Raw genomic sequence first — 57,671 nt, forward strand, 5'->3', positions numbered from 1 at the left:
CCTCCTGCAGGCCCACCAGAGCGGTGGCGTGCGTCAGGTTCGGGAAGTACCCGATGCGCACCTCGGAGGCGGAGAGCGGCTTGTCGCCGGTGGCCGCGACCTTGGCCTTGTCGTCGTCCTTCTTCGCCTCGGAACCGTAGCCGCAGGCGGTGAGCAGCAGGGGAAGCGCCGCTGTGACGGCGATGGCGCGCAGGGTGGTGAGCGGTCTTGCGGCAGACACGGAGGTGTCCTTTCACGGGATGGGGTTCACGAGCTACGGAGATGGGGCGACGCGAAGCCAACGGCGCACACGGCACACACGGCACCCGCTCCCGACCGGTGAGGCGGGATCGCGGTCGCAGGCTGCGGAACGGATGGGTGTCGGACGCCCCGGGGAAAGACGTCGAGCCCGTACATCGGACGGCTCCGAAGGCACGCGGTCGACGGGGTCAGCCGAGGGGCCCGCCCGGCCGACGCCAGAGCGGAGTGCGACAGCGCCCAGTGGTGCACTACGCGCGGAGCCGGGCCCGGGAACGGCCGGTGTTCAGCTGGGCTGACAGATGGCGCTGGACGTACGGACCAGGTCGATGTGCCGGCGGGAGGTCAAGGACAGCATCCGGCCTGCGTGGTGCAGTGTTCGCACGGTCACCTCCCTGGATTCCTAGTTTTCCCACCTGGTTGGTAGGCATCTTGGCAGAGGCGGACACCCGCCCCAAGAGGCTGACCGCATGGTGGACGGCGAGATCTCGCGATGTGAGAAAGTGCAGGTGGGGCGAGGGTCAGGGATTGGTCCAGGCCCCGGGGGTATCGGCCAGCGCCGATACGTCAGAGGGCAGGTCGGCTGACGCGACGTCGGCGAGTGTCACGCCGTCGAGGATCTCGCGGACGTTGGCCCGCAGTGCGACCCACAGGGGGAGCAGCGACTGGGCGGGGCCGGTGTAGGACAGGTCCGGTGGGCGGACCCCGCGCACCGATACGAGCGGCCCGTCCACGACGCGGATGACATCCGCGATGCTGATGGACTGGGCGGGTTTGGCCAGCCGGTAGCCGCCGTTGCCGCCGCGCTGGCTGAGCACGAGACCGCCGCGGCGCATGTCGTTCAGGATGCCCTCGAGGAACTTGTGTGGGATGTCCTGAGCGTCGGCGATGGCTTCGGCCTTCACTGGCCCGTCATCCTGTGACGCGGCAAGCTGCAGCGCGGCACGTACCGCGTAGTCCGCCCTGGCTGAGATCCGCATAGCGCCATTATCCGGCATGGATTCGGCCGACGTCCGTCGCGGGTGGCCGCAGGCTGCCGGGCAGGTACTCGTGCCCGGCAGCCGAGGGGGTCAGGTCGCGGATCCGCGACCTGAGCGGTGCCCGTGCCCTGCGTCAACGGAAGGTGGCCGCCACCGCGCGGTGGGAGCCGTTGAGGTAGTGCTCGCCGATGGAGCGCAGGCGGTGCGCGACCGGGCGGTGGGCCGTCAGGACCCGGGCGTTGCGCCAGAACCGGTCCAGGCCGGGGGCGTCGGCGAGTTCCAGCACCCGGGCGGTGACGTGCAGGGTGGCCTTCGACGTCACGGCTTCGGCCGTGGCGACCAGAGCGGCGACGCCCGCGGGTACCTCGGCATCGAGCTGCGCGCCTGTGGCGAGAGCCTGCGCCATCGCCTCCGTCGCCCGGTCGACCACGGCGGTCGCCGTCTGAGCGGCGGAGGCGAGTTCCCCGTACGTCAGGAAGAGATCCGGGTCCTCACCGGGCAGCCGGTGTGCGCGGCCGCCCCTGATGAGGTCGCGTGCTTCGGTGAGGGCGCCCTCGGCGATGCCGAGGCCGACGTGGCACAGGGCGAGCCGGAGCGCCGGCTCCGCGAGCGCGGTGAAGGGCGCGGTCGACTCCTCGTCGTGCGGCCGCCGGCCCAACACCTGCCCTGGCGTGATGGTGACCCGGTCCAGGGCGACCTCGCCCGCACCGGCGACCCGCTGTCCGAGGCGGCCGTGGGCGGGTTCGATGGTCACGCCCCGTGCGCCGGGTGGAATCCGTACGACCAGGACGTCACCGGTCGCGGCGCAGACGGCGTCCACCACGATCTGGTCGGCTGCGGCCACCGCCGTGTCCACGCTCCGGCGCCCGTTCAGCAGGTAGCCGGTGGAGCGCGGCCTCAGTGTGAGGTCCGGCCCCTCGGCGTCGTCGTTGGGCGCGGGAGGGCGGACCGCCCCGGTCCACAGCCACTGCTCGCGCACCGACTCCTCTTCGAGGGCGGTCGCGTGCTGGTCATTCGCGTAGAAGCGTCCGCTCCAGGCGTGTACGTAGTGGCGGGCGAGTACGTCGCCGACAGAGCTGTCCGCTGCGGCGATCTCCCGTATGACCGCGCATCCGGTACGCCAGTCCGCCCCGCGACCGGGCCCGGGCGGGGTGAGGGCCGCCGGCAGGCCGGCCTCGCGCAGCCGGGCCGCCTCGTCGGTCGGCGGCTTGCCGGCCTGATCGCGGGCGATGGCGTCCGCGGCGAGGTCGTCCGCCACATCGCGGGCGGTACGCAGGAGCGCGTGGCGCTGCTCGTCGGCGGATCGGTGGCCGGCGGGGCTGGGTGTCGTCCGCATGGGCGTCACCGGCAGGCCCGGGTGCCGCTGCGTGGCGGGGCTGGGCGGACGGCGGTGCCATGGGGGATGGCGGTGGTCATGTCGGCTACTCCGGAACGTTGTCGGGTGGCGTCGGCCGATTGCTGAGGGGCGCGGGAGGGGTGGGAGAAGGTGCTCATGAACCGGGCGGCGAGCCTGGCGAGAGCCGGCAGCATCAACGTCTTGGCCAGCCGCACCTCAGCGAATCCCCACCTTTCCCATCGAATTGATAGGGATACTTACTCGAACTGGCCTTCCCCACAAGAGCATGACCGCATGATGGACAGTTCGATCTCGGGATGAAAGACGATGCAGGTCAGCGGCGACAGGGGCAGCCGCTATGCGTCGGCTCCGGCGCTCGTGCGTCACGTACGGGGCCCTGGCGTGTGCGCCGCTGGTCCCCCTGGCGCCTGCCCGGCTTGCAAACAGGGCCAGGCAGGCCCTCCGTGCGGCCTTTTCCTATGCAATCAGTAGGGAAGTATTGACGTGCGCCCGCCGCGCAGTTCACGATGTGACCATGTCCCCGTCGCAGCCGTTGCTCGTACGCCGCAGGCACGTTGACTTCCGTCTCGTCGCCAGCGCCGTCTGCCGACCCGTTTAGGGCTTCTTCGACAGGGCATTTCCTCGACGCGCGCCGGTGTTCCGGCTGCCGCTTCCTTCTGTGCGCCGCGCTTTTCGTGACCCCGGCCCTTGAGCCGTACGGGTCCGCCCGGCGTCACGACGCGCCGACCTTCCCGGTCGAATCCGTCACGGAGACCCCCTGCCCTGTCATGCCCGAACACCCGGCGTCCGTACCTCAATCCGCGCAGCCGAAGGGGCTCATCGTGACCACCGCAATTCCCGCACCCGCCATCCGCCGTTCCCCGGCCCCGCGCCTCCAGCTGGTCGGCGACCGTCCGCCCGGTGTCTTCGCCTACGGGACCGACGGCGGCCGCGTCGCATACCTCGTGTTCCTGCCGGCGGACGTCGACCCGGTGGCGCTGATGAAAGCGCACGGCGCACGCCCGGAAAACCATTCCCGCGAGCCCGGGACGCTTCCGGCTCCCGAGCCCGAATTGGCCTCGCGCCCCGACCCCGTTCAGCTCGACGACGCCATCCGGGTCGACCGCGCACGTCGGCTGGTCGAAGTCGACGGGCGCGAACTGGATCTCACCTACCTGGAGTTCGACCTCCTGGCCCACCTCGTGGCCCATCCGTACACGGTTCACACGCGTGATGCCCTCATCTCGGGCATCTGGGGTTATGGGCACATCGGCGACGGCCGTACGGTCGATGTCCACGTAGCCCGGCTGCGCCGCAAGCTCGGTCCCACCTACCGGAACCGCATCTCCACCGTGCGCCGCGTCGGCTACAGGTACCTTCCCGACCACCAGTAGCAGTGGCTTGCGTTCAGGGGCCTGCCGGAACTCCGCCGGCGCCCGCTTCGGCCCGACGGCGGACGGTGGTGTCCGGGCTCATGCGCAGCGGGTCCGCGGCCTGCCCCATGGAGCATGAGGGCGCACCCGCAACCTAGTGCTGCGACCGGAAAGGTTCACCGGGGCCACAGCGCTATGCATTCGCGATGACCAGCAGAGTGCGGGCGGCGGCCGGGCCCGTGAGGCGACAGCGGTGCGGGACTTCGCCCCGGTGGTGGGCGCTCTGGCCGGCCCGCAGGGTCAGCGGCTCCTCGCCCTCGACCTCGAGGACGATCTCGCCCTCCAGTACGTACAGGAAGTCCTCGCCGGGGTGCTCGAACCAGCCGCGCTCGCCCTGGCCGGGTTCGAAGTGGTGCTCGTAGGCCTCCATCAGCGCGCTGCGCCCGCCGGGGATGAGGACCTGGGCGATCTGCCCGGCGGCTTCGCTGACGCGGATCACCTGCGGGTCGCTCTCGTGGCTGACCGCACCCGGTCGGGCGGGCGGTCGAAGGAAGGTTCCCGGGGTGACGTCCAAGGCCTCCGCGATCCGGTAGATCGAGCTGAGGCTGGGGGTGGCGAGGCCGCGTTCGAGCTGGCTGAGGAACGGCTGGGAGAGGCCTGAGCGGGTGGCGAGGACGGCCATGGACACGCCGTGCTGTTTGCGGCAGCTGCGGATCACCCGGCCGACCTCGATGGCCTCGGGCGTGGGTTCGGGTCGAGACACGCAAGTGAACGTACCCCATCGCCGATCAAGGACCGGGGGCCCCGGCGAGGCTTCGCACGGCCGCAACACTCCTGTCATAAGCGTGGTCAATTATTGACCTCACTTATCAACGACCGGGAAACCGAACGAGGAGTCGCCCCGTGCACGCCACCCCCTCACCGCCCGGCCGGGCCCTGCGCCGGCTCGGCCCGGCCCTGGGCGCGGCAGGTGCCGTGCTCGCGCTGTGGTACCTGCTCGCGCGGTCCGGTGCGGTGGCACCGGGGCTGCTGCCCACGCCCGGTGAGACCGCGGCCGCGCTCGTGGACAGCGCCCGCAGCGGCATCCTGGCCGCTGATCTCGGCGCCAGCCTGGCCCGTGCCGGGCAGGGTTTCGCGCTGGGCGCCCTCGCCGGCAGCGCGCTGGGCTTCGCCACCGGCCATCTGCCGCGGCTGTCCGCCGCCGTCGCCCCGGTGATCTCCTTCCTGCGGCCGATCCCGGCCATCGCGCTGGTGCCGCTCGCGACCGCCTGGTTCGGCATCGGGGAGACCGCCAAGCGCCTGCTCATCGCGTACGCCGTGCTGCTCGCCGTCTGGCTGTACGTCCACGACGGGGTTTCCCGGGTGCCCGCGTCCCACCTGCGGGCGGCCCGGTCGCTGGGGGCGCCGCTACACCGGCGGTTCACCGAGGTGCTGCTGCCCGCCGCCGCGCCCGCACTGCTCGCGGCGCTGCGGTACGGGGCCTCGGTGGCGCTGCTCGCCCTGGTGGCGGCGGAACTGGGCGGCGCGGACAGCGGGCTGGCGTACCGGCTCCAGGTGGACGGGCAGTTCCTGCGCGTGGACCGGATGTTCGCGGGGCTGCTCGTGCTCGGGCTGCTCGGCGTGGCCGTCGACCTCGTACTGGCCACGGTCGGCCGCCGGTTCGTTCACTGGAGCGCCTCATGAGCCTGGGAGTACGACTGGAGGGCCTGTCGGTCCGCTACGGGGCCGCCCCGGTGCTGGAGCGCACCGATCTGGAGTTCCCGGCGGGCTCGTTCACAGCGCTGCTGGGGCCCAGTGGGTGCGGCAAGTCCACGCTTCTCAACCTGGTGGCCGGGTTCGTGCGGCCCGCCGAAGGGCAGGTGACGGCGGGTTCCGCTCCCGTGCGCGGGCCCGGCCCGGAGCGGGGCGTGGTCTTCCAGCACTACGCGCTCTTCCCCTGGCGCACCGCCCGCGGCAACGTCGAATTCGCCCTCAAGCGGCTCGGCCTGCCACGTCCGGAGCGCCGCCGGCGCGCCCTCGCGGCACTGGCCGAGGTGGGGCTGGCGGACGGCGCCGAGAAGTACCCGGCGCAGTTGTCGGGCGGCATGCAGCAACGTGTGGCACTGGCCCGCGCACTGGCCGCGGAGCCCGAAGTACTGCTGATGGACGAGCCGTTCGGAGCGCTGGACGCACTGACCCGGACCCGGATGCAGACGCTGCTGCGGGAGCTGTGGCAGCGCCGCGGCACCACCGTCCTGTTCGTCACGCACGACATCGACGAGGCACTGGCCCTCGCCGAGCGGGTCGTCGTACTCGGCGGGACCCCCGGGCGGGTGCTGGCCGACCACACCGTGCCCGATGGGCCGCCGGACCCGGACCTGCGTGCACTGATCGCACGTCACCTCGGCTCCGGCTGAAGCCCCCTCGACTCCCTCCCCTGCTCGCATTCCGTCCCCGGAAGGACTTCCCCCATGCTCAGACCCCGTGCATTGGCCGCCCTGTTGACGGCGGCCCTGCTCTGCGCGCTCACCTCGGCCTGCGCCGACGGCTCCGGCCCTGCGGTTGGCGGTCCGCCCGCCGTTTCCCTCGCCGCGAGCGACCACCTCGGCGGGGCGCCGGTCTACGTGGCCCAGGAGCGCGGGCTGTGGTCCGCCGAGGGCATCGACGCCACTGTGACCACCCACCCCACCGGGCGGGACGCGCTGAACGCCGTGCTCGGCGGTCAGGCGCAGCTCGGCGTCGTGGGTGACCTGCCCGCGGTGACGGCCGCACTGGGCGGGCGCGAGCTGCGGATCGTCGCCGACCTGTCCCGGTTCTCCGACTGGCGCCTGCTGACCCGGACCGACCGGCAGATCACCGGCTTCGCCGCGCTGAAGGGCCGCAAGGTCGGTGTCCCGCAGGGCACGAACGTCGAGTACGCCCTGTCACGGATGCTCGCCTCCGTGCAGCTGACGGCCGCAGACGTGACCGTGGTCAACCTCGCCCCGAACCAGGTCACTTCGGCGCTGGCCCGAGGGGACGTCGACGCCGGTGTCACCTTCCCCGGCTTCTACGACCCGGCCCGCACCGCCCTCGGCGAGCGCTACGCCGAGCTTCCCTTCACCGGCTACACGGCCCGGACCCTGCTCGTTGCGGGTCCGAAGGCGACCGAAGAGACCACCACAGCCGTGCTCCGGGCACTGCTGAAGGCCCAGCGCGAGATCGCCGCCGACCCGGCCGCCGCGCGAAAGGCCGTACTCGCCCAGTCCAAGGGCGCGCTCCAGGCCGGCTACGTGGACGCCTTCCAGCCCCGCTACGGCTACGGCGCGACCCTTTCGCCGGAGCTGCTGGCCCAGTTGGAGGGCGAGGCCGCCTGGGCGAAGGCCGCCCAGAGCCTGCCGGGATCCGCCGACCGAACCGCGCTGCTGCGCCACCTGCACCCTGCGCCCCTGACGGCCGTCGACCCGGCAGCCGTCACCGTCCACTGAGCCACACCCGACACACCCGACACAGGAGATTCCCCGTGACCGTCGACCAGAACACCCTGCGCCGCCGCGGCGTCGGCCTGATCGCCCATGACCCCGCCCGCAGTTACGGCGGGTACACCCTCTACACGCCGATCACCAGCGCCGGCGAGATCCACCTCGTCGACATCGAGGGCCGGCCCGTCCACACCTGGAACTCCCCGCACCCGCCCGGCCGCCAGGCGCAGCTCCTCCCCGACGGCAACCTCTTCTACGCGGCCAAGGACACCAGCAGCCCGACCCTCTTCCCCATCTGGGACGTCTACCACGGCGGCATCTTCCAGGAACTGGGCCCCGACTCCACGGTGATCCGCGAGGTCCGGCACCCCTTCCACCACCACGACGCCTCGATCCTGCGCAACGGAAACCTCATCGTCACCGGCGTCGAACCCCTGGACCCGGCCGACGCGGCTCGCATCCGGGGCGGCATACCCGGCTCCGAAGCCGCGGGCGGGGTGATCTACGGGGACGTGGTGTACGAGCTGACCTGGGACGGGGAGGAGGTGTGGCGCTGGGCCGCCATCGAGCACCTCGACCCCGGGGAGTTCCCGCTCAACCCGCACTTCGCCCGCGAGCACTGGCCGATGGCGAACACCGTCAACGAACTCGCCGACGGCTCGATCGTGGTCGGCTTCCGCAGCGCGTCCTCCACGGTGGCCGTCGACCGCGGCGACGGTTCCGTGCTCTGGCACATCGGCCCCGACGTCCTGGCCCAGCAGCACCACCCTCACGAGCTGGCGGGCGGGAACATCCTGGTCTTCGACAACGGCACCTACCGCGACACCACCTCCGTGCCGTACTCCCGGGTGCTGGAACTCGACCCGCGCACGGGCAAGGAGGTGTGGTCCTACGAGGACAACCCGCCGCAGAACTTCTACAGCCCGTACATGTCCAGTGCACAGCGGCTTCCCAACGGCAACACCTTCATCGCCGAGGGCTCCTTCGGACGGCTCTTCGAGGTGACCCCCGGCGGGGACGTGGTCTGGGAGTTCGTGGTCCCGGAGTTCCGGTCCTTCGGCGAGGGCGTGGGCCTGGAGTCCTCGGCGGGCGCCCAGAACTCCGTCTTCCGCGCCTACCGGTACTCAGCCGACCAGGTCCCCTGGCTGTGAACGACGGCCCGGTTCATTTCACCGGAAGGCGTTGTGTGTACGGCGGATGAAATTGCCGCACGCTTCCGCGGATATCGATATCAGGACCGTTGACAGCCCTTCTCCAGGCTGCCTAGCTTACGCCGCAGACAACGACATCAGCGGCCTCCTCTGTCCGGCATGACGGCTGCTTTTCGATTCTTCGACTTATCGAATGCTGCTGGAGTGTCCTTGACCGAATCGCTCGTCCTCACAGCGCCCCCAAGGCCGCCGACGCCGGCGGAGCGGGTCCTCCCGCTACGCCGGCCCGGGCGGTGGATCGCCGCCGCCGTCGTGCTGGTGCTGGTCTCCCAGGCCGCCCACGGGCTGCTGGCCAATCCCTTCTACCAGTGGGACCGGTTCACCTACTGGTTCGTCCGGCCGGTCATCCTGGACGGCCTGTTCATCACCCTCCAGGTGGCCGCGTACAGCGCGGTGCTGGGCCTCGCGGGCGGCATCCTGCTCGCCCTCGGCAGGCTTTCCGCGAACCCCGTACTCCGGTCGGTGAGCTGGACGTACATCTGGCTGCTGCGCTCCGTCCCGCTGATCGTGGTCCTCCTCTTCCTCTACAACCTCAGCGCGCTCTACCCCACCCTGAGCATCGGGGTGCCCTTCGGGCCCGCCTTCTTCACCTTCGACGAGTCGCGGCTGGCCACCGACATCGTCGTGGCGGTCGTCGGACTGAGCCTGAGCGAAGCGGCGTACGCGGCCGAGGTGGTACGGGCGGGGCTGCTCTCCGTCGACCAGGGCCAGCACGAGGCGGCGGCCGCGCTGGGCCTGCCCAAGCGGTACCAGTTCGCCCGGATCGTCTTCCCCCAGGCGCTGCGCTCCATCGTCCCCGCCTACGTCAACCAGCTGATCGGGCTGGTCAAGGCCACCTCACTGGTCTTCTACGTATCGCTGCTCGACCTGTTCGGCACGGTGCAGAGCCTCGGCAGCACCTACTCCGGCGACATCGTGCCGCTGCTGCTGGTGGCCACCTCCTGGTACGTGGTCCTCACCAGCGTCCTGTCGGTCGTCCAGTTCTACGTCGAGCGGTACTACGCGCGCGGCGCGCTGCGCACCGTACCGCCCACCCCCCTGCAGCGGGCCCGGACGGGCCTGCGCGACCTGCGGGACCGCTTCCGCAAGGAGACGGCGCGATGACCACCATCACGCGGGCCGCCGCGATCGAGGTCCACGACGTGCACAAGTGGTACGGAGGCCGGCAGGTCCTGGCCGGGGTGAGCCTGACGCTGCCGCCGGGCACGGTCACCGCGATCCTGGGCCGCTCCGGCTCCGGCAAGTCCACCCTGCTGCGGGTCATCAACCACCTGGAGAAGCCCGGGGCCGGATACGTCAGCGTGGGCGGCGAGCTGATCGGCGTAACGCGGCACGGCGGGCGGCTGAAGGAGCTGAGCGAGCGGGCGATCCTCGCCCAACGCGGCCGGATCGGCTTCGTCTTCCAGAACTTCAACCTCTTCCCGCACCTGACCGTGCTGGACAACGTCGCAGCGGCCCCGGTGGCCACCGGCAGGCTGCCGCGGCCACAGGCCCGGGCGCTGGCGCGCGAACTCCTGGAGCGCGTGGGGCTCGGCGACCGGACCGGCGCCTACCCGCGACAACTGTCCGGCGGCCAGCAGCAGCGCGTGGCCATCGCCCGCGCCCTCGCGCTGCGGCCGGGAGTCATCCTCTTCGACGAACCCACCTCCGCGCTCGACCCCGAACTCGTCGGCGAGGTGCTGTCCGTGATCAAGGACCTGGCCACCGGCGGCACCACGCTGGTCATCGTCACGCACGAGATCGGCTTCGCCCGCGAGGTTGCCGACGAGGTCGTCTTCCTCGACGGCGGCCGCATCGTCGAACAGGGCCCGCCCGAGCAAGTGCTGGACCGGCCCGCCCACCCCCGTACGCGGGAGTTCCTGAGCAAGGTGCTCTGACTCCGCCGCGGCCCACCCCCGCCCCACCCCCGCCCCACCAGTCCTTCCCGACCCGAAAAGGAACACCATGCAACGCCGACGCTCCCTGCGCACCAGATTCGTCCGCGGCCTCGGCGCCGCCACCGCCACCGTGGCGCTCACCTCCGGCCTCACCGCGTGCGGGGGCGACGCCGAGGCGACCGGATCTGGCTCCGGCAAGGTCACCGTCGGCGCGGTGTCCAACGGCGCCGCCCGGCAGGCCGAGCTGTCCGTCCCGGTGGTCGAGTCCCTGCGCGCCCTGCTGCCCGCCGACGTCCGTGAGCGCGGCGAACTCGTCATCGGGGTCGGCGCGCTGCCCGCCGGCTTCCCGCCGCTGGCGTACGTCGGCACCGACCAGAAGACCCTGACCGGAGCGGAACCCGACCTCGGACGCCTGGTGGCCGCGACGCTCGGGCTGGCGCCGGTGGTGAAGAACTCCACCTGGGAGAACCTCTTCGTCGGCATCGACAGCGGCAAGGTGGACGTGGCCTTCACGAACGTCACGGTCACGGAGGAGCGCAAGAAGAAGTACGAGTTCGCCTCCTACCGGCAGGACAACCTGGCCTTCGAGACGTTGAAGGACAACGCCTGGAACTTCGGCGGCGACTACCGCAATCTCGCGGGAAGGACGGTCGCGGTCAGCTCGGGCACCAACCAGGAGAAGATCCTGCTGGAGTGGCAGAAGAAGCTCCGGGCCGAGGGCAAGGACATCACCGTCAAGTACTTCCCCGATGCCAACAGCACCTACCTGGCCCTGAGCGGCAAGAAGATCGACCTCAGCTTCGGCCCGAACCCGGCCATCGCCTACCACACCACCCAGACGGCGAGCGGCAACGCCCCCACCCGCAGCGCGGGATCTTTCTCCGGCGCCGGCGAGTCCCTCCAGGGTTTGATCGCCGCGACCGCGAAGAAGGACAGCGGGCTTGCCAAGCCGGTGGCAGAGGCGATCAACCACCTGATCAAGAACGGCCAGTACGCGCAGCTGCTCGGCGCCTGGAACCTGTCCGACGAGGCCGTCACCACCTCGGAGGTCGACCCGCCGGGCCTGCCGGTGACCAACTCCTGAATCCCCGGCCCTGGGCCGCGCCACGGACGGAGAGCCCGCCCCATGAGCACGAAAGCAGGTCCCGGCACGACGATTACGGGTATGAGCCTGGACACGGCTTCACCCGGCGCCGCCGCCCGTCCTGCGTGGCGGTCCGCGCACCCGGCAACACCGCTGCCAACTTCTCTTAATATTCAGGTCATTGTATGGCACCGCTATCAAGCGTAGCGTTTCGAAGAGACATTGGTAACGGGCCTCTTCCCCGCCCGCTCATACGCCCTCATATTCGTGACGCGCATCGGCCTCCTTTTCGTACGGCCGATCAGGAAGGCATAATTCGACGTGCCCTCACCCCCGCCCGCATCCGCATTCACATCAGCGTCATCCGAACCGCTGCACCTCGCCGTCGCGCTCGACGGCGCGGGCTGGCACCCTGCCGCATGGCGCGAGCCGGGTGCCCGGCCCGGTGAACTCTTCACGGCCCGCTACTGGGCCGACGCCGTGGCCGAGGCCGAAGCCGGACTGCTCGACTTCGTCACCTTCGAGGACTCCCTCGCCCTCCAGTCGTCCTCGGCGGACGGGCCCGACGGGCGCACGGACCAGGTCCGCGGGAGGCTGGACGCGGTACTCACCGCCGCCCGCGTCGCACCGTTGACCCGGCACATCGGACTGGTTCCGGCCGTGACCGCCACCCACACCGAGCCCTTCCACATATCCAAGGCGATCGCCACCCTGGACCACGTCAGCCGCGGACGTGCGGGCCTGCGCATCCAGGCGTCACGACGTGCGTACGAAGCCCGGCACTTCGGACGCCGTGCGGTCCCGCTCCCCGATGCGGAGTCCTACGAGGAGACCGCCGACCACATCGAGGTGATCCGGCGGCTGTGGGACAGCTGGGACGACGACGCCGAGATCCGGGACGTGGCCACCGGCCGGTTCATCGACCGCGACAAGCTGCACCACATCGACTTCGAGAGCCGTCACTTCAGCGTCCGGGGGCCGTCGATCACCCCGCGCCCGCCGCAGGGGCAGCCCGTTGTCACCGCGGCGAGCACTGTCGGCGCCCCCGGCGACGGCAGCGCGGCGTACGGCCTCATCGCCCGGTCCTCCGACGTCGGGTACATCGCCCCGCGCGACGCCGACGGGGCCCGCGCCGCGGTCACGGAGATCCGGCAGGCCCGGGAATCCGCCGGGCTCTCGGCGCAGCCGCTGCACCTCTTCGCAGACCTCACCGTGTTCCTGGACGAGGACGCCCCGGCGGCCGAAGCGCGCCGCAGCCGCCTGGACGCACTCGCGGGCGCCTCGTACAGCAGTGACACGGCGATCTTCACCGGGACCACGGCGCAGCTGGCGGACCTGCTCCAGGACTGGCGGACGGTCGGCCTGTCGGGCTTCCGGCTGCGGCCCGGCGCACTCGCCCACGACCTGCCCGCGATCACCCGGGGGCTGGTACCGGAGCTCCAGCGGCGCGGAGTCTTCCGCCGCGCGTACGAGGCGGACACCCTGCGCGGACTGCTGGGCCTGGAGCGCCCGGCCGGCCGCTACGCCGCCCGCCCCGCCGCCTGATCCCGGCCCCGGAAGGACCCATCATGAGTAGCAGACCGCTCAAGCAGATCCATCTCGCGGCCCACTTCCCCGGCGTCAACAACACCACCGTGTGGAGCGACCCGGCGGCCGGCAGCCACATCGACTTCGACTCGTTCGTCCACTTCGCGCAGACCGCCGAACGCGCCAAGTTCGACTTCCTCTTCCTCGCCGAAGGGCTGCGGCTGCGCGAACAGGGCGGAAAGATATACGACTTGGACGTCGTCGGTCGTCCCGACACCTTCACCGTGCTCGCCGCCCTGGCGGCCGTCACCGAGCGCCTCGGGCTGACCGGGACGATCAACTCCACCTTCAACGAGCCCTACGAGGTGGCCCGCCAGTTCGCCTCGCTGGACCACCTTTCCGAGGGCCGGGCCGCCTGGAACGTCGTCACCTCCTGGGACGCCTTCACCGGTGAGAACTTCCGGCGCGGCGGATTCCTGCCGCGCGATGAGCGCTACAGCCGGGCCAAGGAGTTCCTGGCCACCGCGACCGAGCTGTTCGACTCCTGGGACGGCTCCGAGGTCGTCGCCGACGCAGGGTCGGGCGCCTTCCTGCGGGACGCACGGGCCGGGGCCTTCGCCCACCAGGGGCGGCATTTCGACATCGAAGGCCACTTCAACGTGCCGCGCAGCCCGCAAGGCCGGCCGGTGATCTTCCAGGCGGGCGACTCCGACGAGGGCCGCGAGTTCGCCGCCTCCAGCGCCGACGCGATCTTCGGCCGGTACGGGACGCTCGACGAGGGCCGGGAGTTCTACGCCGACGTCAAGGGCCGCTTGGCCAAGTATGGGCGTTCACCGCACCAGTTGAAGATCCTGCCCGCAGCCACCTTCGTACTCGGCGACACCGACGCCGAGGCACACGAGCTCGCCCACGAGGTACGCCGCCTCCAGGTCAGCGGGCAGACCGCGATCAAGTACCTGGAGCACGTCTGGAACCGGGATCTGTCCGCCTACGACCCGGACGGCCCGCTGCCTGCCGTCGACCCGGTGGTCGGTGAGAACACGATCGCCCTCGGCCGGGCGAGCGTCCGCCAGTTCCGTGACCCGCTCGAAACCGCCCGGCAGTGGCGCGAGCTCGCCGAGGCCAAGAAGCTGTCGATCCGCGAACTCGTCATCGCGACCACGTCCCGCCAGACCTTCGTAGGCTCCGCCGCCACGGTCGCCGAGTCGATCAACGATCTGGTGCAGGCGGACGCGGCCGACGGGTTCATCCTGGTCCCCCACATCACTCCGGGTGGCCTGGACGGATTCGCGGACACCGTCGTCCCGCTGCTCCAGGAACGCGGTGTCTTCCGCGCCGAGTACGAGGGCACCACCCTGCGCGACCACCTCGGGCTCTCCGTGCCCGGCGTGGCGGCCGGGCAGGTCGAGGCCTCGTGAAGTTCCTGGCCATCACCCTGATCACGGACTCCGCGGATCCGGTGACGGGCGCCCTCACACCCACCCGTGAGCGGTTCCGCGAGGTGGTCGCCGCCGCGCTGCTCGCGGAAGAGCTCGGCTTCGACGGCTTCGGGGTCGGCGAGCGCCACGAGCGGCCGTTCCTGTCGTCCTCGCCGCCGGTGGTGCTCAGCCACATCGCCGCGCTGACCCGCCGGATCCGGCTGTTCACCGCCGTGACCACGCTGAGCCTGCTGGACCCGGTGCGCGCGTACGAGGACTACGCGACGCTCGACCACCTCTCCGACGGCCGCCTGGAGCTGATGATCGGCAAGGGCAACGGTACGGCCCAGCGCGAGCTGTTCCACGTGACGCCCGAGGACCAGTGGGAGCGCAACGCCGAGGGCTACGAGCTGTTCCGACGCATCTGGCGCGAGGACAAGGTGAGCGCCGAGCCGCGCTTCCGCCCCGCGCTGGCCGGCGCCGAGGTGCTGCCGAGGCCCTTCCAGCCGGCCCTGCGGGTCTGGCACGGCAGTGCGACCAGCCGGGAGTCCGTCGACCTCGCGGCGCGCTACGCAGACCCGCTCTTCTCGGCGAACGTGACCCACCCGATCGGCCCGTACGCCGAGCTGATCCGCCACTACCGCGAGCGCTGGGAGCACCACGGGCACGATCCGGCGCACGCCGTCGTGGGCGCGGGCACGGCCGGCTACCACGCGGCCCCCACCTCGCAGCAGGCGGTGGCGGCGTACCGGCCGGCGTTCGCCCGATACCTCGCCGCCCACGAACGGCAGGGAATCACCCCCGTTTTCGCAACGATGGAGGACTTCGTCGAGCGGAGCTCGGCGCTGATCGGCAGCCCCCAGCAGGTGATCGAGAAGGTCCACCGCTACCACGAGGCGTTCGGCCACACGGTCCTGCACCTCCAGGCGGAGCCGAACGGGCTCACCCCCGCGGAGCACCGCGCCTCGCTCGAGCTCTTCCAGTCGCAGATCGCCCCGGTGTTGCGCCGCGAGATCCCCGACCCTTCCTTCCCCGACCCTTCCTTCCCCGATCTTTAAGGAGCCCGGCCATGTCCGGCATCCCCCTCGGGGTCCTCGACCTCGTCCCGGTCTCGTCCGGTTCCACCGCCGCCGAGGCCCTGCACCGCAGCATCGATCTCGCCCGGCAGACGGAGGCGTTCGGCTACGCCCGCTACTGGTTCGCCGAGCACCACCTCAATCCGGGGGTCGCCGGGACCTCCCCGGCGGTCGTCCTCGCGCTCACCGCCTCCGCGACCAACACCATCCGGCTCGGTTCCGGCGCCGTCCAGCTCGGGCACCGCACCGCGCTGTCCACGGTCGAGGAGTTCGGCCTGATCGACGCGCTGCACCCCGGGCGCCTGGACCTGGGCCTGGGCCGCTCGGCCGGCAGGCCGCAGCAGCGGACTTCGCAGGTCCCTCCGTTCGAGGGGTACACCCCGAACGGGTTGCGCATCCCGGCCCGGTTCTCCTTCGCGCACCTGCTGGGTCATCCGCGGGTCGCGCTCCAGCAGAGGCTGCTGAACCTGCCCGGTGCCCAGCCGCAGGACTACGCCGAGCAGGTCGACGACGTCCTCGCACTGCTGCGGGGCGACTACCGCTCCCCGGAGGGGGTGGAGGCACATGCCGTCCCGGGGGAGGGGGCCGACGTACAGGTGTGGATCCTGGGCAGCAGCGGCGGAGTCAGCGCGGAGAGCGCAGGCCGCAACGGGCTGCGGTTCGCCGCCAATTACCACGTCAGTCCCGCCTCGGTGCTGGAGGCGGCCGAGGGCTACCGGGCCGCGTTCAAACCGTCTGCCGAGCTGGACCGGCCGTACCTGACGGTGTCCGCCGATGTCGTCGTCGCCGAGGACGACGCGACCGCCCGCGAACTGGCCACCGGGTACGCGCCCTGGGTGCGCAGCATACGTACCGGCGAGGGCGCCATCCCCTTCCCCACGCCCGCCGAGGCGCGCGCCCTGCCCTGGACGGAGGCGGACCGGGAACTCGTCGCCGACCGGGTGGACACCCAGTTCGTCGGCTCGGCACGGACCGTCGCCGATCACCTGGATCGGCTCCAAGAGGCCACCGGAGCGGACGAGTTGCTGATCACCACCATCACGCACGACCACGCGGACCGGGTCCGCTCCTACCGGCTGCTGGCCGAGGAGTGGCAGCGCCGTTGACGCACCTGCCGACCCCCCTGATGCCCCACCCGCCGCCACTTCCTCGCCGGGTCCGCGGCCACCCTCGGCCCCGCCGCGCTCCCCGCCGCGCTCCCCGCCGCGCTCCCCGCCGCGCCGCAGGCCCAGGCGGCGGCGCGGGCAGCCCAGGCCGCGACGACCGCCGGTACGGCGACTCCGAACCTCGTGGTGATCCTTGCGGAGCGCTGCTCAGGCCACTTGCGGGTCAACCGTGCTGTGGCTTCCTCCCAACCCTCAGTCCGGCGTCCATGGTGATTCTGTAGTTGTGGCTGAACATCAGGCCCTCCTCTTGTCCTCGGACAGGGGCAGGCCGCTACCTTCTTGACGTGGCTGGTGAACGGGTACGGGAGCGGCGGCTGCGGGTGTGTCGTGGCAGTCGGTCGCGGCGGTGGAGTCCGGCCGGCAGGCCCCTTCGGTGACGGTGGCGCTCGGGCTCGCCGCGGCGTTGAGCTGCTCGGTGGAGCGTCCAGGCCCGCAGCATGCAGGGGGGAACGACGTGATCGACTTGGCATCGGTCAAGACGCTGGCGGGGACCGCGCGAGCGCGGTCGGCACCGCTCGTGTTCGCAGCCGGCGCGATGGTGGGCGTGCTCGGCGGCATGATCGGCCTCGGCGGCGCGGAGTTCCGCCTGCCGTTGCTGATCGGCATGTTCGGATTCGCGGCCCTGTCGGCCGTCATCCTCAACAAGGCGATGAGCCTCGTCGTCGTGATCACCGCCCTGCCCGCCCGCCTCGCCGCGGTCTCCTTCGGCGACCTCGGCGCCCACTGGACGATCGCGGCCAACCTCCTGGCCGGAAGCCTGCTCGGCGCATGGGCAGGAGCCTCGTGGGCAGTACGGATGCGGTCCGCCACCCTCTACAAGGTCCTCGCGATCCTCATGGTCGCCATGGCCGCCGCCCTCGCCCTGACCCACACCACCGCCCTCGGATCCCTCGACCTTCCGGGACCGGTCCAGGTGAGCGCCGGAGTGGTGGCCGGATTCGGTATCGGCGTAGTCGCCGCGATCATGGGCGTCGCCGGCGGTGAACTGCTGATCCCCACGATCGTGCTGCTGTTCGGCGCGGACATCAAGCTGGCCGGAAGCCTGTCCCTGCTGGTATCCCTGCCCACGATGCTCGTCGCGTTCGCCCGCTACAGCCGCGACGGCAGCTTCGCCGTCCTCGGCGCCAACCTGCGCTTCGCCGCCCTCATGGCCACCGGCTCGATCGCCGGCGCACTCCTCGGCGGACTCCTCCTCGGCGTGATCCTCGACCTGGTCCTCATCCCCGGCCTCGCGATCATCCTGCTGATCTCAGCCGTCAAGGTCGCCCGCCACAAGTAGCCACAGTCCCTGTCGGCAAGAGGGGTTGCCCAGGTCCACGTAGCCCGATCTGCCGCACCTGCACGCCTACACCCGGGGTCTGGAGCGAGACCGCGCCGCTGTGATCGCCGCGTTCACACTCGCGCCACGGCCGCCTCGGCAATGAACAAAAGCCCAGGTCAGGTGGATGGGGGCGCGGGCGGCTTCGGCCGGGTGGTACCGGGAAGGCAGGCGACTTCCGGGTTGTACGTCCCGAACGTTCCCGAGGGGTTCTTCTTCCAGAGCCACAGGTGCAGGGCGTAGTGGACGGGCTGGCCGGGGAAATGGCCGAGATGTGGGCCGGTGAAGGGCCGGCCGAACAGCTTCGGGCGGTCGTCGTCCGTCCCCATGTCCTGGTCGCGGTCATAGACGACCCACTGGACGCCGACGAGGCGTTTGCCCCCGAGCCCGTCGTCCTCGTAGTAGAGCGCGGCGGGCTTCGCCGGGTCGACGGAGTTGTCGTACGCGTGGTTGAAGTGCGGGTAGCCGAGAGCGCCCGATCCCGCCCGGTCCTCGATGCAGTATTTGTCCGGGACGTAGCCCGCCCTCACCGCGGCGGCATGCCGCTGGAACGGGGCGGTCGCGCGGTAGGTGGTCGCGCGGTCGGCGCCGGCCCTGCCGGCGTCGATGCCGGCAGGGGACGCGGAGGCCGGGGCGGCGACGGCCGCGAGGGCGAGAGCGGCGGCCGCTGCGAGGGCCGGGGCGGGACTGCGGACCATGCGCGGACTCCTCGGTGGGGGGGGCTTGTAGTGAGCAGGATGTCCCGCGCCCGGCGGCCCCGCCACACAGCCGGACCGGACGGCTGACCTCCTGCCTCGAACGAACCAAGGACCGTTTCGCGATCGGTCCGCAGGGGGAACTGCAATGTCCAGTCCACAGAACTCCGATGCCGCGGAAGACGCGGAACACGACGCACGAGAATGCGGCACCGAATGGCGGCCAAGCGCTGCAGGACCTCGTAGCGGCCGTGTCCGGGGCCGCGCCGGAATTCCGTGCATGCCCGTATCCGGCCTGTGCCGCCCTGCGGGAGGAGGCGCCGGTGTGCCCCTTGACCGGACGGACCTCGACTGCACCCCGCGCCGCAGTTGAGCGCGGGGTTCGGCGTGTACGGGGGTGCAGGGGCTACGAAACGGTCATTCCGTCCCGCCAGGCGTGGGGCCGGGGCCCGCGGGGGTGGGGTGGCCGGGGAGGAAGAGGGAGCCGACGGCCGCGCCGGCGGTGAAGAGGGCTGCGAGGAGGAAGGCGTGGCCGTAGCCGGCAGTGAGGGCTTGCACGCCGGGGCTGAAGTGGTCGCCGGCGGCGTGGGAGGCGACGGCGGCGAGGATCGCGAGGCCGAGTGCGCCGCCGACCTGGCGGGAGGTGTTGACCAGCCCGGAGGCCAGTCCCGCTTCGCGCGGGTGGATGCCGGCGGTGGCTGCGGCGGTGACGGGCAGCATGGCCAGTCCCAGACCGAGGGCGCAGAGCACGAAGGGCGCGGCCACGTCGGTGGTGAAGACGCCGCCCACGGCGATGCGCGAGAGCCACAGGAAGCCGAGGGTGCTGATGGCCATGCCGGTGACCAGCAGGGGGCGTGGGCCGGTGCGGCGGACGAGGTGGGTGGAGGTCCGGGTGCCGAGGATGACCGCGAGGCAGCCGGGCAGGAACCACAGGCCGGTCTTCAGGGCGGTGAAGCCGAGGACCTGCTGCATGTAGAGGGAGAGCAGGAACCACATCGCGAGCATCGCGGAACCCACGCAGATCATGACCAGGTTGGCGACGGCCAAGGTGCGGCGACGCAGGACGGAGAAGGGAACCAGCGGGGCGGCGACCTTCAACTCGATGACGGCGAAGGCGGCCAGGAGCAGGATGCCGAGGGCGAGGGCGGCCCAGACCTGGGGGGAGGCCCAGGATGAGCTCTCGGTGGAGATGATCCCGTAGACCAGGGCGGTCAGGCCTACGGTGACCGACAGTGCGCCGGGCACGTCCAGGCGGCTCAGGCCGCCGTGGCTGCCGTGCACGGCGGGCGCGTAAAGGAGTGCGGCGGTGAGGATCGCGATCCCGATGGGAACGTTGACGAAGAAGACCCAGCGCCAACCGGTGTACTCGGTCAGGAGCCCGCCGATCACCGCACCGGCCGCGCCGCCGACGGCGTTGACCGAGCTCCAGGCGCCCATCGCGCGGGTGCGGGCGCGGGGCTCGGTGAAGGTGGTCATGATCAGCGTCAGGGTGGCGGGGGCGAGGATCGCGCCCCCGATGCCCTGGATCGCTCGGGCCGCGATCAGCGTCGTACCGTCGGCGGCGAGCGCGCAGGCGAGCGAGGCGGTGGTGAAGACGCCGAGGCCGACGAGGAAGGTGCGGCGGGCGCCGACCAGGTCGGCGGCTCGGCCGCCCAGGAGCAGCAGCCCGGCGAAGCCGAGGGTGTAGGCGTTGACGATCCACTGCTGCCCGGCCGGGCTCAGGCCGAGGGAGGCCTTCATGTCCGGGAGGGCGACGTTCACGATCGAGACGTCCAGCACGACCACGAACTGGGCCGCGCAGGCGATCACCAGGATCATCGCCGTCCATGCGCCGCGGCGCGTGGACGGTGCGGGTTCGGTACTGAGTGTGGGCGGAGCACTTGGCATGGGGCTCCTCAGGGGCCGTGGACGGATTCGGGTCGGGAACAAACCCCACCGAATCTCTGCCCCCGCACAGGACCGCCGTCACAGGCGTGCGGCAACCGGGTGATCGGCCGGCCGGGCCCGACGCCACGGGCGACCGCACCACCGCTCTGGAAGGGTCGGTGGTGGTTCATCGTTCGCCCGCCCCTCGCCAGACGGGTGGGGGAGTCGTCCTGGCCACGGCGGGCATGACTTCCGGACGCCATCGGTGCGGGCGCGGGCCTGAGTTGGGCTGATTCCGCTGGGACGTTCACGTTGAGGAGTTCGGCCAGGGCGGAGCAGGACGGGGGGTAGACACCGTTGTCGGTGACGCCCTCCGCCTCAGGTTCCTCCCGGACGTCCGGATTGCCTGCTACCAGGTCAACCCGTCGCCGGGCTTCTCCTGGTACGGGTCCGAGACCGAGACGGGCCTGCCCATCGCAGCGGCGGTCGCCGACTGGCTGCTCGCTCGGCCGTCTGAGAGCTCCACACGGCTCGTGAACGGGTGGCTTTTCGGCCACCGGGGCCGGCGCCGCAGCCGCCCGCATCCATCCCTTCCCCGCCCATGGAGGGGGAGGGATGAGGTCGTTGAAGCCGGTGTGACCCGCTGTCTGTGACGGCCCACGTTCGCGGGGCCACGGACCGAAGTACCAAGGACGGTTGGTGAGACTGGACTACGTGTCCGCGCCCATGGTTCCGGACGAAGAGGCTCACCGGCAGACCGAAGAGCAGGAGTTCGGGTTCTTCCGCGCGCTCAGCACGCTGCACCCTGCGGATTCTGCAAGGGGACCCGACACCTACTGGGAACGGGATGACCACGTGCTGCGAATCCAGAGGACTGATCGTGCCGTCGTCTGATAGCCCCGCGCGCCCGATCGAATCGACCTGGTCATGAGTTCGCGGTTGGCCGCACAAGCGCCGGCGAGGTCGTCGCCGCGGTCCCAGTGTCATCTCTGCGGCGACGGCAGACGGGCGCTGAGCCTGGAGGGATCACGTCCCCTCGGGAGGTCGCGCTCGCTTTTGCGTTCATCCCACGACGGTACGCAGTACCCGTTACGGCGTTCGTTTCGCTCGGCGCGCCGTGGTGGGGATGCGGCGCTACGGTGAAAAGGACGTCATGGCCCCGGAATCCGGACCGGCAGGAAGCCGGTTGCCGGCCGACAGGTAGACGGGGCCGCGCACGCGCGGCACGGCGAGCGGGCCCGCCAGGCCGCCGCACACGTCCCGTGCCCCCCCCGTGGCTCGACTCATCTCCCAGCAATGCCTTCCCGGCTAGGAGGGAACGCATGAATCGGCACGTTCGTTACGCACTGCTCACCCCGCTCGTGGCTTCCGCGGTTGTCCTGACACCCGCGATGGCCGCCCATGCCAAGCCGGCGGCGCCCGCCGCAGCCCCACAGGCGACCTGCAAGCTCGTCGCGGCCCCAGGTACGAACCCCGTCGAGTTCGACCTCGTACTGACCGACTTCAAGGCCGGCCAGCAGATCAGGGTCACGGGTCCGGAGAACTTCATCCGCACCGCGAACCAGCAGGGCTCCTTCACGGAGGAGGACGTCAAGAAGGGCTCCTACACCGCGAAGGTCACCGGTGGTGGACACAACAACCCGGCGGTCGGCTGCGGCAAGCCGCCCAGGACGCCCGTTACCGCTGCCGCCGACATATCGGACGTGGAGGTCACGGGTGCGTCGACCACCCCCGCGGTGGACGTCGACTGCTCCGTGGCGCAGAACGTCACCTTCCAGGGGAAGATCACCGGAACGGGCACGGGGAACGTGAAGTACAAGTGGTCGGGCGCGGGCAAGACGAGCACGCCCACGGTCAAGTTCACCGAGCCCGCGACCGCGACCGCTTCCTTCACCGTGAGGGCCGCTCCGCGTGCTGCCCCTGCGAATCCGGCCCCGTCCGTGGCTGTGACCCTCTCCGCGGGTGACGCGACGGACTCGCTCAACTTCACGCTCAAGTGCAAGGCCGGAACCTGACCCGGCCCCGACCGCTCTCGGCCTGTGCACCGCCCGGTGCACAGGCCGAGTAGCTATGGTCCAACGGTTACTCCGGTCTCCTCGAAGGTTTCCCGAGCTGCGCACCCCCATGCCGCAGCGGTCCGCGAGCTCGGAATGGACCGCCGCACCGTCCGCGTGTATGCCCTGGCCCGCAGCTGGCACGAGGTGCTACGACGGGCTCCGCGCCGCCCTTCCGCCCTGACAGCAACGCTGGGACGAGCGCGAACACAGCGTCGGCGCGGCCCGCACACGGCGGAACGTCTGCAGCGCCTACGCGAACACGACCGCCCTGCGCGAAGACCAACACGCGGTTACCCAGGGGACGACGTTAAGCTCCAAAAACGCATCATGACAGGCCGCGCCAGCGTCCCACTCCTGCGCCAGTCGTTCTGATCGCCCCACCTACGTCGCCAAGTGCCGGGGTTGGTGGTTCTCTCACTCCCTGAGCAGGGGAGCGGGCCGCGCCCACCGACACCCCCTCAGCGATGGCCGCAGCCACCCGTGTCCTTCCACACCCGTTCAGCACACAAAAGTCGGCATCTCCACTCACCACCGAAATAATCCTTTATGTCCGTCCGGTCTCTGGGTGCCGGACCTCATGAAAAGTGGTGAGAGACATGTGGCGGGTCACGTATCGCAGGTGCCTGACGGCACTCGCCGGCTGCCTGGTCATTGGCGGCGTTCTTCTGCCGTCCTCGGCTGAAGCTGCTCCGCTGGTGACTACCAGGTGGTCTTGCAACGGGGGGCCGGTCTTCACGGTCACCACTACCCCGCAGGCCACCTCTCTGCTGAGGCAGATCTACCCGCGGTACGGCTGCCAGCAGGTGGGGTAATCCGCTCCGTCCCGGGTTGCGCGTCGCCACGGCCGCAGCCCGGGGCGGACGGCTGCCGTGCGCCCTGCCTACGGCTCACCCAGGGAAGCACTCCGCCCGTGCCTGGGGGTTCCAACGGGTGTCACCGCCCGAGCATCGACCACGTCCTGCCCGGCTGCCGTGCGGTGCTGCACGCGGCGCCGCCGCGGGAACGGGCCCGCGCTCCGGTGACGGGCGTCTGATTTTCGCTGTCCTGAGGTCGTCCAGGCAGGTCGGTGGCGCGACGGCGGCCGGGTCCGGCTTGGTCCCGGCTGACCGGGGCGCTGGGTGCGCCGTTCCCGTGGCTCTGGCCGACGTGACCGCCGCGGCGTGACCTCGACGGAGCGGCTGATTCATCGGTAGGCCCGTGAGGCTTTCCCCGATGGCGTGGTCCGGATGCTGCCTCACCGTACGACGCCGGCGGAGGTGTGGCGGGAGCTGTTCGGGCCGCGCGGCGGCCGCCAATGCTACGTCGGCTCGGCGGCCGCGGCTGCCGCACGGGCCTCCGGTCGACACGCCGTGACGGGCGGGGGAGCATGAAGACGAGGGCTGCCCTACATGTGCCCCTCTCCCCTCCCCCTCGACTTCCGATCGGAGAACCCTCATGTACCGACGCACCGGACGCGCCATGGTCACGTCCCTGCTCCTCTCCTCGGTCGTATGCGGCGGCGCCGTCGCCCTCGCACCAGCTGCCGGCGCGGCAGTCCCGGCCGCCAGCTGTACGGTCACGCCGGGGCCGAACGACACGTACGTCACGATCACCGGCGAGGGGTTCACGGCACCCCGCAAGCTCAACGACGGCGAGAGCACCGTGGACCTGGCGATAGGCCCGGACGGAACCTTCCGCGTGCAGCGCTTCCAGAAGAACGTCGACTACACGGTCCTCGCGGCCAACGAGGACCAAAACTTCATCTTCGTGAACTGCAAGAAGGTGGGCTCGGCGGCGACGCCGAAGCCCCAGAACCCGCAGAACACGACCCCGGTCCAGCCGGGCTCCCGTCGGGACATTGCCCAGGGCCGCGCCGCCGGCACCCAGGCGGGCGCCGCGGCGGCCAACAAGAGCTGCAACACCAAGCCGGTGGCGGACAAGTCCGGTCAGCAGCACAGCGACGCCTACTGGAAGGCCTGGACCCAGGCAGCCAACAACGCCTTCAACCGGTCGTGCAACGGCAGGTGAGCCGCCTCACCCAGAGCCGCAGGGGCGCGCGGCGACAAGAACGCTCGCCTCGCCTCCTACCTGTTCGCCCTCACGGCTGCCCGGAGGCAGCGCGCAGCTCCCGTTCCGACTCGGCAGTCACTCCGGCTTCCGAGCGCACGCGAACGCCGCGCATGGTGCGCCCGTGGGTGCGGACCGGAGCCTTACGCGATGTGATCAACAGGTGTCCGCAGCCAACCGGTGGCGCGTCGGCAGTGGTCGGAGCATCAAGGTTGCCGTAGATCAGCAGCCAGTCGTCACGCTGGGAGAGCGTGGCCCCGAGCCGACGGATAACTCCGGCTCGTGCGCCTCCGGTTGGCAGGACGAGAAGTTCGCGAGATCAGCCGAACAGCATTCCGCGATCGTGGTGTTCCCCGCGTGCACCCACCAGACCAACCCATAGTGCGAGGCGTACCGATGGGCGTACTCCGTCGCCAACTGATCCCGATGCCGCCGATCCCGTCGGTGGCGAGGGCCACCCGCCGCACGGCCGACGCACCCGTACGCGCCATGGCTCGCCCCTTGCCGAACGGAACCCTGTGCAGGCTGCGGCTTTCTCGGCCGCAGACCCGGACGGCCGCCCTCACCGGTGTGAGGGCGGCCGCTACAGGAAGGTACCGAGCTTGCCGGAACCGGTTACATGTTCCAGGTCTGGGGTGCGAAGGACGGGTCCGCGGAGTGGCCCCACTGCTGGGCCGTGCCGCCGTTGTCCTTGCTGGAGTTGCTGATCTCGAGCGTCTTGCCGCTGTTGACGTTCGTGATGTTCAGGCCGACGGTGCTGCCGGCCTGCGAAATGGTCCAGCGCTGGGTCGGGATGCCCGCGCAGGTCCACTGCTGGGCGCGGGCGCCGTTGACCTTGCTCGAGTTCTCGATCTCCAGGCACTTGCCGCTGTTGGCGTTGACGATCTCGTAGACGCCCGCCGTGGTGGTCGCGCGGAACTGCCAGTTGGCGCCGGCCTGGCCGCCGCAGGTCCACTGCTGGGCGACGCCGCCGTTGTCCTTGCTGGAGTCGCTGATCTCGAGGCACTTGCCGCTGTTGGCATTGCGCAGGAGACCCGCGGCCGGCACCGGGACGGGGGACGGCCAGGCGTTGACGCCCCCGGCGATGACGCCCTTGCCGTCGCCCTTGTAGAAGTTGAAGCGCTGCTGGTTGCTCCACAGGCCGCCGAGGTCGGTCTTGCCGTCGCCGTTGAAGTCACCGGACAGCAGGACGGGCATGCCGTTCCAGGTCGTGTCGTGCCACATCGCGACGCCGTCGTCGAGACCGGCCGCGGCATTGCCGCTGTAGCGCTGCAGGGCCCCGTCGCCGGCGATTGCGACGATGTCGTCACGGCCGTCGCCGTTGAAGTCCCCGGTGGCCACCTTCTGCATGCCCTGCCATGTGGCGTCGCGCCACATGTTGCGGTGCTGGCCGTTCAGCAGTCCGTCGGCGCCGGTGGTGTAGGCGTGCAGAGCGCCCTTGGGACCCGCTCCCCATACGGCGATCAGTCCGTCGCGGCCGGAGTCGTCCGCCTTGAACCGGGCCAGCTGGAGCATGCCGTTCCAGTTGGTCTTCTCGTCGACCCACATCGACTTGCCCGCGGCCAGGCTGCCGTCGGACTGCCCGGTGTACAGGCGCAGCGCGCCGTTGCTCCACACGGAGGCGATGTCGGTGATGCCGTCGCCGTTGAAGTCACCGCCGATCATCTTGGTGGCGGAGCCCCAGGTGCCGTCGGCCTTCCACATGAGGCGACCGTATTCGAAGGTGCCGTCGGACCGGCCGGCGAAGGTGTGCAGGTTGCCGTCGGTGGTGACGGCGGCGATGTCGGTGCGGCCGTCACGGTTGAAGTCGCCCGTCGCCATCACGTTGGTGACCTGGGGGACCAGGCTCTGCAGGCGTATTTCGGGGGTGGTCTTGCGGACCTGGTCGACCCAGCCGGCCACGTCGTCCATGCGGACGTCCATGGCGCCGGTACGGGTCTCTGCCGGGTCGGTGCCGAGGCAGCCGCCCTGCCACGAGCGGGAGTTGACGGCCGCCAGCTCCACGGCACCGTCCTTCTGGCGTACGGCCGGACCGCCTGCGTCGCCCTTGCAGATCGCCGCGCCGTCGACACCGTCCAGACCGAGGGCGCCACCGTCGAGGGAGGTCACGGCGAAGACGCCCGAGTGCAGCTTCTGAGGCACCCATTCCGTCTTCGTCCGCCCGAACCCGAGCGAGGTCAGCTGCTCGCCGACCACCGGGGCCGTGGAAGCGACCTTGACCGGCTCGACCCCGACGACCCGCCAGGCGAGCTTGACCATCACCAGGTCGCGGTCGGCATGCGGCACGAGCTCCACCGCTTCGACCACGGTGCCCGTGGGCTGCGTGAGGTCGGTGCGTCCCACGGTGACGGTCGTCTTCACGGCCGGCTTTCCGGCCGCGAGCGGCGCCGTGCCGTCACGGAAGCAGGACGCCGCGGTGATCACCCACTGGGCGTCGACCAGCGCGCCCGAGCAGGCGGACTTCTCGCCGATGTTGAGGTTCGCGGTGAAGGCATGGCTTCCGCTCGTCACGCCGCTGCCGTTGAGGGCCGCGGCGGGGGTGGCGGTGAGGAATCCACCTGCCACCGCGGTGGCGAGCAGGGTGGCAGCCCACGCAGTGCGTGAACCGTTTGCTGACATGGTGATCCTTTCGGTACGCGAATGGTCTGAGCCCGGGCGCGGGTCCCATGGGCCGCTTGGCGCCGGCACCACGATCCTGGTTCGGGGCGGCCTTCCTGATGGAGCCTCGGTTGCCGCACCACCGCCCAGGGGGCGTTGGGGCAAGGCCATTCAGGAGAGCGATTCAACCATTCACGCATCGGCAATTGAAGATATGAATACCTGCCGCAAGATATCCCGCTCGCCTGTTGGTTCGTCAACTCGCCGCCTCTGTGAGCACGCACACGTGCGCTGAAGTGTGCGGATCCACACGCGCGGAGTCGCTAATTCCGCATCACGCGCGCTGGCACTTCCCCCTAGAGGGGGAGGTTTGACAGGCCAAGTCGAGTAATCCAGATAGAAGTTGATGTACAATCAACTGCGGTTGATCTCGATGGGATCGCAGGGCTAAGATCTCGAGGCAGGGCGCGGCAACCGGATCGATGCCTTCCTTCCACTGACCCGGCTGACCCTGCTGAGCCGGGTCGAGTCCGGTCAGAATTTGCTTGCGGGACTCAAACTGGCTGTCGGTGGAGTCAATGACGCCGACGGGATCGACGGACAGCCGATCGAGCCGGTGGTCCGCGGCACCGCCGCCGATCCGCCCAGGGCCGCGGCGGCCCGGGTGGGTCGAGCGTAGAAGCCAGGAGCAGCCCTGCGAGCGTGCCGAGAACGCCCAGCGTGGTGCGACGTGTCCACGATGGTGGGCGCGGCCGGCCGGCGGTCCGGCGTGACGGTCGGAGCGACAGGGAGTTCGGAGAGGGCCGAGTGCAGTGGCGAGCCGCCGGCGGATCTCGGCTGCGGTCGAACGGCGGTCGGGGTTCTTGTCGAGGAGCTCCAAAACCAGCTGCTCGAGCTCGCGGGGGAGTGCTGGGCCGCAGGGTGGACAGCGGAGCAGGAGCACCTTCGTGCAGGTGCTGGTTGAGAACCTGCCAGCCCGATCCGGTGAACGGGGCCGCACCGGCGAGGAGCTCGTGAACCAGGCAGCCCGGGGAGTGCAGGTCGCCCGGGGCGGCGAGGCGGCCGTGTGCCAACTGGAAGAGCGGCCTTCATCCGCTTTTGGACGGCGTCTCGCTCAACGAGGTGGAGTCGGTCGTGGAGTCGTGGCGCGCCGCCGTTCAGGACGCAACCGCCCGGAGTTTCGGCTGGCCGGACTGGATCAACGTGCCGTCCAAGGGCGCGCAGGTCGCCGCGGTGCGCGCGGTGGCGGCCGAGCGGCGGGGAGCGGATCTGCCGGCCGGCGTTCTGGTCGCGGCTGTGTGCCCGGCCTTGTCGAGACCGCCTCGTCCTGGCCCTGGTTCGAGGACTTCAGCCACACCTCGACGTCTGTGGAGGTTGCCACGCGGTTGCTCGACTTCATTCTGGCCGAGCCTGTCGACCGGGCGAATTATCGGGAGCTGGTTCGGCACGGCAAGGTGCCGCCTTGGCACGGCAGGGGCATGGCCGCTCCGCGTTAGCGAGCTCATCCGGGTTCGCGGGCGCCGCGCTCCTGAGAGCGCGGCCCTTTAGCGGCCCTTCGGGCGAGTGTGAGTCCCGTCCGTCCATCGACGGACGGGACTCGCTTCTCAGGCGGCGCCGGCCTTCGCGGCCTCTGCGACGTCGGCCGCCTCGGCGGCGGCCGGTCGCGGCTCGCGGACGAGCGGGACCGTCGCGCACGCGGCGAGCAGGGACGCCACGGCGACCGCGTACCAGCCGTGCTGGAACGCGGCGACAGCGTGTCCGGGGGCCGGGGTGCCGAGGATGCCGACCAGGATCGCGACGCCGAGGACCGCGCCGATCTGGCGGCCCATCGAGGTGATGGCCGAGCCGGTGGCGAAGCGGGCCGGCGGCAGGGCGGCCGCCGACGCCCCGGTCAGGACCGGGAGCGTCATGCCGACGCCGAGGCCGGTCAGCAACATGCCGGGCAGGAGCGAGGCCGCGTAGGTCGAGCCGGTGTCGAGCGTCGCGGCCCACCACAGGATGCCGGCGGCGAACAGGACGGTTCCCGCCATCGCGATGCGGCCCGCACCGAATCGGGCGACGGCGGGTCCGATCCGCAGCGCGACCGGCGGCACCAGCAAGGGTCCGGGCGCGATGGCGAGGCCGGTGTGCAGAGCCGAGTAGCCCCACACGCCCTGGCACCACAGCACCGCGCCGAGCAGCATTCCGGCGAACGCGACGGTGAACAGCGTCAGGGCGGCCGCGGCGGATGCGAACGCCGGAACCCGGAGCAGCGGCAGCTCGACGATCGGCACGGGGTGGCGGGCCGAGCGCAGGACGAACCAGACGCCGAGCAGCACCGCGCCGGCCAGGCCGCCGAGGGTGCGGGCGCTCGTCCAACCCCAGTCAGGAGCCTTGACCAGGCCGAGCGCGAGCGTTGCGATGGATCCGGTGAGAAGGGCGGCGCCGAACAGGTCGGGCAGCGGACTCTTCTGCGCCCCGGCGCGTCCGGGCGACGGCAGCACCTTGACGCCGAGCGCGAACGCCGCGATGCCCACCGGCACGTTGACGATGAACACCCAGCGCCATCCGGCCTCGACCAGCAGCCCGCCGGCCACCGGCCCGAGTCCGGCGGCGATCCCGCCGATCGACGCCCAGGCCCGCACCGCCCCGGCGCGCTTCTCGGGCGCCGTCGTGTCGAGCAGCAGCGCGAGCGACGTCGGCATCAGCAGTGCGGCGCCGGCGGCCTGCACGAGCCGTGCCGCGACCAGCGTCCCGACGTTGGGAGCGAGTGCGCAGCCGACCGAGGCGAGGGTAAACACCGCCAATCCGGTCAGGAAGACCGGCTTGTGACCGGAGCGGTCGGCGACGCGGCCGGCGACTACGAGGAGCGCCGCGAAGACGATCGCGTAGCCGTTGAGGACCCACGAGAGGGAGCCGAGGCCGCTGCCGCCGTACGAGCGGCCGATCGCCGGGAGGGCCACGTTGACGATGAAGAGGTCGAGGTTCGACATGAAGACCGCGGCCGCGACCGTCGCGAACACGGCTCGGGACACCCTTTGTGGGTTTGAAATTCCAACTGTCATGGCTCGGAGGCTAGCCGTGTGGGTTTGAAAACACAACGGACTCGGGGGAGGATGGGGACGTGACCTCGAAAACGAAGCAGGGTGAGAGCTCGGTCCCGCACCCCGACGTGCCCGGTCGGCCGTGCTCCGTGGCCGCCGCGCTGCAACTCGTCGGCGAACGCTGGGCCCTCCTGGCGATCCGCGAGATCTTCTACGGCAACCGGCGCTTCGACCAGATCGTCCGCAACACCGGCGCCCCCCGCGACCGCCTCGCCGCCAGACTGCGCGCACTGGAAGAGGCGGGCGTGGTCGAGCGCCGCCCCTACAGCGAGCGCCCCTTGCGCTTCGAGTACCACCTCACGGAGGCCGGCCGCGATCTCGCACCGGTGATGCGCGCCCTGCTGACCTGGGGCGACAACTGGGCGGTGGACACTCCGCCGGTCGCCTTCCGCCATCGCGGCGGGCCCGGCTCCGAGCACGACGCCGAGCACGACCTCGATCTGACGTCGACGTGCCGAACCTGCGGCGAGGAGGTCCGGCCGGGAGGTCTCACGATCGACGTGCGGGCACCCGGATGGGATCAGGCCGGGCCGATCGAAGGCTCCTGAACTCAGCAGCGATCAGGGGCGAAGGGGTCGCCTCGAAGACACCGCCTCGGTCCCCGGTGCGCCGTCCTCGACGCGTCTGGTGACGTTGTCGAGCCCGTCATCCCGTACCCGAGGGAACTCGCGCCTTCTTCGCTGTGTGGTTCGGCAGCGGAGCTGTTCTCGCTTCGGAGGCCGGCAGGGACGTTGGCGGTGATGGAACGGGGGTGGTTTTCGCCGTCGGCCGTTGGTCGGCTGGCCGAGATCACCGTATCGCCTTCAGCGTTCGGATGGTTACCTTGCGTCATGTCCTGAGGTGGCCTGGTGTGATTCGGCGCCTTCAGGAACGGAAGCAGTACCGATTCTGCGGCGGCGTGTCGGATGGGGGCCGGTGGGCGTGAGGGTTCGTGATGATCTGAGGCTGGACCTCACGGGGTTACGGCAAGCGGTCGAGGACCACTTGGCCGCTTTCCTCGACATCAAGTCCCGCCCGGGTGGCGAGGGGTCCGTTCTGCCCGCCGAGGTGGTGGACGAGCTGCGCAGGTTCGTCTTTGCCGGCGGCAAACGGGTGCGGCCGCTGCTGTGTCTGCTGGGCTGGTTCGCGGTGGCCGGCCCGGAAGCTTCTGCGGGCCTGGCTTCCGGCGGGCGAACCGCGGATGTTCCTGCCCCGGTCGTCGGGGTCGCCGCGTCGCTGGAGTTGTTCCACGCTTTCGCGCTGATCCACGACGACGTGATGGATGACTCCAGCCACCGGCGTGGCCTGCCGACCGTCCACCACGCTCTGGCTGTCCGTCATGCCGAAGGCCGAAGCACTGCTCAGGCCCGGCACGTGGGAGCCGCAGCGGCGGTACTTGTCGGGGATCTGGCCCTGTCCTGGTCGGACGAACTCATCCACGCCGCCGGCCTCACGCCCGGCCGACTGGCGGCCGTACTTCCGCTCGTGGACGTGATGCGCACGGAGGTGATGGCTGGGCAGTACCTCGACATCGCCGCCTCGGGGCACCTGTCAGCTGATGTGGAACGGGCGTTACAGGTGGCCCGTTACAAGACGGCGAAGTACACCTGTGAGCGTCCCCTCCACATCGGTGCCACGCTCGCCGGCGCCGGTCCTGGTCTCCTTGAGGCGTGCACAGCGTTCGCCGTGCCCTTGGGGGAGGCGTTCCAGCTCCGTGACGACGTCCTCGGAGTGTTCGGCGACTCCGCCCTGACCGGCAAGTCGACCCTTGAGGACCTGCGGGACGGCAAGAACACCGTTCTGCTGGCCCTCGCCCTCCGGCGAGCGGACACCGCCCAGCTCCACGACTTGCAAACCCTCGTCGCCACCCCGGCCCTCGACGGTGAAGGAGCTGGCCGGGTCCGGGAGATCCTCGTCGCCACAGGTGCGCTCGCCGAGACCGAGAACATGATCCGAGACCGCCTCGAACAGGCCCGTCACGCACTGGCAGTCTCGTGCTTTCCGCCGTACGTGACAGCCGCCCTGCAGGTATTCACCGACTCCCAGAGGGCCAGAACCTCATGACCCTCGGCGTTCTCTGCCGTGAGTCTGCCCTCGAATACGAGACGGAGCCTGTGGGGACCGAAGCCTGCGACTTCGTCCGACGATGGTTTCGTCTGCACACAGGCGCGCCGACCGCGACTGAGCAAGCTGTCGGATGGGGCCGGCGCCGCGCTTCGGCATCTTCCCCGGTAGTCCGGGCGAGGCCCTCAGCCCGCTCTCCCGTAGATTTCCACGACATCAGGAGTGACATTGGCGCTTCCCGGCCCCGCCTTCATGTTCCCCCTTCCCACTTATCCCTGGACGTGCTGCCCGCATCCGCACATCGACACCATGGAGGAATGGGCCAGGACCTGCGCTGTGGAGTACCTCGGCTTTCTGCCGGACAACGCGGCCGCCATGTATGGCGACCAGCAGCTCGGGAGGTCGGCGGCGGTCATCCTCCCCTACGGCTCCCTGGAGCGCATCAGGCCGGCGGCTCTTTCCTTCCTGTACACCACCGTCCTGGATGACTACTACGAGTTCGCCGAGCCTCAGGACACGCTTGCCGCAGCCGATCGCGTGCACCAGCTCATCCTGGGCGCCCCCGTGCAGGAGGACGACAACGGGATCTTCCAGCTCGTGGCCCGAGCGGGACGGGAACTGCGGGAAATCTCACCCACCGACTTCGTGATCCGCTACGCCGAGTGCCTGCGCGCCTTCCTCGCCAACGGAACAGCCAGGGAAGGCGTCCACCGGCGAGCCAAGGTCATCCCCCAGGTCGAGGAAGTGCTCTCCAGCCGCGAGTACTCCATCGGCGTCGTGTTCACCGTGCCGCTCCTGGAGCTCCTGCTGCCAAGCCCTCTGTCGCCGGTCACGGCGGCCCATCCTGTGTTGCAGAGGATGTGGAGGCTCATCGCCCGCATGGTCGTGGTCCAGAACGACGTTGCCACCGTCCACCGGGAACGAGAACGCATCGACCAGGGCGAGGTCATGAACATCCTGCTCGCCGCCGAGTACCACTGGAACCTCTCCCTCGAACAGTGCTACCGCTACGCCCTGCACCTCAACCAGCAGGCCATCGACGAATTCGCCTTCCTCAAAGACAACCTCCCCGACTTCGGGCCGGAAGCCGAACGGGTCCGCGAGTACGTCGCGCTCCTCGCCAACCTCCCCGGCGCCTGGGACGCGTGGTACCGCCACATGACCCTGCGCTACTCCGGCGCGCACCCCGAAGCCGACTGGCTGCAGGCAGAGAAGACCTGAGCACAGTGCCCCTTCCCGAGCCGGCCATCACCGGGCCCACCGTGCCGAACGGAAACCCGGACCCACAGCCCACAGCCCCATTCCGGCAGACACCACGGCCTCTCTCCGGAGCCGCCGTTCCCTGCGGCCCCCGCCCGGGCCGGGACGGCGTTCTGCCGGCGCCGCACATCCCTCGACCTGACTGAAAGCGGCTCTCGTGATCACTCAGAAGAACCTCGTCATCGACATCCCACCGGCCGGCACCACGGCCCCGCCCGATGTCGCCGGCCTCCTGTGGTGCCCCATCACGCCCGCTGTGAGCCCCGACGCCGAGGCGGCCCGCGCACACACCCTCACCTGGCTCACCCGGGCCGGCATCATCACGAGCCAGTCCCAGCGCACCTACGTCGATGCCATGCGTCTGGACCTCTACGCCGCCCGGGTGGCACCCACGCTGCGCGGACCATCACTGGACCTTTTCTGCGACTGGATCGTCTACACCACCCAACTCGACGACCACCTCGGCACCGATGACCCCGACACGATCCATCCCACCGTCCGCCGGCTCGTGGACGTCCTCGACCACGACGACCCGGAACTCGCTTGCAAGAGCGATGACCCGTTCGTCCTCGCCCTCGGCGAGCTGTGGGAACAGTGCCAGCCCATTCCCCAGCCCTGGCGGCGCCAGCTCGCCGACGGCTGGTCCCAGTGGATCGAGGCATACCTCACCGAAGCCACCTGGCGCCGAGATCGTCTGTGGCCCTCCCTGGCCCGCTACCGCGAGACCCTCCGCACCACCAGCGCCGCCGTTCCCTTCACCCGGCTGTCCGAACACCTCGCCGGCCTCTACCTACCCGACCCGGTACTCAACTCGAGCACCATCACCGCAATGCGCGCACTGGTACCCGACCACACCATGGCCGTCAACGACATCCACAGCGCCCGCCGGGAAGCCGCCGCCGGCGATCACCTCAACGGCGTCTTCATCACCCAGCACGAGTACGGCTGCACCCGCGACGAGGCCGTCCACTCCCTCGTCGACCGGGCGAACGAGACCATGCGCCACTTCCACCGCCTCACCCTCACCCTCCCCGACGCCAGCACCGACCTCGCCCTCAACGCCGAAGAGTGCGGGGCCGTCCAGACGTGGTCACGCTTGCTGGGCCACTGGCTGCGCGGCAACCTCGACTGGCACCAGCAGGACACCCACCGCTACCACGCCGACATCCAGCCCCTGGGTACCTGAGATGCCCCCAGAGTGGCGACGAGGATCCCGCTCCGCCGACGCCCCGGCCACCGTCGCGACCGCTGCCTTCGCCACCCCCTGACGTCGCGGACCTCCGCTCGGTGGCGGGCCTGCATCGGCGAGGGCACCCGGCGGCGATCCCACGCCGCAGCGCCTCAAGACCCCATCGTCGAAAAGGAGATTTCAGCCGTGCCCTTCACACCGGCATCACAGGTCCCGGACGCGCCGGGCGCTGTCCCGCTCCTCGGCCACACCCTCCGCCTGCTCCGCGATCCACTGGACTGGCTGCTGGAATGCGCCCACGCCGAGCCGGTCGTGCGGGTACGCCTCGGCCCCCGCACGGCCTATCTGGTGTGCCGGGCGGACCTGGTCCACGACGTGCTCGTCGGCCAGGTCAACTCGTTCGACAAGGGCGGACCGTTCTTCGACCGGTACCGCGAGGTCATCGGCAACGGCATCGGCTCCGACATCCACGCCGACCACCGCGCACAGCGCCTGCTGATGCAGCCGGCCTTCACCCGCTCCCACATCGACACCTACACCCCGATCCTCCAAGAGGAGAGCGCCGCGCTGACGGACTCCTGGCGCCCGGGCACCGAGGTCGACCTCGTACACGGCCTCATGACGGTGGCGACGAAAGTCCTCAGCCGTGCGATCTTGCCCACCCTGAACACACGGGAGGCAGAGTCGATCCTCCCGGACCTGCAGGCAGTGATGGCCGGCCTCATGACACGCATCGCCATCCCCTACAACTGGCCCCTCGACCTCCCCCTCCCCACCAACCGCCGCTTCACCCGCAGCCTGGCCGCACTCCGGGCGGCGGCTGCCCGATGGGTGGCCGCCGCCCGGCAGGACCCCCGCTCCGGGGGCCTCCTCGCCTCCTTCATCCAGGCCGGTACAGACGATCCCGCACACGTCCTCGACGACACCGACCTACGCGACCAGGTCATCACGCTCCTCATCGCAGGGACGGACACCACCTCGGCAACCCTGGGCTGGCTCTTCCACCTCCTGACCCTGCACGCGGAACACGAGGAGCGCCTCCACCACGAACTTGACACCGTTCTCGGCGGTGCCCTCGCTGGACCCGACACCTACGACCGGCTGCCCCTGACCCGCGGGTTGCTGCTGGAGACCATGCGGCTGTATCCGGCCGGGCCGCTCCTGAGCCGCGTCAGCACCACCCCTGTCACCCTCGCCGGTCACCATTTCCCGCCGGGCACCGACTTCTTCATCAGTGCCTACCTACTTCACCACCACCCCACCGCCTTCCCCGACCCCCACGGCTTCGATCCCGACCGCTGGACAGTCTCCCGCCAGCCGGACGCCCACCACGGCTACATCCCCTTCGGCGCCGGCAAACGCAAATGCATCGGCGACACCCTCGCCCTCGCCGAAGCGACCACCCTCGTCAGCGCGATCGCCAGCCGGTGGCGCCTGCACCCCGCCCCAGGAACTCGGGTTCGGCCCCTCTTGCGCACCACGCTCATCCCCGCCGGCCTCAATCTGATCGCGGTGCCCCGCCGCCCTTGACTCTCACCCACCCTGGTTTCGGTCGCCGAGCACCTCACCGCATCCGGTCCGGAGCATCCGTGGACCGGGTGACGTTTTCCTCGGCGTGGGGGAGCCGAGATGTCGTCGACGCGGTCCTCGTTCGGCCTGACCTCACCTCCGGTCGGTCAGTCGACTCGGATGGCCAGCAGGCAGGTGTCGTCCTCGTGGGTCTCCGGCGCGTACGCGGCCATGATGCGGTCGAGGGCGTACTGGGCGGCGCAGGCCGTTGTGCGTCGGCACGTCAATTACTTGTGGGTATATGCGTCATGCGCGCGGTCACGGCAGAGGGGTGCCGCCGGTGGCGTTGATGATCTCCCCGGTGATGTAGCTCGCCTGGGGCGAGGCCAGGAACACGTAAGCGGGCGCCATCTCGGCGGGCTGGGCGGGCCGGCCCAGGGGTGACTGTTCACCGAAGTCCTTCACATCGGGCATCGTGGCGGGGATCAACGGCGTCCACACCGGGCCCGGGGCGACCCCATTGACGCGGATGCCCCGCTCGGCGACCATCTGCGCCAATCCGTGGGTGAAGGAGATGATCGCCGACTTCGTCATGGCGTAGTCCAGGAGGTGCGGGCTCGGCTGGTACCCCTGCACGGAGGTGGTGTTGATGACGCACCCGCCCCGCGGCATGTGGGCCAGGGTTTTACGAGTCAGCCAGAACATGCCGTACAGGTTGGTCTTCATCACCCGGTCGAACTGCTCCGTGGTGATCGCTTCGATGCCGTCCGGCTGGGACATCTGGTAGGCGGCGTTGTTGACGAGGATGTCGACGCGCCCGAGTTCGTCCACGGCCCGGTCGATCAGGGCCGCGCACTGCTCCTCGTCCCGGATGTCACACAGGACGGGTACGGCCTGGCGGCCCGTCTCCCGGATCAGACGTGTGGTTTCGGCCGCCTCGTCCTCCTCCTCGGGGAGGTGGGTGAAGACGACGTCCGCACCCTCGCGGGCGAACGCCAGGCAAACGGCCCTGCCGATGCCGGAATCGCCGCCGGTGACGACGGCCGCCCGGTCGAGCAGTACGTCGTGACCTTGGTAGGAGTCCTCGCCATGGTCGGGTCGTGGCTTCATCTGCTCCGTGGAGCCGGGATGGTCCTGCTCCTGGTCGGGGAACGGAGGGCGAGGGTGGAGGGTCACCGGGTCGGGGAGCCGGGGTGCTTCCTGCGGCATGGGATCTCCGTCGTACGCCCTTATCGGGCGATCAAGGGGGTGTGACGTCAAGGTCATGGTGCGCGTACCCGCATCTGCCCGCATCTCACGGCGATGGGCCGGGGAGCCGCCCCCACGGGCCCTCCCGTGTCGAGCCGGCGGACGTAGGGCTGGCTTCCACACGGCGAAGGCAGCCTTGGAACGCGGCGTCCAGTGGCGGCTCGGAGGAGCGGCGGACACGCGGGCCGGACGGTTCGGCTGGCGGGACGGGGCGTAGCCCCGGCCCTGAGATGGCGCCCTGGCGGAGTTCCGTACGCCCGGCTTGGCCGGACGCGCGCACCGACGGCGCTGCGCGCCGTGGACATCGACCCTGACCATCTGTCATGAGCGGCTCAGGGCTCAGCTCGACTGGGTGTCACTTCGTCTGTCTCTTTGGATCAACCACACTATGAGAGGGACCCCAACGAAGCCTGGAAGACTCTGGATCGGCGTTGGCAACACCCCCACCCCGATGACCCCGGTGATGACAGCAACGGCCAGCACCGAGATGAGCAGGCTCGGTTTGCGCAGGAGGCGCTTCCCCACCCCGCCTACGGACTCGCCCTCAGCCCCAACCTCGTGCCCCGCGCCGTTGGCGCCTGGAGGGTCTCCCTGTTCCATGCGGCGATGGTCACACGTCGACCGTGTTGTCATGCCTGATCATCCCGGCCCTGGCCGGCCGCGCCCTGCCCGTCGGCTGAACCGGTTCAGTGCCGTGGTCGGGACGGCGGGGCCATCGCCCACCGGATCATGCGCGTCAGGGCGTGCCCGGAGAGGCGTACGCAGACCGCCCCGGGGCCCGTCGCGGGGCGCAGGCCGAGGAGGGCGGGGGCCCACGGGGGCAGCAGGGTGACCGCGTTCGCGGCGAGCAGAGCGTACGGGGCGCGGGCGGGCCAGGGCAGCGGCGGTTCGCGCAGGAGGAAACGGGCCGCGTCGAGAGCCTCGGGCGTGGCCCGCAGCTCCGGCCGGTACCGGGCCAGCAGGGCGCTCAGCGCGGCCCGGTCACGGGGCGGGTCCACCACGCCGAGAGCCGTCGCCACCCGCGCGGTGTCGTTGACGTAGGCGTCGCAGCCCAACGCGTCCAAGGGCCGCGCGCCGAAACGCTGGTGCGCCCGCAGGAAACTGTCGACTTCGGCCGCGTGCACCCAGCCCAGCAGGTGGGGATCGGCGGCGCGGTAAGGGTCCCCCGCCGCGGTGGTGCCCCGTATCCGTTCGTGGACCGCCCGGACCCGGTCGACGGCGTCCTGCGCGTCCTGTGCGGTGCCGTAGGTGGTGACGGCCAGGAACGTGCTGGTGCGCTGCAGCCTGCCCCACGGGTCACCACGGAAGCCGGAGTGCGCCGCGACGGCGGCCATGGCGAGCGGGTGCAGGGACTGGAGCAGGAGCGCGCTCAGGCCCCCGATGAACATCGAGGCGTCGCCGTGCACCCTGCGGATGGGCCGATCGGGCCCGAACCAGCGAGGCCCGGGCGTGAGGTGGATCCGCGCGCGGTTGGCCGGCCCCGACGGCCCGGCCACCCGGCTGAACACCATCGAGCCGAGCCGCTCCCGCAGGTTCAGCCCCTCGCTCGCAGGCACGTCCATGAGGGTGTCCTACCCGCCACGAGCTCGGCTCATCGCTCCGGCCGGGCGAGTGCCCGTACGACAGACAGACGAGGAGGTCACTGGGGCCGCAGGCGGGGAATCCCTGCGGCCGGCGAACGCCGCACTGCCCTGCCACCGCGCACACGTTCACTGGGCGTTCCGCCCCGTAGGCGGGCCGGAACGTGACGAACCCGGTCCGGCCGATCTTGCCCGGAGAGTGCTGGAACGCGACGCCACCCGCCTGCTCGATGCCCACGAAAGGGGTCACTGGACCCCGTCCCACGGTGGATGGAGTTCGCCGCCGCTCTCGCGCGGATGCCGTGGACGGAGGAGTCGATGCGTACTGCCGTGCGCGAGGTGGACAACCTCGAGCAAGAGATTCGGACGTTTGGAAACCTCCGCGCGGTGCAGACGATCGTTGACACCGGCTTTATTCATCGAGGTAGGAGAAGCGCATGGGCATCATTGCTTGGATCCTGATCGGACTGCTCGCGGGCTTCATCGCGAAGGCGCTGATGCCGGGCAGGGACCCGGGCGGCATCATCATCACGATGCTGATCGGTATCGCGGGCGGTCTGCTCGGCGGCTGGCTCGGCAAGGTCATCTTCGGCGTCGACTCCATCGACGGCTTCTTCGACCTTTCCACCTGGATCGCCGCCATCATCGGCTCCGTCATCCTCCTCGCCGTCTACCGGCTGGTCACCGGCAACAAGCGAAACCACAGCCACGCCTGAGTGACCCAGTCCCGCCCAGACGCAAACGGCTCCCCCTCTTCTGATGGGGAGCCGTTCTGCTGCCTGCACCCGCAGGCCGGGCAGAGAATGTCGGCATCCAGTTCATGCCGCTCTCGCGGTGCCTCACGCCCCGGTGTCGTGGCCGCTGATCCGCGGGAAGCGCCCCATTCTGACCTGCGCGACCTGCGCGACCGGCATGACCGCGCCGCAGCAAACTCCCCACGCCAGACCTGAGGCGAGCAGCGGTACCGCGACGATGGCGACGCCGAGAGCGGCGGCGGCGTGCCGCAGCTGCCGGGGCCTGCCTGCCCGGCCGGGGGGCGGGCATCCGCTGCGCGGGTTCGCATGACGATCATTTGTGCTCGGCAGGCGTCGTTGGCAGACCCTGGCGGGCGGCCAGCCGGTCGAGCAGGCCGGTCAGTACGGCGCTCTCGGTCGCGGTCAGGTCCGCGGCGAATTCGGCGTCGGCGGACTGTGCCAGCTCCCCGCAGGCTGCGAGAAGTTCCCGGCCGCGCTCGGTGAGTGTCAGCACCTGGCGCCGGCGGTCGGCCGGGTCCCTCACCCGCTGAATCGCGTCGAGCTTCTCGAGGTGGTCGGCCAATGCCACGACCAGGCTGGGCGCGACGCCCATCACGCTGGCGATCTCAAGCTGCGACGAGACCCTTCCGGCGTCCAGTACCACCATCAATCCGACGTGCTTGGGCTTGAGTTCACGGGCCTCGATGCGCGCCGCAAACAGATCGGTCGCCATCGCCCCGAGTACGCCAAGGCGGAAGACGACGCTGGAATTCACCGTGCCGAGATCCATGGAGACATGCTACGTTATCCGAATCATTCAGGCTCTGAATGATTCGGATAGTGACTGAAGGAGACGGCCATGCTCAGCCCTGCCACCGTCCAGCTGCACCTCGCCGACCTACAGGAAGGCATCGTCGAGCTCAGCGGCACGACTCCACCGGCCACAATCAGGCGATCCGTCGGCTTCCTGGCCCACCTGGCCCAGCTGCTGGACATTCCGGTCACCATCTCGGCAGCCCCACGCCCCGGCGGCCCAGCGGTCATCGAGGAAGCATCCATCCCTGAAGCGCCCGTTTTCATCCGCAGCGGCCCGTGCGCTTGGGACGATGCGGCCACCCGTCGAGCCGTCACCGCCCACGCGCGAAAGAATCTCGCCATCTGCGGTGTGACAAGTGAGATCGTGGTACTGCACACGGCGCTTGACGCCATCGCGGCAGGCTTTGAGGTCTCCGTGATCCTCGACGCCTGCGGCGGACTCTCGCCGCGCACCGAGCAGGCCGCCTTCCGCCAGATCGAGGCGGCGGGAGGTCGGATCACCAGCGTCGCCAGCTTTGCCACCGACCTGGTACGCGACTTCACCACTCCGACGGGTCGAGAGGTCATCGCGGCCCTGCACGGTCTGATGCAGCCAGCGCAGGCCTCGGCCTGACCCGATTCCTCTTCGGCCGCTGGTGATCTCCGTTCAGAGCCCGCCGCCAGCCTGCGACATCGGCGAAGCTCAGTGGTCCGGCGTGAAGATCATTGCGCGGCGTGTCGCCGTATCCGCTGTTCTTGCCGGTGCCGTACTCGGGATGTTGGTGTTGCCGGCTCAGGCCGATGACACCGGGGCCGACACGGGGGTCTCTGTGTCAGGGGACCGCACGGATGAGGTGTTCCCCACCGACGTCTTCGGCTATGAAGACCCCGAAGACTTCATCCAGGCCTACTACGAGTACAAGAAGGGCTGCACCAACGACTGCCAGGCCGGCTTCATTCGCCATCTGGTCCACAACCTGGTCTAACCCGAACCCGAACCCGAACCCGAGCCTCTGACGACCCCAGCGCGGGCTGCCACCAGCTGGTCGGCGGCCCGCGCTGTCGTGTGTCCGAGGCCGACCCCGGGCACCCCCACAGCGGTGCATTTTCCCGGCGGCCGTACCGGATTGGTCGTGACCGCACTCCTGCTCCCGATCGCCACCCGCAAACCCCGTATCAATCGGGTACCGACTTCCCCACCGACCATCCGGCCGAGCCTGCACGGGCCGTCAGGCGGAGCGCTGCCGTGCGGGGCTGATGGCCGGGGGCGGGGCGATGGAGGCGGCGGAGGCGTCGCGGATCCGGAGATGGGTGCACGCCCGGTGAACGCGGTGCTTACTGTTGCCCGCCTACGCGGATAAGAAACCCATAAAAGTTACACGCATGAGCGGAGGGTCGTCGGGCAGAAGGCGCTTCGGAGGTTGATAACTATGGTTCCCCTGCTTCTTGTTCTTCTGCTCGCTCTGATCCTCTTCGGTGCCGGTTTCGCGGTGAAGATCCTTTGGTGGGTCGCCATCGCGGTTCTGGTCTTGTGGCTGATCGGTTTCGTCGCCCGTCCCAAGGGCAGCAGTGGCCGCTGGTATCGCTGGTAGCCGCACGAGCCCGGCTCTGGCACTTGCATGGCGGTGGCCTGCCCCCTTCTACCAGGGGTGCGGGCCACCGCCATGTCGCCATGTCCGGGCGGACGTGGCTGGTGCCCGGTGAACCCGAGGACCGGGGGTATCCGGTGAACAGTCGGGGCGGCCGCCGTGACGCAGCAGGGAACCTGCTCACCTCCAACGATCGACGGCCGTCCCGGCCCGAAGCCGGGGGCGACGCCGGCCGCTACGAGCATTGAAGCCACAAGGTTCAGGGCGCGGGGGGCGCCTTCGCATGGCAGAGGAGCCGGGGCTGTTCACTCACCTGTCATCGATCACCGCCGCACTGGCCGGCGACCGATCGGGCAGACGCAGGGAGTCGCGGATCAGTCGTGATCGTCGTGAGGGTATCGCAGGCCGATCCGTTGCCTCACGGCATCCAGCGTACGGAGAACCGCGAGTGTGGCGTCCAGGGGCACCAGTGGCGACTCGGTCTCCCCGGCTCGCAGGCAGCGCATCACCTCGGCGGCCTCCGGACCGTAGCCGTGGCCGATGACGGCCGGGGCGGCAAAGTGCATCGGCTCGACTCCCTCGCGATGGAGGACGATCCCGTGCGGGTTGAACAGATTCGCCGGGATATCGATGCGTCCGCGTGTGCCGTAGACGACGGCGGCCTGACTCAAGGTGGCGGCGAAGGAGCAGGTCAGCGATGCGGTGGCCCCGCCGGGGTAGCCGAACAGGATGCTCGTGTGCTCGTCCACGCCTTCCGGCGTCAGCTGGGCCTGCGCGTGGATGCGGTCCGGGCTGCCGAGCAGGAAGTGCGCCAGCGCGACAGGGTAGGCGCCGGCGTCGAGCAGGGCGCCGCCGCCCGCCGTAATATCGCGGAGCCGATGCCGTGGGTCGACCTCGGTATGCCAGCCGAGTTCGGCGTGGAGGGAGCGGACCTCGCCGATCGCACCTTCGGCGAGGAGGTCGGCTGCCTTGCGCAGAGCGGGGTTGAGGAGCATCCACATGGCCTCCATCAGGAACGTGCCGCGCTCGCGAGCGAGGTTGATCAGTTCCCGCGCCTGCACGCTGTTCACGGTGAAGGGCTTCTCGCAGAGCACGGGCCGCCTGGCGTCCAGCAGCATCTCGACGGCCGGATGGTGGTGGCCGTGCGGCGTCGCAACGTACACCACGTCCACGTCTGGATCGTCGGCCAGCCCCCGCCACGATCCGTGAGCACGAGGGATCGCGTGCCGGGCGGCGAACGCGCGTGCCGTCCCTGCGTCGCGGGAGGCGACGGCCGCGACCACCGCGCCCGGGGTTTGGTGAAGATCCTCGGTGAACGCCGCGGCGATTCCCCCGGTGGCCAGGATGCCCCAGCGGATAGGACGTTCATGAGCCGAGTCCACGGATCACCTCTTGTCTAGACCAATGCCGAGCGGCGGGCAGTACGGTACTGGAGGCTGCACGGACGGGCAACCGTCACCCGGGCCTGCTGTTCAATGGGCGCTTTGCGTGCGCCACCCACCCACCTCCGGGTGAGCCCGTCACCCACCTGGCGAGCCTGTCGAGCACCGAACCCCCTCCGAGGCGGGTCGAAGTATCCGGCCCCGGGCCGCCCACCCCAACCTCCGGTGCCGAGAGGCCGGACCGACCGTCGTCGCCGTGCGCCCGCGTCGCGGGATCGCGGCCGGTCCAGCACCGGCTGGCTAAAACGTGTTTGAGATGTGGTCACGGTGCTTGTCGGACCAGGGCGAGTTGGCTGGTGGCATTACCCCGCTGGACAACCAGGTCGGCTGACCTGCCATGAACCCACCTGGGCCCGGGCGCCCCGCCGGCCTCTCGGCCTGTCAGGCGACCATCCCGCCCGCGTTGCGGATCAGCCGCTGGAGCACCTTCATCGTGGTGACGCAGTCCGCGTCGCCGATGCCCTCGTGGAGGTCGGCGCGGATCGCGGGAGCGTTACGCGATGTTCCCCCTACCTTGGCGAGCCATAGCCGGTCCTCGGCATCCCGGGTCAGCCAGCCGCGCTCCAGGACTACCGCGGCCTCCGCCGCCAGATCGCCCTCGTGCCGGATGTAGGAGAGCGCGTACGACGTAGATGCGCCCGACGCGCCCGGCTCGGTGCGCCTCGCGGGCGTCGGCGGGATGCAGGAGGTCAAGTACCGCCTGGAGGCCGCCGACCTCGCGCCCATGCGCAATCCGGAACTGAGCAAACTGTACGGCAAGAGCCTGCGCAACGGGCTGCTCCTGTACGGGCCGCCCGGTTTGCGGGAGGACGTTCATCGCCCGGGCCTTCGCCGGGGACTCGGTGCGAACTCCATCTCCGTGTCGATCAGCGACGTGCTCGACATGTGGGTCGGCAACTCCGAGCGCAACATGCACGAGGTGTTCGAGACCGCCCGCAGGCAGGCGTCGTGCGTGGTCTTCCAGGGCGGGGAACGGGGAGCTTCCCTGTCAGATCCCCCCGGTCTCATCCGATCCACTCCGGTCCGCGACCGTGGCCCGGACGCAGTCCAGCCAGTCCAGCCATCCAGCCAGTCCAGGCGGCCGGGTCCGTGGGCATCCCGTCGGACAGCGGCTGGATGTCACCGAGCAGGGTCAAAAGGTTGTGTCCCGCGCGGTTGGCGAAACTGCCAGAAAACTTCGACATGGCGTCTTGACGGTGTTCTGCGGGCTGTAGTCGGTCAGCATGCACCCGCCCTACGGCGCGTGATCGGCGATCCATGTCCATGCGGTCCACGTGCCGCGTCACGGGCCGGTGGTGCCAGGCATTTTCACGCCCGTCCTGGGGCACATCATCCGCCCGCGGTGTCCTCGGCCTCCCAGCGCAGCAGGTCGCCCGGCTGGCACCTGAGCACCTCGCAGAGCGCGGCGAGCGTCGCGAAGCGCACCGCCTTGGCGCGGCCGTTCTTGAGTACCGCCAGGTTGGCGGGAGTGATTCCTACGCGGTCCGCGAGCTCGCCCACGGACATCTTCCGCCTGGCCAGCATCACGTCGATGTCGACGGCGATCGGCATCAGATCACCTCGTCCAACTCGGCCTGCATCTGCGACGCTTCGACGTCACGCGCGACGGCTTGGGCGAGCAGCATCCGCAGCACGAGCACGAAGAGTGCGACCCCCAGGATGGCCACGCCAACCCCGCCCATGATGACGGTGACGCCCGGGTCGTCCCGCTGGCCCGGCGCATTGAGGGCCGTGACCGCGAACCACACGAGGGCGGCGGCCACGATCGCGCCGATCACGACGTCCACGTACCGGAAGGCGGAGTGGGAGAACACGGTTCCGCGTCGCACCATCGTCACCAGCCGCCATACGCAGACCAGGGCGACCTGGGCCGACACCATGCCCAGGATCGTGAGCACGCGCAGCGGGTTCAGCGGGAGCGACCCGTCCTCCGGGTCGGTGGCCAACGCCCACACCATCAGCGCCTGCACGAACACGGTGCCGGCGAGCACCACCACAAGCACGGCGCGCAGCGCGGCCACTGTCAGCTTTCCCATAGCCCATCCTTCCATCGAGTTGCGATGGAAACCTATCGAGTATCGATAGGTTAAACAACCGAACAGCGGAGGGGGAGCTCAAAATCCCCTGCCAGGGCCTGACCCTCTACCAGGCCCTGGACCTCCTCCAACACCTCATCGCCACCTGGACCGGCACCTGCCCCACCTGCCGACAACCCACCCCAAGACAGCCCCACGACACCACCTAACAAAGCCCTACGAGGCCGTGTCTTTCGGATCAGGCCAGGCCCGACCGGCCGCCACCGCCCGGAAGGACGCGGTCGCGCGGCGTGCGACCGCGTCGGCGTACGGCACGAAGGCGGCGGGGTCGGCGTGGTCGGTGATGCGCAGGCGCACCGCGACCTCGAACGTGTGGGTCGTGTGGTAAAAGAGCCCGTCGGGGACCATCGCCTGCGCGAACCGTTCGATCTCCCATTCCCACCACTCGTACCGGGTGGCCAGCCTGTTCGCGATGCTCTCACTGGTCACGACCGCCAGGCCGTAGGCACCGGACGGCCTCCGCATGAGAAGGATCCGGTCCGGGTGGTACGAGTCGTCGCGCCACTGCCCTGCGTACAGGTGTCCCATCGGCATGTCCGGCGGTGTCCTGAGCCAGGTGACGTCCGGCAGACCGGACCAGGTGAAGTGCACCCACCAGCCGTGGCGCACCTCGTACGGCCTGTCCTTGACAGCGCTGATGCCGGGCCGGCCGGCCGCCTCCAGCGCCGCCGCGGTCGCGGTGATCACCCCGGCCACCTTCCGTACGGCCTCCTCGCGGGCCCGCTCGTTGCGGACCGAGGCGCGGACGCGCTGCCACCAGGCGTCGATGTCACCGACCGTCTCTCGCAGCTCGGCGGGCCAGGCCTGCGGTGTCTCGCCCCGCGCCGCCAACTCCCGCGGAGTGCTCCCGTCGGGCAGCGGCCGGGCTGCGGCCGCCTGGCGCCACTCCCACTCCTCGAACCGAGCCCGGGCCTCCGCCCGCCGCCGCTCCTGTTCCCGGTAGGCACGTCGGCCAGCCTCGATACGCTGGGTCTCCTGTTCGGCGATCCGCCGCTCCACCGCCTCCCGCACCGGCCGGTAGGCGGCTGCCGCGGGCTCCACCCGGTCCAGGAAGGCCGCCTTGGCCCTCCCGTACGTCGCCTCGGCCCACCGCCGGCTCACCAACCGCCTGCGCCATCGCCGGACACGCTCCTCGACCTGCTCCAATTCCGCTATGGCAGGAGCGAGTTCACCCAGGTAGGCGAGGGCAGTGGCATTCCAGGCGGTCACCTCCTGCGGGGTGCTGGTCACCTGCACGCGGGTGCGCGACACACGCGAGGAGCCCAGCGCGCCCGGGACGGCGCCCTCGGCCTCGTCGGCCTCCTCAGGGAACCAGTACACGGTGACGAGACCGGCATCCGCGATCGCGTGGTTCAGCCACGATATTTTCAGGGCCATGGCCCGAGGATGCCCACAAGGACCGCTCCGAAGTCCTGGCCGAGGGCACCGTCCAGGCCATTCCTTCGAATCATCTGATCGTCGGTTTGGCCGCCTCGCGAAGTGGGCGGAGGCTGCATTACCGGCAGGTGATCGACGCCATCGCGTTCAAGTTCCGCACCGGGACACAGTGAATGGACCTGCCCGAGGCGGCCTCGATGGTCGCGCCGGGGGAGGAGGCGGTGTAGTCGCGTTCGGTCGTGCCCAAGCCGCTCACCGCGTAGGTGGTGAGCGGGTGGACGGTCTTGCCGGTGAACCGATGAGACGGAACGAGTGCCGACCGGGTACTGCGGGCGCCCGCTCGGGGCGCCCGCAGCCGGCGGTGGAGCGTCGGACCGGAAAATTCCTGCTGCTCAGTTGTCCAGGCGGCGCTTGCTGAGCCAGGCGACCATCTCGGGGTCGTGGTGGTCGAAGAACAGCGTCGTGCCGGTGTCGAGGTCGGTGATCTGGGCCATCTGCTGGTCGGTGAGTTCGAAGTCGAAGACGTCGAAGTTCTGCGCCATACGGTCGGGGCTGACCGACTTGGGGATGGTGACGATGTCCCGCTGGATCAGCCAGCGGAGTACGACCTGGGCCGCGGACTTGTCGTGCGCCGTGCCGATCTCGCTCAGGACGGGGTGGGTGAACAGGTCGTTCTTGCCTTCGGCGAAGCCGCCCCAGGACTGGTGCTGGACCCCGTGCTCGCGCATCAGGTCGTGGTCGGTGGTGCGTTGGAAGAAGGGGTGGGTCTCGATCTGGTTGACCGCCGGGGCGATCTCGTTGTTGAGGATGAGGTCCAGGAGCCGGTCGGGGTAGAAGTTGGCGACACCGATAGCCTTGGCCAGGCCTTCCCGGTTGGCGGCCTCCATCGCGCGCCACTGCCCGTACACGTCGCCGTAGGGCTGGTGCATCAGGTACAGGTCGACGTGGTCCAGGCCCAGCTTGGCCAGGGACGTCTCCAGGGCGCGGCGCGTGTTGTCCTGGGCGGGTGCGTCCTGGATCCACAGCTTGGTGGTGACGAACAGTTCCTCCCGCGCGACCCCGCCGCTCTTGATGGCGCGGCCGACGGCTTCCTCGTTGCCGTAGGCCGCCGCGGTGTCGAGGAGCCGGTAGCCCGCCGCGAGGGCGTCGGCGACGGCCCGCTCGGTCTGTTCCGGCGGAATCTGGTAGACGCCGTAGCCGAGGATCGGCATCTCGATGCCGTTGTTCAGGGTGACGGTCTGCATGCGGATCTTTCTTGGGGTGGGCGCGAGCTTCGGGCAGCCGGACGGGGCAGGGGTTCAGCGTTCGAGCATCTGCGCCTGGGCCTCGGTGTGGGTGTCGCCGGCGGCCGGAGGCAGACTGCTGAGCTTGTCGATCTGCTCGCCGGTAAGGGTGATGCCGTCGGCGCTGGTGTTCTCCTCGACCCGGGTCACGCGCTTGGTGCCGGGGATCGGGGCGATGTCCTCGCCCTGCGCGAGCAGCCAGGCCAGCGCGACCTGCGCGGGCGTGGCGCCGACCTCGGCAGCGACGGCTTGGACCTCGTCGGCGATTGCCAGGTTGCGCTGGAAGTTCTCGCCGGTGAAGCGCGGGTTGTCGCGCCGGAAGTCGTCCTGGTCGAACTGGTCGGTGGAGCGGATCGTGCCGGTCAGGAAGCCGCGCCCGAGCGGGGAGAACGGCACCAGGCCGACGTTCAGCTCGCGCAGCACCGGCAGGACCCGCCCCTCCACGCCCCTCGTCCACAGGGAGTACTCCGACTGCACCGCGGTCACCGGCTGGACGGCGTGGGCGCGGCGGATGGTGTCCGGGCCGGCCTCGGACAGGCCGAACGCGCGGACCTTCCCCTCGGTGATCAGTTCACCGACCGCGCCGGCCGTCTCCTCGATTGGGGTGCCCGGGTCGACCCGGTGCTGGTAGTACAGGTCGATGTGGTCGGTGCCGAGGCGCTTGAGCGATCCTTCGACGGCCGTACGGATATTGGCGGGGCTGCTGTCGAGGTTCCACGGGCCCTCGCCCGCATGCGAGACCAGGCCGAACTTCGTCGCCAGCACCACCTGATCACGCCGGCCCTTCAACGCCCGGCCGAGAAGTTCCTCATTCGTGTAGGGGCCGTAGATCTCGGCGGTGTCGATGAGCGTGACGCCCAGCTCCAGCGCCCGGTGCACGGTACGGATCGATTCCGCCTCGTTCGTCCCGGACCCTGTATAGCCGTGGGTCATCCCCATCGCGCCCAGACCGACCCGGGAAACCTCCAGGTCACGCAGCTTGATGTACCGCATCTGCTCTCTCCGCTCCGTCGTCTTCTCTGGCTGTGTCCACCCTGGACGCCTCGCCGTCCTGGCTCACCACGACACGCGGTCCCGGACCGCGATCCGGATCCTGGCCCCCTGCTGGGCGGCACAGGCTGTCCTCTACCCAGCCTGGCGCTCTTTCGCGTCCGGAGGCAGGCCGGGCTGTTCGGGGGTAACGACAGGGCCCCCCACCGGACTGCCGCCCAGGTCAGCGCGGTGTGACACTGAAGTCATGGATCCGAGGACCCCACCGGCACCAGCGAGGGCGCGGAACTGGGCCTCTTCCTGCGTGCTCGCCGCACCCGGACCAGCCCCAGCAGGCCGGCCTCACCGTCGGCCCCGGGATACGCTCTGCACCCCCGGGCTGCGCCGCGAGGAGCTGGCCACCCTCGCCGGGATCAGCGTCGACTACTACGTACGCCTGGAACGCGGCAAGGAGACCCGCCCCAGCCCCGCCGCCCGCTACGCGCCCGAACCACCCCCGGCCCCGAGCCGCACCGTGCGCCCGCACCTGAAGCTCCTCCTGGAGGCCGAACCCCGCCTACCTCATCAGCCGCAGCATGGACATGCTGGCCTGGAACCCCGGCGGCCTCGCCCTGTACGCGGGGCTGGAGGACTGGCCGGCCAAGCACCGCAACCTCGCCCGCTACCTCTTCCTCCACCCCGCCGCCCGGACGCTCTTCCCCGACTGGGATCGTCAGACACCGGCTGCGTCGCCCGGCTGCGCGCCCTGGAAGGAACCGCTCCCGACGCGCCCGACCTGGCCAACCTGGTCGGCGAACTCCTCCTCAAAAGCCCCGACTTCGCCAGGCTGTGGGAGCGCTACGAGGTCACCGGCCGCAAGCCGACGCAGAAGACCTTCCACCACCCCCGCGTCGGCACGGTCACACTCGCCTCCCAGTCCATGCACCTGGAAGGCACACCCGGCCAGCGCATCGGCGTCTACACCGCCGAGCCCGGCACCCCCGACCACGACGCCCTGCTCCTGCTCGACATGACCGCCATGCAGACCCCGCCGACGCCGTCCGGAGGCAAGCACTGACCAGTGCGTGCGTCCGTCGCGCCGAGCTCGAAGTAACCCGCCCCTCACCCGCCTCCCGATGCCTTCCCCGTGACCGCCGCGGCAAGGGCGCAGAGGGCGAGCGCGGGAAACCCGCGCAGCAGCAGGTTCTTGATCGCAACCCGCCTCATCGACCAGCAGCCCAGGCAGGGCTGGAGTGACAAAATGCCCGGCACTTGGCTCTTCCCCGGTACCCGGCCGGGAACCCACCGCTCCACCGGCCCCCTCGCCCAGTCCTTGACCGGATACTCGCCCAAGAGATGCCGCCCGCGATGCTGGCTCCGCTCCCCGAACACCCCGGTGCATGAGACTGAGGGACGTGTTCCCTCCGAGAGTGACGGAACGTGATTTCGCTCTGGGTCAGGGGCGGGGCCGCGCTCGGTCTCGCTGGTGGTGAAGGTGGCGGTGACGGTCTTGCCTCCGCGGTGGAAGCGGTGTTCATGTTGTCGGTTGACCGGCAGCCATCCGAAGCCGACCGGTGTGGAGGGTGCCAGAGGGCAGGTGTGGTGCGCGGTCGGACACTTCGACGGTGATCACGCCAGGGCTGGCGGCGATCTGGAATGCGGTGGCGCCGCCGGCGTGGTGGCGCGCGTCTGCGCTGATTCGGGCGCCGATGTCTATATCGGCGCCGGCTGCGGATGAAGCTTCCCTCCAGGGTCCGCCCGACATGGAGCTGAGGCCAGTCCGGCTGGCCGTCGCGTTCAGGGCTTAGCGCAGGTCAGCACTACCTGCTCGCTCCGAGCGCTCATGTTCTGGGCCGGGACGTGGAGGGTGACGAACACGCTCACCGATGAGACGTTTGCCATTCCCGAGACGTCGACCACCTTGAACAGGGAATGGCTCGTGGTGCCGGGGGTGAAGGTGACCGAGCCGGAGGAGAGCGGGTCGGCGCTGGATGCGTACGTCCAGTAGTAGTCGACCTTGCCCTGTCCGGTGGCCGTGATGCTGCCGTCGAATTCCGCCTTGTTCGACTTGGTGCAGTCGACGACGGTCCCGGGCTTGGTGAGTGTCTTCACCTCCACATTGGTGACCTTTACGTCCTGCTTGCCGCGGCCCGGGTTTTCTCGGGGGGCGGTGCATCCGACGCGCTTGTTCTGGTTCCCGCCGTGGTCCTTGTAGCTGACGTTGTACTTCCCATACCGCACGTCCTGTCGGTCGAGGTCGCCCTGACCGTCCACTGTGGTCTTGAAGGAGGACTTCGGTCCTTCCACCCGCACCGACTGGTTCGCCGGGAACCCGCTGAGGCGGAGGTCGTAGCCGCGGTCCCCGGCCGGCTCCCCGGTGCCGTTTGGAACCAGCTCGCAGGAGGGGCCCGCCGGGGCGGCCGCCGCCGTGCGGCCCTGGGCCGCGAAGGCGGGGGTGAGGGCGACCGAGGAGACGAGGAGCGGTGCTGCGAGAAGCGTCAGAAGTCGATGCCCGTTCAACTTCCGGTTCATCGTGCTGCCCTTCATGAGAGGAAGCCCCCGATGTCGGACCACCAGGATATCGGTGAGGGAGCGCCGGGGCGCGGCGTACGGCCAGTCGACCAGGCTGTAGAAGAGGTATCCGGGCGGACGACGGTCAGCGGCGCCAGCGCGGCGAAGACAATGAGCTAAGCCGCATACAGCTGCTGCCACGGCAGCGCCGAGGCGGTCACTGGCGGGCCGAGCATCACGGCCAGCCTGAACTGGAACACCGGGAAGGCCGCAGCTGCGATCTGTAGTTTCTTGTCACTGGGGCGAGCCGTCCGTTGTCACTGACCGCGTAGTGTCGTCCGCCCGGGTGGCGCACCCGCTGTGTGGGTGTGTGGGAATGACGTTCTTGCTGGACAGGGTGCTAATCGGCGGCGCGTTTGCAGTGGGTCGCGTCTGGGTTGTTGTGGGGGCTATGGCTCCTGAGCTGCCGTTTCAGGCGACGAGGGTCAGCCCTGCGGGGCCGGCGACGCCGGCCCGGTGCGGAACCGGCCGAGCACGGCCGCCGCGACGGTGGCGTCGGCGAAGGTTCCTGCCCAGTCGGCGATGCCGACGTTGGTGGTCAGGCGTCGCGATGTCCGTCCCGAGTGAGCGCCGCGTCTCTCTGTGGATGTACAAAAACACGCCTCGGATGAAGCGGGCGCGTAGGCGGGCGTCATCTTCTCGCCTTCGCCCGCCCGAAAGCCGCCGACCTCCAGGCCGGCCTGCCGACTCCCGCCTGCGAGCCGGATAGTTGGGGATGGTGTGCTTCCTCCTCGCGATCGCCGTAGAGCATCGTGACGTTGATGCGCAGGTTCTCGTAGCCGGGCCGGAAACGGATGGCATCCGAGGCGTGGAAGAGGTCGGAGTTGAAGATCACCGCTCGGTTCTGCCGGTAGGGGATGGTCATGCTGCGGGCCCGTCGGCGTTGCAAGAACGGCCGGATCAGGTCCTGGCGGCCGTTGTAGGTGTCGAAGCCCCAGGACAAGGGGGCATCGACGTCGTGCACCACCAGGCCGCCCGAGTGCTCGTCGGTGTTAGCGCTGTCCGGGGTGACCCAGAAGTTGATGTTGACGGCGGCGAAGTCCGCGTGCGTGGTGACGTCAGCGGGTACTTGGGGACCGCATTTGAAGCCCCACATCTGGCGCAGCGGGTATCGGTCGCCGATGAGCCGAGGCAGGGCGTCTCGCAGTTCCTCGGCAATCTGCATGAGCAGAGGGCAGATGAACCCGTCCTGCATGAGCGCGCCCAGGCGGCCGTGGGCGTAGCGGTTGCCGAACCACACCGTCGACTCCAAACAGAACCGATACAGTTCGCCCAGCGCCTCCTCACTGAGAAAGTCGTCCACGTACACCACGCCGGGTGCGTTCGCCAGGTACTGCTCCTCAACGGTTACGGGGTCCCAGCGACGTGACAGGGCACGCGCCACGCGCGGTGTGTTGCGTACGTGCAGCAGACGGTTGTAGGTGTCGGCGATACACCGGTTGGTATCGGAGTCCAGTGGCTCCCGAGCGTCGGGGCCTTTGGCCACCAGCCGGTCGCGCACGGCTTGGTAGGCATCGATGATCCGGCTGTACTCCGTGCCCAACGCACCCAAGCTTTTGAGGTAGTGCATCTGGTCGATGTCGTGCTGCAACTTGGGAACGCTCAGTGGGATAGCCGAGCGCTCGGCCGGATCAGAGGAAGCGCCCCAGCGCAGCTGGGCGAAGAGCGAGGCCCACCCCCCGGCGAGCGGGAAGTCGCCTTGCTCCAAGGCCGCATCGAGCACGTCCGGCGCCCACGCCAAGCTGTCGGCACCAACAGCGCCAACTCGCGTGGGGCTGCCCGCTCTTCGGGGTCGGCCTGGAGGGCGTTGCTGAGAACGCGCGCCTCCTCCTGCATACGACCGGCACGGACAGTCGCCCTCGCGCGGGCGACCGCCGATCCGGCGTCCCACGACGTGCCCACGTAGATCACCCGATCTGGAAGGCGTTGTGTGCCTGGAGCTCCACCGCGTAGCGGGCCAGGCCGTTGAGGGTCACTGCGGCGTACGGGGGCACGAAGTTTGCGCTGATCGCCTGGTCATCCTCCGCCTGCTGGATGCGGGTGTACGTTTCCCAGGTGATGTTCGTAACGAACGGGGTGGTGTTGGCTCGGGCCTGCATGCCGACGTTCTCCTGGTCGGCTCCCAGCTCCCCATCCGCCTTGCCGTCCCCGTCACTGCAGAGTGTCTGGGCGATATGGAGGTTGACAAAGTAGTGCAGCAGCTCATCGGTTAGCCCGTAGATTCCGGTTTCTGCCACGTACCCTTCCAGCAGGACGGCCACGACGTCCCGGCCGCCATGGCTGACGGTCGCCTCGCAGAAGTCGGTGAGGAACTGTCCCCGTGTGGGCACCTTGTCCGTGTGACGGTGCACGTACTCCTGGAACCACTGGAGCAGCTTTGGGCTGGCGAACACCGAGTAGATGAGCCGGTCGGTGAGGGCCGCTTGCTCTCGCGAAACGGTTGGGCCCGCAAGGTATTCCATCAGGACCTGGGATGGACCAGTGATGAACTGCTCTCGCAGGAGGAAGTGGGTCTCCATGGCTTGGAACAGTGCGTCGACACGGCGCACGGTTGCAGCACGGGACATCACGGCGGATTGTTGTGCGCCCAATGTCTTCTTCTCCGGTCGGTCGATCAGGTAGGCCAGCAGATGCTGGGCCGCGACGGCTCCAGCTACTGCGCTTTTCAGGGTGGGGTCGGTAATGTGAGGGTCAGCCCTGTGGCGGTGAGGCTTCCGTCGATCAGGTCCGGCCGGAGTTGGGTCCTGCGTAACTCGCGGCGGAGTTTGCGGTCGAGGTCGTCGGGTGTGTCGAAGGCGGTGTTGGCCATTGCTCTGCGCACGAGTGACCAGATGGCCTCGACGGGGTTCAGGTCGGGTGCATACGGCGGGAGCCGGATGGTGGTGAGCCAGTCGTGCTCGGCCTCATACCGCTTCAGCCCGGCGGCAGGTGGGTGTTGAGATTGTCCCAGATCACCACGATCGGGCCGCCGAGCTGGATATGTGCCCTCACCAGCAGGTTGCGGTAGTCCTGCCAGGAGAAGCTCTTTCGGGCGCCCTTGAGCAGGAGATGGTTGCGGGGCCGGTGGATGAGGCGGCTGTTCTCGCCGGGTTTGTAGCAGCACAGGGCGGCGACCGAGGTCCGGCGGCGGGAGCGGCCGCGGACGCGGATGACGGGGGTGTGTCCGCGCCGGCCCCAGGTGCGGGCGCGGGGCGGCGTCATGGAGAATCCGGCCTCGTCCTCAAAGACGATCCAGGCTCCGGACGCCGCCGCGAGGGTTTTACCCGCGTCCACACCTCCTTCTTCCACAGCTCGACCGCGTGCTCGTCACGTTCGAGTGCTCTGCGGGCGGGTGCCTGCCATGACCAGCCGTGCCGTTTCAGCAGCCGCCACACCGTCGCCACCGACAGGCTCACCTGCAGCCGGCGGCGGATCACCGTCTGGACCCGGGCAAGCGTCCACCGCTCATCCTCGAAACCGTGCGCTGAGGGGCCCTTGCCGAGTTCCTCCTCCAGCACGGCGAACTGGGCGTCGGTGACGGTCGGGGAGTTCGCCGGGCCCGCAGAGCGCAATTCCTTCGCGATCACCGCGGTCTTCTCACCCGCCGGGAACCGCTGCCCGGCCTGAAGCCGGATCCCCTCACGAAACGCCCGACGCTCAGCAGTCAGGCCCCCACCCTCCGGATAACGCATACCACCGGCATACCGCAGGGACCATGGACCGTCACTACCCGACGACAACCCGAAATCCTCAGTAAGAGGGAAGCCGCTACGGGATGCCATGCGGCGCGCCGCAGCCAATGGGTTCCGGCCCGGTTCACACGATTGGCTCATGGAGGCTGTCCCACGCCATCGACTGCTACCAGCCCCGCCGCGCAGTACGAGAACACGTGCAATCCATTGTCCGCCGGACGGCGACGGCTTGGAGTTGTCCGAACTTGGCCGGACCGGTCGATTGGTAGCTGCCGCTGCGGAGCCGCGTGCGCGTCTCGACAGGCAGTGCTGCTCAATCTCGCGCAAGATGAATGCGTGAAGGCGCACAGCGTCAGCACCCGCTTCGCTGAGTTCACGGCATTAGGTATTGAGTGTTTACAAGCAGCGCCACCACCCCACCATGCGGCACAGTCCAGGCAGTGTTGGTGGGCCGACCATCAGTGAGTCTTTCGATGTGACCTACCGGAGTGGCTGCCTCCATGCCCGTGTGCCGTGGCAGCCGACTCCGACGCCTCGGAGGGAAGATCGTTCGACCCCGTCGCCGTGCGAGTGGGGCGCTGCTGACTGGACGGCAGGGTTGCCCCGCATGTTCCAACCACAGGGCGGGGCGGCAGAGGGCATGACATGAGGAGGACTGGAGGAAGAGTGGTCGAAGAATCCAACTTCGAAAAGAGTAAGCCGAAGGGATGAACCATGGAGACCACTACCCTCGAGCAGCTGAAGAGCGAGTATCGCAGGAGCGGTGCCAGGACGGGCATCAAGCTTGACGACGACGAGATGCGGAAGGTCATCTCGCTCCTCCCATATCAGGGAGGACCTGTAGTTGAGACTCCCGGCGCGGAACTCCGCTACATCGAGGGCCTGCTGAGGCTTCCACTTGATTCCATCGGCGAATTCTCGGTCATCCCCGCCTCCGGCCAGCAACGCTGTCAGTGCGGCCGCACACCGACCGCGTTGGACATCGTCGCCTATGCGGTCAGCCACAAGGTGCACGACGAACAGCTCCTGCGTGACACTGTGATCGGCGTGCACAACGTGTTCGAGTTCGCCGACGAGGGGCGCACGGCGCCGTGTCACCGGTGCGGACGGGAGTTCACGGCCAGCGGCTACTGGACCCACAACTACCTGTATGCCTGACGCGGCTGGCCAACAGCTCCTGGCCGACCAGCTGCAGGACGTCGAACGCCACGAAGTAGGCCGGCCACCGGACGGCCAGGCCGGGCAGCGCCGCGGGCGGCCCACGGCGCTGCAACGCGGCCCGGGATAGGGGCCCGGGATCGGGGCCACACGTCCCTGACTCTTACCCGGGCGTAAACCCCTCGAGCACCCCGAGCCCCCTAACCAGCCGTTCTTCGGGGACCCGCAACCCCCGCGGCTTCGATCCCCCGTGCCGCAGCTGTGTGCCCCACCCCCTCCACCACCGTGGCATCCGGACCGGTCGACGCCCCACGCCCCCTGGCACCCGTGTCGACCGTGCTTGGTGGAGTAGTCGTCGCCGATGGTCAAGACCCCGCCATCCGTGGCTGCGCCGCACCGTCACGGGGATGCGCCCGCAACGCCAAGGCGACGCGGACGATCCTCCGCGCCCTGCTTGACCCCGCAACGATCGACTTTTCCGTATGGTCGTCGGAGGGCAGCAGGTCCTTGGCTCTGCGCTCCATCAGCACTGGCAGTTAGGTCCGCACACGTGCGTACCTGAGCTCTTCGTACGCCGTCTGCACGGTGCTCTGCACGAGGCCGGCGTCCAGTTGAGGGTGCGCCTTCATCAGCCGCTCGGCGACTTGATGGATGGCAAGGGCATCCTCCGATTCGGCCATCACGCACCTCAGTCTTCCTTCGGGGATCGCCTTCCCCAAGGCTCGCGGAGCGGCCTTGAGCCCGGAAGTCGATCTTTCGCCGGTCTGCG

At 69.8% G+C, this 57,671-nt stretch carries 49 protein-coding genes and 4 pseudogenes; 28 read left to right on the plus strand and 25 right to left on the minus strand.

From position 1 onward, the window contains the following. From ACFWBF_RS15245 to ACFWBF_RS15260, 4 genes and pseudogenes are all read right to left on the minus strand, one after another. Positions 1-220, minus strand: a pseudogene (locus ACFWBF_RS15245) (sulfate ABC transporter substrate-binding protein); the annotation flags it as partial. A gap of 303 nt (positions 221-523) precedes the next feature. After that, positions 524-595 (minus strand): putative leader peptide, encoded by a 72-nt coding sequence (locus tag ACFWBF_RS15250; protein ID WP_385601060.1) that lies wholly within the window; start codon positions 593-595, stop codon positions 524-526. Positions 596-758: 163 nt separating this feature from the next. Further along, a complete protein-coding gene (locus ACFWBF_RS15255; RefSeq protein WP_385600848.1) occupies positions 759-1,217 on the minus strand; it encodes an RrF2 family transcriptional regulator in 459 nt (152 codons plus the stop codon). Positions 1,218-1,350: 133 nt separating this feature from the next. Next, positions 1,351-2,553 (minus strand): acyl-CoA dehydrogenase, encoded by a 1,203-nt coding sequence (locus ACFWBF_RS15260; protein ID WP_385600851.1) that lies wholly within the window; start codon positions 2,551-2,553, stop codon positions 1,351-1,353. 842 nt (positions 2,554-3,395) lie between these two features. Between ACFWBF_RS15260 and ACFWBF_RS15265 the strand changes: the two genes are divergently transcribed. Then, positions 3,396-3,947, plus strand: a complete 552-nt coding sequence (locus tag ACFWBF_RS15265; protein WP_385600853.1) for a winged helix-turn-helix domain-containing protein — start codon at positions 3,396-3,398, stop codon at positions 3,945-3,947. A gap of 172 nt (positions 3,948-4,119) precedes the next feature. Here ACFWBF_RS15265 and ACFWBF_RS15270 read toward each other — a convergent pair whose 3' ends face one another. Further along, complete coding sequence (locus ACFWBF_RS15270; RefSeq protein WP_385600855.1) at positions 4,120-4,689, minus strand: helix-turn-helix domain-containing protein; 570 nt, start codon at positions 4,687-4,689, stop codon at positions 4,120-4,122. Positions 4,690-4,829: 140 nt separating this feature from the next. Here ACFWBF_RS15270 and ACFWBF_RS15275 point away from each other — a divergent pair, with 140 nt between their 5' ends. The 12 genes from ACFWBF_RS15275 (at position 4,830) to ACFWBF_RS15330 (ending at position 18,004) form a co-directional block, all read left to right on the plus strand. Continuing rightward, positions 4,830-5,609 carry an ABC transporter permease gene (locus ACFWBF_RS15275; RefSeq protein ID WP_385600858.1) on the plus strand — a complete coding sequence of 260 codons (780 nt, stop codon included), beginning with the start codon at positions 4,830-4,832 and terminating at the stop codon, positions 5,607-5,609. Continuing rightward, positions 5,606-6,322 carry an ABC transporter ATP-binding protein gene (locus ACFWBF_RS15280; RefSeq protein WP_385600860.1) on the plus strand — a complete coding sequence of 239 codons (717 nt, stop codon included), beginning with the start codon at positions 5,606-5,608 and terminating at the stop codon, positions 6,320-6,322. The genes ACFWBF_RS15275 and ACFWBF_RS15280 overlap by 4 nt, the downstream gene beginning before the upstream one ends. Before the next feature lie 54 nt (positions 6,323-6,376). After that, positions 6,377-7,372, plus strand: a complete 996-nt coding sequence (locus ACFWBF_RS15285) for an ABC transporter substrate-binding protein (RefSeq protein WP_385600863.1) — start codon at positions 6,377-6,379, stop codon at positions 7,370-7,372. Between the two features lie 35 nt (positions 7,373-7,407). After that, complete coding sequence (locus tag ACFWBF_RS15290; RefSeq protein WP_385600866.1) at positions 7,408-8,517, plus strand: aryl-sulfate sulfotransferase; 1,110 nt, start codon at positions 7,408-7,410, stop codon at positions 8,515-8,517. Between the two features lie 159 nt (positions 8,518-8,676). Then, complete coding sequence (locus tag ACFWBF_RS15295; protein WP_385600869.1) at positions 8,677-9,681, plus strand: amino acid ABC transporter permease; 1,005 nt, start codon at positions 8,677-8,679, stop codon at positions 9,679-9,681. Continuing rightward, the gene (locus tag ACFWBF_RS15300) at positions 9,678-10,454 is read left to right on the plus strand and encodes an amino acid ABC transporter ATP-binding protein (protein WP_385600872.1); all 777 of its coding nucleotides are present in this window, start codon (positions 9,678-9,680) and stop codon (positions 10,452-10,454) included. The genes ACFWBF_RS15295 and ACFWBF_RS15300 overlap by 4 nt, the downstream gene beginning before the upstream one ends. Positions 10,455-10,521: 67 nt before the next feature. Further along, entirely contained in the window at positions 10,522-11,538 is a 1,017-nt protein-coding gene (locus tag ACFWBF_RS15305; protein ID WP_385600875.1) for a transporter substrate-binding domain-containing protein, read from the plus strand. Between the two features lie 321 nt (positions 11,539-11,859). Further along, the gene (locus tag ACFWBF_RS15310) at positions 11,860-13,083 is read left to right on the plus strand and encodes an LLM class flavin-dependent oxidoreductase (RefSeq protein WP_385600879.1); all 1,224 of its coding nucleotides are present in this window, start codon (positions 11,860-11,862) and stop codon (positions 13,081-13,083) included. Between the two features lie 23 nt (positions 13,084-13,106). Then, on the plus strand, positions 13,107-14,483 hold the full coding sequence (locus tag ACFWBF_RS15315) for an NtaA/DmoA family FMN-dependent monooxygenase (RefSeq protein WP_385600882.1): 1,377 nt from the start codon (positions 13,107-13,109) through the stop codon (positions 14,481-14,483). Beyond that, positions 14,480-15,541: an LLM class flavin-dependent oxidoreductase gene (locus tag ACFWBF_RS15320; protein WP_385600885.1), complete on the plus strand. Its 1,062-nt coding sequence runs from the start codon at positions 14,480-14,482 to the stop codon at positions 15,539-15,541. The genes ACFWBF_RS15315 and ACFWBF_RS15320 overlap by 4 nt, the downstream gene beginning before the upstream one ends. Before the next feature lie 11 nt (positions 15,542-15,552). Next, positions 15,553-16,665: an LLM class flavin-dependent oxidoreductase gene (locus tag ACFWBF_RS15325; RefSeq protein ID WP_385600888.1), complete on the plus strand. Its 1,113-nt coding sequence runs from the start codon at positions 15,553-15,555 to the stop codon at positions 16,663-16,665. A gap of 406 nt (positions 16,666-17,071) precedes the next feature. Further along, positions 17,072-18,004 (plus strand): sulfite exporter TauE/SafE family protein, encoded by a 933-nt coding sequence (locus tag ACFWBF_RS15330; protein ID WP_385601063.1) that lies wholly within the window; start codon positions 17,072-17,074, stop codon positions 18,002-18,004. 158 nt (positions 18,005-18,162) lie between these two features. Here ACFWBF_RS15330 and ACFWBF_RS15335 read toward each other — a convergent pair whose 3' ends face one another. Beyond that, positions 18,163-18,741, minus strand: coding sequence for a hypothetical protein (locus ACFWBF_RS15335; RefSeq protein WP_385600891.1), 579 nt, complete (start codon positions 18,739-18,741; stop codon positions 18,163-18,165). A gap of 414 nt (positions 18,742-19,155) precedes the next feature. Continuing rightward, on the minus strand, positions 19,156-20,556 hold the full coding sequence (locus ACFWBF_RS15340; protein ID WP_385600893.1) for an MFS transporter: 1,401 nt from the start codon (positions 20,554-20,556) through the stop codon (positions 19,156-19,158). 747 nt (positions 20,557-21,303) lie between these two features. Here ACFWBF_RS15340 and ACFWBF_RS15345 point away from each other — a divergent pair. From ACFWBF_RS15345 to ACFWBF_RS15355, 3 genes are all read left to right on the plus strand, one after another. Next, the gene (locus tag ACFWBF_RS15345) at positions 21,304-21,498 is read left to right on the plus strand and encodes a hypothetical protein (RefSeq protein WP_385600896.1); all 195 of its coding nucleotides are present in this window, start codon (positions 21,304-21,306) and stop codon (positions 21,496-21,498) included. A 428-nt stretch (positions 21,499-21,926) separates the two neighbouring features. Next, entirely contained in the window at positions 21,927-22,619 is a 693-nt protein-coding gene (locus tag ACFWBF_RS15350; protein ID WP_385600899.1) for a hypothetical protein, read from the plus strand. Positions 22,620-24,095: 1,476 nt separating this feature from the next. Beyond that, a complete protein-coding gene (locus ACFWBF_RS15355) occupies positions 24,096-24,668 on the plus strand; it encodes a hypothetical protein (protein ID WP_385600902.1) in 573 nt (190 codons plus the stop codon). A 654-nt stretch (positions 24,669-25,322) separates the two neighbouring features. Here ACFWBF_RS15355 and ACFWBF_RS15360 read toward each other — a convergent pair. Next, complete coding sequence (locus ACFWBF_RS15360) at positions 25,323-27,326, minus strand: RICIN domain-containing protein (RefSeq protein WP_385600905.1); 2,004 nt, start codon at positions 27,324-27,326, stop codon at positions 25,323-25,325. A gap of 1,583 nt (positions 27,327-28,909) precedes the next feature. Beyond that, on the minus strand, positions 28,910-30,307 hold the full coding sequence (locus ACFWBF_RS15365) for an MFS transporter (protein ID WP_385600908.1): 1,398 nt from the start codon (positions 30,305-30,307) through the stop codon (positions 28,910-28,912). Positions 30,308-30,408: 101 nt separating this feature from the next. Here ACFWBF_RS15365 and ACFWBF_RS15370 point away from each other — a divergent pair, with 101 nt between their 5' ends. The 5 genes from ACFWBF_RS15370 to ACFWBF_RS15390 all read left to right on the plus strand — a co-directional run bounded on the left by ACFWBF_RS15370 (position 30,409) and on the right by ACFWBF_RS15390 (position 36,410). Next, on the plus strand, positions 30,409-30,936 hold the full coding sequence (locus ACFWBF_RS15370; protein ID WP_385600911.1) for a winged helix-turn-helix transcriptional regulator: 528 nt from the start codon (positions 30,409-30,411) through the stop codon (positions 30,934-30,936). Between the two features lie 436 nt (positions 30,937-31,372). After that, positions 31,373-32,431 carry a polyprenyl synthetase family protein gene (locus tag ACFWBF_RS15375; RefSeq protein WP_385600914.1) on the plus strand — a complete coding sequence of 353 codons (1,059 nt, stop codon included), beginning with the start codon at positions 31,373-31,375 and terminating at the stop codon, positions 32,429-32,431. A gap of 222 nt (positions 32,432-32,653) precedes the next feature. Beyond that, positions 32,654-33,652 carry a terpene synthase family protein gene (locus ACFWBF_RS15380; protein ID WP_385600917.1) on the plus strand — a complete coding sequence of 333 codons (999 nt, stop codon included), beginning with the start codon at positions 32,654-32,656 and terminating at the stop codon, positions 33,650-33,652. 196 nt (positions 33,653-33,848) lie between these two features. After that, a complete protein-coding gene (locus ACFWBF_RS15385) occupies positions 33,849-34,877 on the plus strand; it encodes a hypothetical protein (protein WP_385600920.1) in 1,029 nt (342 codons plus the stop codon). Between the two features lie 189 nt (positions 34,878-35,066). Next, positions 35,067-36,410: a cytochrome P450 gene (locus ACFWBF_RS15390; protein ID WP_385600923.1), complete on the plus strand. Its 1,344-nt coding sequence runs from the start codon at positions 35,067-35,069 to the stop codon at positions 36,408-36,410. A 297-nt stretch (positions 36,411-36,707) separates the two neighbouring features. Here ACFWBF_RS15390 and ACFWBF_RS15395 read toward each other — a convergent pair whose 3' ends face one another. Together ACFWBF_RS15395 and ACFWBF_RS15400 are read right to left on the minus strand one after the other, a co-directional pair. Beyond that, positions 36,708-37,598, minus strand: coding sequence for an SDR family oxidoreductase (locus tag ACFWBF_RS15395; protein WP_385600926.1), 891 nt, complete (start codon positions 37,596-37,598; stop codon positions 36,708-36,710). Between the two features lie 725 nt (positions 37,599-38,323). Further along, positions 38,324-39,199 (minus strand): oxygenase MpaB family protein, encoded by an 876-nt coding sequence (locus ACFWBF_RS15400; protein ID WP_385600929.1) that lies wholly within the window; start codon positions 39,197-39,199, stop codon positions 38,324-38,326. A gap of 455 nt (positions 39,200-39,654) precedes the next feature. On the opposite strand from ACFWBF_RS15400, the gene ACFWBF_RS15405 reads away from it, so the two are divergent. Then, positions 39,655-39,933, plus strand: a complete 279-nt coding sequence (locus ACFWBF_RS15405) for a GlsB/YeaQ/YmgE family stress response membrane protein (RefSeq protein ID WP_385600932.1) — start codon at positions 39,655-39,657, stop codon at positions 39,931-39,933. A 352-nt stretch (positions 39,934-40,285) separates the two neighbouring features. On the opposite strand, the gene ACFWBF_RS15410 is transcribed toward ACFWBF_RS15405, so the two are convergent. Then, entirely contained in the window at positions 40,286-40,741 is a 456-nt protein-coding gene (locus ACFWBF_RS15410) for a MarR family winged helix-turn-helix transcriptional regulator (RefSeq protein ID WP_385600935.1), read from the minus strand. 69 nt (positions 40,742-40,810) lie between these two features. Here ACFWBF_RS15410 and ACFWBF_RS15415 point away from each other — a divergent pair, with 69 nt between their 5' ends. The 3 genes from ACFWBF_RS15415 to ACFWBF_RS15425 all read left to right on the plus strand — a co-directional run bounded on the left by ACFWBF_RS15415 (position 40,811) and on the right by ACFWBF_RS15425 (position 42,338). Then, the gene (locus tag ACFWBF_RS15415) at positions 40,811-41,380 is read left to right on the plus strand and encodes an isochorismatase family protein (protein ID WP_385600938.1); all 570 of its coding nucleotides are present in this window, start codon (positions 40,811-40,813) and stop codon (positions 41,378-41,380) included. A gap of 22 nt (positions 41,381-41,402) precedes the next feature. Next, positions 41,403-41,732 carry a hypothetical protein gene (locus tag ACFWBF_RS15420; protein WP_385600941.1) on the plus strand — a complete coding sequence of 110 codons (330 nt, stop codon included), beginning with the start codon at positions 41,403-41,405 and terminating at the stop codon, positions 41,730-41,732. A gap of 444 nt (positions 41,733-42,176) precedes the next feature. After that, positions 42,177-42,338: a hydrophobic protein gene (locus ACFWBF_RS15425; RefSeq protein WP_069924257.1), complete on the plus strand. Its 162-nt coding sequence runs from the start codon at positions 42,177-42,179 to the stop codon at positions 42,336-42,338. A 371-nt stretch (positions 42,339-42,709) separates the two neighbouring features. On the opposite strand, the gene ACFWBF_RS15430 is transcribed toward ACFWBF_RS15425, so the two are convergent. Both ACFWBF_RS15430 and ACFWBF_RS15435 read right to left on the minus strand, forming a co-directional pair. After that, entirely contained in the window at positions 42,710-43,717 is a 1,008-nt protein-coding gene (locus ACFWBF_RS15430; RefSeq protein ID WP_385600945.1) for a Gfo/Idh/MocA family protein, read from the minus strand. A 441-nt stretch (positions 43,718-44,158) separates the two neighbouring features. Next, positions 44,159-44,470, minus strand: coding sequence for a hypothetical protein (locus ACFWBF_RS15435; protein WP_385600948.1), 312 nt, complete (start codon positions 44,468-44,470; stop codon positions 44,159-44,161). 31 nt (positions 44,471-44,501) lie between these two features. Between ACFWBF_RS15435 and ACFWBF_RS15440 the strand changes: the two are divergent. Further along, positions 44,502-44,678 (plus strand): annotated as a pseudogene (locus ACFWBF_RS15440) (ATP-binding protein); the annotation flags it as partial. A 428-nt stretch (positions 44,679-45,106) separates the two neighbouring features. Here ACFWBF_RS15440 and ACFWBF_RS15445 read toward each other — a convergent pair. From ACFWBF_RS15445 to ACFWBF_RS15465, 5 genes are all read right to left on the minus strand, one after another. Next, positions 45,107-45,328 carry a helix-turn-helix domain-containing protein gene (locus ACFWBF_RS15445; protein WP_385600951.1) on the minus strand — a complete coding sequence of 74 codons (222 nt, stop codon included), beginning with the start codon at positions 45,326-45,328 and terminating at the stop codon, positions 45,107-45,109. Beyond that, positions 45,328-45,813 (minus strand): DUF2975 domain-containing protein, encoded by a 486-nt coding sequence (locus ACFWBF_RS15450; RefSeq protein WP_385600954.1) that lies wholly within the window; start codon positions 45,811-45,813, stop codon positions 45,328-45,330. Before ACFWBF_RS15450 ends, ACFWBF_RS15445 begins: the two co-directional genes overlap by 1 nt. A gap of 216 nt (positions 45,814-46,029) precedes the next feature. Then, complete coding sequence (locus tag ACFWBF_RS15455; protein WP_385600957.1) at positions 46,030-47,250, minus strand: hypothetical protein; 1,221 nt, start codon at positions 47,248-47,250, stop codon at positions 46,030-46,032. 392 nt (positions 47,251-47,642) lie between these two features. Beyond that, entirely contained in the window at positions 47,643-48,494 is an 852-nt protein-coding gene (locus tag ACFWBF_RS15460; protein WP_385600960.1) for an aldo/keto reductase, read from the minus strand. Between the two features lie 54 nt (positions 48,495-48,548). Next, positions 48,549-49,526 (minus strand): aldo/keto reductase, encoded by a 978-nt coding sequence (locus ACFWBF_RS15465; RefSeq protein WP_385600963.1) that lies wholly within the window; start codon positions 49,524-49,526, stop codon positions 48,549-48,551. A 285-nt stretch (positions 49,527-49,811) separates the two neighbouring features. On the opposite strand from ACFWBF_RS15465, the pseudogene ACFWBF_RS15470 reads away from it, so the two are divergent. Then, positions 49,812-50,580, plus strand: a pseudogene (locus ACFWBF_RS15470) (helix-turn-helix transcriptional regulator). 719 nt (positions 50,581-51,299) lie between these two features. Here the strand turns inward: ACFWBF_RS15470 and ACFWBF_RS15475 are convergent. The 5 genes and pseudogenes from ACFWBF_RS15475 to ACFWBF_RS15495 all read right to left on the minus strand — a co-directional run bounded on the left by ACFWBF_RS15475 (position 51,300) and on the right by ACFWBF_RS15495 (position 55,639). After that, a complete protein-coding gene (locus ACFWBF_RS15475) occupies positions 51,300-52,034 on the minus strand; it encodes a hypothetical protein (RefSeq protein ID WP_385600966.1) in 735 nt (244 codons plus the stop codon). A gap of 670 nt (positions 52,035-52,704) precedes the next feature. After that, positions 52,705-53,796 carry a hypothetical protein gene (locus tag ACFWBF_RS15480; RefSeq protein ID WP_385600969.1) on the minus strand — a complete coding sequence of 364 codons (1,092 nt, stop codon included), beginning with the start codon at positions 53,794-53,796 and terminating at the stop codon, positions 52,705-52,707. Positions 53,797-53,980: 184 nt separating this feature from the next. Continuing rightward, a complete protein-coding gene (locus ACFWBF_RS15485) occupies positions 53,981-54,640 on the minus strand; it encodes a hypothetical protein (protein ID WP_385600972.1) in 660 nt (219 codons plus the stop codon). A gap of 98 nt (positions 54,641-54,738) precedes the next feature. Beyond that, positions 54,739-55,274, minus strand: a pseudogene (locus ACFWBF_RS15490) (transposase). Further along, a complete protein-coding gene (locus tag ACFWBF_RS15495) occupies positions 55,271-55,639 on the minus strand; it encodes a winged helix-turn-helix domain-containing protein (RefSeq protein WP_385600975.1) in 369 nt (122 codons plus the stop codon). The pseudogene ACFWBF_RS15490 and the gene ACFWBF_RS15495 overlap by 4 nt, the downstream one beginning before the upstream one ends. 819 nt (positions 55,640-56,458) lie before the next feature. On the opposite strand from ACFWBF_RS15495, the gene ACFWBF_RS15500 reads away from it, so the two are divergent. Beyond that, a complete protein-coding gene (locus ACFWBF_RS15500) occupies positions 56,459-56,902 on the plus strand; it encodes a hypothetical protein (RefSeq protein ID WP_385600978.1) in 444 nt (147 codons plus the stop codon). A gap of 536 nt (positions 56,903-57,438) precedes the next feature. On the opposite strand, the gene ACFWBF_RS15505 is transcribed toward ACFWBF_RS15500, so the two are convergent. Further along, complete coding sequence (locus ACFWBF_RS15505) at positions 57,439-57,582, minus strand: three-helix bundle dimerization domain-containing protein (RefSeq protein ID WP_385601066.1); 144 nt, start codon at positions 57,580-57,582, stop codon at positions 57,439-57,441. Between the last annotated feature and the right edge of the window lie 89 nt (positions 57,583-57,671).

This window comes from Streptomyces sp. NPDC060028, assembly GCF_042736725.1.
Classification (GTDB): Bacteria; Actinomycetota; Actinomycetes; order Streptomycetales; family Streptomycetaceae; genus Streptomyces.

Excerpts from the sequence above, each read along its gene's own strand:
- ACFWBF_RS15255 (WP_385600848.1), bottom strand. The coding sequence starts at position 1,217 with ATGCGGATCTCAGCCAGGGCGGACTACGCGGTACGTGCCGCGCTGCAG.
- ACFWBF_RS15260 (WP_385600851.1), bottom strand. The coding sequence starts at position 2,553 with ATGCGGACGACACCCAGCCCCGCCGGCCACCGATCCGCCGACGAGCAG.
- ACFWBF_RS15280 (WP_385600860.1), top strand. The coding sequence starts at position 5,606 with ATGAGCCTGGGAGTACGACTGGAGGGCCTGTCGGTCCGCTACGGGGCC.
- ACFWBF_RS15285 (WP_385600863.1), top strand. The coding sequence starts at position 6,377 with ATGCTCAGACCCCGTGCATTGGCCGCCCTGTTGACGGCGGCCCTGCTC.
- ACFWBF_RS15295 (WP_385600869.1), top strand. The coding sequence starts at position 8,677 with ATGACGGCTGCTTTTCGATTCTTCGACTTATCGAATGCTGCTGGAGTG.
- ACFWBF_RS15300 (WP_385600872.1), top strand. The coding sequence starts at position 9,678 with ATGACCACCATCACGCGGGCCGCCGCGATCGAGGTCCACGACGTGCAC.
- ACFWBF_RS15305 (WP_385600875.1), top strand. The coding sequence starts at position 10,522 with ATGCAACGCCGACGCTCCCTGCGCACCAGATTCGTCCGCGGCCTCGGC.
- ACFWBF_RS15315 (WP_385600882.1), top strand. The coding sequence starts at position 13,107 with ATGAGTAGCAGACCGCTCAAGCAGATCCATCTCGCGGCCCACTTCCCC.
- ACFWBF_RS15325 (WP_385600888.1), top strand. The coding sequence starts at position 15,553 with ATGTCCGGCATCCCCCTCGGGGTCCTCGACCTCGTCCCGGTCTCGTCC.
- ACFWBF_RS15335 (WP_385600891.1), bottom strand. The coding sequence starts at position 18,741 with ATGGTCCGCAGTCCCGCCCCGGCCCTCGCAGCGGCCGCCGCTCTCGCC.
- ACFWBF_RS15340 (WP_385600893.1), bottom strand. The coding sequence starts at position 20,556 with ATGATCCTGGTGATCGCCTGCGCGGCCCAGTTCGTGGTCGTGCTGGAC.
- ACFWBF_RS15350 (WP_385600899.1), top strand. The coding sequence starts at position 21,927 with ATGAATCGGCACGTTCGTTACGCACTGCTCACCCCGCTCGTGGCTTCC.
- ACFWBF_RS15355 (WP_385600902.1), top strand. The coding sequence starts at position 24,096 with ATGTACCGACGCACCGGACGCGCCATGGTCACGTCCCTGCTCCTCTCC.
- ACFWBF_RS15360 (WP_385600905.1), bottom strand. The coding sequence starts at position 27,326 with ATGTCAGCAAACGGTTCACGCACTGCGTGGGCTGCCACCCTGCTCGCC.
- ACFWBF_RS15395 (WP_385600926.1), bottom strand. The coding sequence starts at position 37,598 with ATGCCGCAGGAAGCACCCCGGCTCCCCGACCCGGTGACCCTCCACCCT.
- ACFWBF_RS15400 (WP_385600929.1), bottom strand. The coding sequence starts at position 39,199 with ATGGACGTGCCTGCGAGCGAGGGGCTGAACCTGCGGGAGCGGCTCGGC.
- ACFWBF_RS15405 (WP_385600932.1), top strand. The coding sequence starts at position 39,655 with ATGGGCATCATTGCTTGGATCCTGATCGGACTGCTCGCGGGCTTCATC.
- ACFWBF_RS15410 (WP_385600935.1), bottom strand. The coding sequence starts at position 40,741 with ATGGATCTCGGCACGGTGAATTCCAGCGTCGTCTTCCGCCTTGGCGTA.
- ACFWBF_RS15415 (WP_385600938.1), top strand. The coding sequence starts at position 40,811 with ATGCTCAGCCCTGCCACCGTCCAGCTGCACCTCGCCGACCTACAGGAA.
- ACFWBF_RS15425 (WP_069924257.1), top strand. The coding sequence starts at position 42,177 with ATGGTTCCCCTGCTTCTTGTTCTTCTGCTCGCTCTGATCCTCTTCGGT.
- ACFWBF_RS15445 (WP_385600951.1), bottom strand. The coding sequence starts at position 45,328 with ATGCCGATCGCCGTCGACATCGACGTGATGCTGGCCAGGCGGAAGATG.
- ACFWBF_RS15450 (WP_385600954.1), bottom strand. The coding sequence starts at position 45,813 with ATGGGAAAGCTGACAGTGGCCGCGCTGCGCGCCGTGCTTGTGGTGGTG.
- ACFWBF_RS15455 (WP_385600957.1), bottom strand. The coding sequence starts at position 47,250 with ATGGCCCTGAAAATATCGTGGCTGAACCACGCGATCGCGGATGCCGGT.
- ACFWBF_RS15460 (WP_385600960.1), bottom strand. The coding sequence starts at position 48,494 with ATGCAGACCGTCACCCTGAACAACGGCATCGAGATGCCGATCCTCGGC.
- ACFWBF_RS15465 (WP_385600963.1), bottom strand. The coding sequence starts at position 49,526 with ATGCGGTACATCAAGCTGCGTGACCTGGAGGTTTCCCGGGTCGGTCTG.
- ACFWBF_RS15475 (WP_385600966.1), bottom strand. The coding sequence starts at position 52,034 with ATGAACCGGAAGTTGAACGGGCATCGACTTCTGACGCTTCTCGCAGCA.
- ACFWBF_RS15485 (WP_385600972.1), bottom strand. The coding sequence starts at position 54,640 with ATGTCCCGTGCTGCAACCGTGCGCCGTGTCGACGCACTGTTCCAAGCC.
- ACFWBF_RS15500 (WP_385600978.1), top strand. The coding sequence starts at position 56,459 with ATGGAGACCACTACCCTCGAGCAGCTGAAGAGCGAGTATCGCAGGAGC.
- ACFWBF_RS15505 (WP_385601066.1), bottom strand. The coding sequence starts at position 57,582 with ATGGCCGAATCGGAGGATGCCCTTGCCATCCATCAAGTCGCCGAGCGG.